Origin of the sequence: Pseudoxanthomonas sp. GW2, assembly GCF_000283075.1 — a bacterium.
Classification (GTDB): domain Bacteria; phylum Pseudomonadota; class Gammaproteobacteria; order Xanthomonadales; family Xanthomonadaceae; genus Pseudoxanthomonas.
The window spans coordinates 1-47,891 of record NZ_ALIP01000080.1 but is presented as its reverse complement, the minus strand read 5'-3'; the positions used below and the strand labels follow the sequence as shown (position 1 = coordinate 47,891).

At 71.6% G+C, this 47,891-nt stretch carries 46 protein-coding genes, 1 tRNA gene and 2 pseudogenes; 27 read left to right on the top strand and 22 right to left on the bottom strand.

The genetic code is table 11. The features are described 5' to 3' along the window. From B351_RS16265 to B351_RS0105405, 3 genes and pseudogenes are all read left to right on the top strand, one after another. Positions 1-229, top strand: a pseudogene (locus tag B351_RS16265) (hypothetical protein); the annotation flags it as partial. A gap of 53 nt (positions 230-282) precedes the next feature. Then, positions 283-966, top strand: coding sequence for a response regulator transcription factor (locus B351_RS0105410; protein ID WP_019398028.1), 684 nt, complete (start codon positions 283-285; stop codon positions 964-966). A gap of 85 nt (positions 967-1,051) precedes the next feature. After that, complete coding sequence (locus B351_RS0105405; protein ID WP_019398027.1) at positions 1,052-2,407, top strand: ATP-binding protein; 1,356 nt, start codon at positions 1,052-1,054, stop codon at positions 2,405-2,407. Positions 2,408-2,476: 69 nt separating this feature from the next. On the opposite strand, the gene B351_RS0105400 is transcribed toward B351_RS0105405, so the two are convergent. Continuing rightward, positions 2,477-3,265 carry a zinc-dependent peptidase gene (locus B351_RS0105400; protein ID WP_026010393.1) on the bottom strand — a complete coding sequence of 263 codons (789 nt, stop codon included), beginning with the start codon at positions 3,263-3,265 and terminating at the stop codon, positions 2,477-2,479. Between the two features lie 376 nt (positions 3,266-3,641). Between B351_RS0105400 and birA the strand changes: the two genes are divergently transcribed. The 4 genes from birA (at position 3,642) to B351_RS0105375 (ending at position 6,126) form a co-directional block, all read left to right on the top strand. Then, positions 3,642-4,598 carry a bifunctional biotin--[acetyl-CoA-carboxylase] ligase/biotin operon repressor BirA gene (gene birA, locus B351_RS0105390; protein WP_019398024.1) on the top strand — a complete coding sequence of 319 codons (957 nt, stop codon included), beginning with the start codon at positions 3,642-3,644 and terminating at the stop codon, positions 4,596-4,598. Then, positions 4,595-5,326, top strand: coding sequence for a type III pantothenate kinase (locus tag B351_RS0105385; RefSeq protein WP_019398023.1), 732 nt, complete (start codon positions 4,595-4,597; stop codon positions 5,324-5,326). Before birA ends, B351_RS0105385 begins: the two co-directional genes overlap by 4 nt. A gap of 44 nt (positions 5,327-5,370) precedes the next feature. Further along, positions 5,371-6,060: an SPOR domain-containing protein gene (locus B351_RS17250; protein ID WP_026010392.1), complete on the top strand. Its 690-nt coding sequence runs from the start codon at positions 5,371-5,373 to the stop codon at positions 6,058-6,060. Then, positions 6,051-6,126: transfer RNA gene (locus tag B351_RS0105375), tRNA-Thr, on the top strand. The genes B351_RS17250 and B351_RS0105375 overlap by 10 nt, the downstream gene beginning before the upstream one ends. A gap of 32 nt (positions 6,127-6,158) precedes the next feature. On the opposite strand, the gene B351_RS16260 is transcribed toward B351_RS0105375, so the two are convergent. Further along, positions 6,159-6,479 carry a hypothetical protein gene (locus B351_RS16260; RefSeq protein WP_037035032.1) on the bottom strand — a complete coding sequence of 107 codons (321 nt, stop codon included), beginning with the start codon at positions 6,477-6,479 and terminating at the stop codon, positions 6,159-6,161. 107 nt (positions 6,480-6,586) lie between these two features. Here B351_RS16260 and rocF point away from each other — a divergent pair, with 107 nt between their 5' ends. The 6 genes from rocF to B351_RS0105340 all read left to right on the top strand — a co-directional run bounded on the left by rocF (position 6,587) and on the right by B351_RS0105340 (position 11,094). After that, on the top strand, positions 6,587-7,510 hold the full coding sequence (rocF, locus tag B351_RS0105365) for an arginase (protein ID WP_019398021.1): 924 nt from the start codon (positions 6,587-6,589) through the stop codon (positions 7,508-7,510). Between the two features lie 108 nt (positions 7,511-7,618). After that, positions 7,619-7,771: an entericidin A/B family lipoprotein gene (locus B351_RS0105360; protein ID WP_019398020.1), complete on the top strand. Its 153-nt coding sequence runs from the start codon at positions 7,619-7,621 to the stop codon at positions 7,769-7,771. 236 nt (positions 7,772-8,007) lie between these two features. Beyond that, on the top strand, positions 8,008-8,223 hold the full coding sequence (locus B351_RS0105355; RefSeq protein WP_019398019.1) for a CsbD family protein: 216 nt from the start codon (positions 8,008-8,010) through the stop codon (positions 8,221-8,223). A gap of 115 nt (positions 8,224-8,338) precedes the next feature. Then, positions 8,339-9,709 carry a tryptophan--tRNA ligase gene (locus B351_RS0105350; RefSeq protein ID WP_019398018.1) on the top strand — a complete coding sequence of 457 codons (1,371 nt, stop codon included), beginning with the start codon at positions 8,339-8,341 and terminating at the stop codon, positions 9,707-9,709. After that, positions 9,709-10,020 (top strand): hypothetical protein, encoded by a 312-nt coding sequence (locus B351_RS0105345; protein ID WP_019398017.1) that lies wholly within the window; start codon positions 9,709-9,711, stop codon positions 10,018-10,020. The genes B351_RS0105350 and B351_RS0105345 overlap by 1 nt, the downstream gene beginning before the upstream one ends. A 120-nt stretch (positions 10,021-10,140) precedes the next feature. Beyond that, positions 10,141-11,094, top strand: coding sequence for an MBL fold metallo-hydrolase (locus B351_RS0105340; RefSeq protein WP_019398016.1), 954 nt, complete (start codon positions 10,141-10,143; stop codon positions 11,092-11,094). Positions 11,095-11,103: 9 nt separating this feature from the next. Here B351_RS0105340 and B351_RS0105335 read toward each other — a convergent pair whose 3' ends face one another. The 4 genes from B351_RS0105335 to pdhA all read right to left on the bottom strand — a co-directional run bounded on the left by B351_RS0105335 (position 11,104) and on the right by pdhA (position 15,350). Next, positions 11,104-11,487 (bottom strand): VOC family protein, encoded by a 384-nt coding sequence (locus B351_RS0105335; protein WP_019398015.1) that lies wholly within the window; start codon positions 11,485-11,487, stop codon positions 11,104-11,106. 151 nt (positions 11,488-11,638) lie between these two features. Next, on the bottom strand, positions 11,639-13,024 hold the full coding sequence (locus B351_RS0105330) for a dihydrolipoamide acetyltransferase family protein (protein WP_019398014.1): 1,386 nt from the start codon (positions 13,022-13,024) through the stop codon (positions 11,639-11,641). Positions 13,025-13,159: 135 nt separating this feature from the next. Continuing rightward, positions 13,160-14,272 (bottom strand): alpha-ketoacid dehydrogenase subunit beta, encoded by a 1,113-nt coding sequence (locus tag B351_RS0105325; protein WP_019398013.1) that lies wholly within the window; start codon positions 14,270-14,272, stop codon positions 13,160-13,162. Continuing rightward, positions 14,265-15,350: a pyruvate dehydrogenase (acetyl-transferring) E1 component subunit alpha gene (pdhA, locus tag B351_RS0105320; protein WP_019398012.1), complete on the bottom strand. Its 1,086-nt coding sequence runs from the start codon at positions 15,348-15,350 to the stop codon at positions 14,265-14,267. Before pdhA ends, B351_RS0105325 begins: the two co-directional genes overlap by 8 nt. Positions 15,351-15,573: 223 nt before the next feature. Between pdhA and B351_RS0105315 the strand changes: the two genes are divergently transcribed. The 3 genes from B351_RS0105315 (at position 15,574) to B351_RS0105305 (ending at position 18,788) form a co-directional block, all read left to right on the top strand. Beyond that, a complete protein-coding gene (locus B351_RS0105315) occupies positions 15,574-16,434 on the top strand; it encodes a tryptophan 2,3-dioxygenase (RefSeq protein ID WP_019398011.1) in 861 nt (286 codons plus the stop codon). A gap of 232 nt (positions 16,435-16,666) precedes the next feature. Then, on the top strand, positions 16,667-18,190 hold the full coding sequence (locus tag B351_RS0105310) for a peptide MFS transporter (RefSeq protein ID WP_019398010.1): 1,524 nt from the start codon (positions 16,667-16,669) through the stop codon (positions 18,188-18,190). A 1-nt stretch (position 18,191) separates the two neighbouring features. Continuing rightward, positions 18,192-18,788, top strand: coding sequence for a hypothetical protein (locus B351_RS0105305; protein WP_019398009.1), 597 nt, complete (start codon positions 18,192-18,194; stop codon positions 18,786-18,788). Between the two features lie 72 nt (positions 18,789-18,860). Here B351_RS0105305 and B351_RS0105300 read toward each other — a convergent pair whose 3' ends face one another. Next, a complete protein-coding gene (locus tag B351_RS0105300) occupies positions 18,861-19,373 on the bottom strand; it encodes a MarR family winged helix-turn-helix transcriptional regulator (RefSeq protein ID WP_019398008.1) in 513 nt (170 codons plus the stop codon). A gap of 95 nt (positions 19,374-19,468) precedes the next feature. Here B351_RS0105300 and hppD point away from each other — a divergent pair, with 95 nt between their 5' ends. From hppD to B351_RS0105280, 4 genes are all read left to right on the top strand, one after another. After that, positions 19,469-20,593 carry a 4-hydroxyphenylpyruvate dioxygenase gene (hppD, locus tag B351_RS0105295; RefSeq protein WP_026010391.1) on the top strand — a complete coding sequence of 375 codons (1,125 nt, stop codon included), beginning with the start codon at positions 19,469-19,471 and terminating at the stop codon, positions 20,591-20,593. Between the two features lie 58 nt (positions 20,594-20,651). After that, the gene (gene hmgA, locus B351_RS0105290; RefSeq protein ID WP_037035030.1) at positions 20,652-21,956 is read left to right on the top strand and encodes a homogentisate 1,2-dioxygenase; all 1,305 of its coding nucleotides are present in this window, start codon (positions 20,652-20,654) and stop codon (positions 21,954-21,956) included. 98 nt (positions 21,957-22,054) lie between these two features. Further along, entirely contained in the window at positions 22,055-22,720 is a 666-nt protein-coding gene (locus B351_RS0105285) for a hypothetical protein (protein ID WP_019398005.1), read from the top strand. Between the two features lie 66 nt (positions 22,721-22,786). Beyond that, a complete protein-coding gene (locus B351_RS0105280; protein ID WP_019398004.1) occupies positions 22,787-23,734 on the top strand; it encodes a sodium:calcium antiporter in 948 nt (315 codons plus the stop codon). Positions 23,735-23,741: 7 nt separating this feature from the next. On the opposite strand, the gene B351_RS0105275 is transcribed toward B351_RS0105280, so the two are convergent. From B351_RS0105275 to B351_RS0105240, 8 genes and pseudogenes are all read right to left on the bottom strand, one after another. Beyond that, positions 23,742-24,101 carry a Na+/H+ antiporter subunit G gene (locus tag B351_RS0105275; protein ID WP_019398003.1) on the bottom strand — a complete coding sequence of 120 codons (360 nt, stop codon included), beginning with the start codon at positions 24,099-24,101 and terminating at the stop codon, positions 23,742-23,744. Further along, positions 24,098-24,340: a K+/H+ antiporter subunit F gene (locus B351_RS0105270; protein ID WP_232207892.1), complete on the bottom strand. Its 243-nt coding sequence runs from the start codon at positions 24,338-24,340 to the stop codon at positions 24,098-24,100. Before B351_RS0105270 ends, B351_RS0105275 begins: the two co-directional genes overlap by 4 nt. Before the next feature lie 38 nt (positions 24,341-24,378). Beyond that, the gene (locus tag B351_RS0105265) at positions 24,379-24,891 is read right to left on the bottom strand and encodes a Na+/H+ antiporter subunit E (RefSeq protein ID WP_019398001.1); all 513 of its coding nucleotides are present in this window, start codon (positions 24,889-24,891) and stop codon (positions 24,379-24,381) included. Next, complete coding sequence (locus B351_RS0105260) at positions 24,888-26,453, bottom strand: monovalent cation/H+ antiporter subunit D (protein WP_026010390.1); 1,566 nt, start codon at positions 26,451-26,453, stop codon at positions 24,888-24,890. The genes B351_RS0105265 and B351_RS0105260 overlap by 4 nt, the downstream gene beginning before the upstream one ends. Before the next feature lie 125 nt (positions 26,454-26,578). Beyond that, a pseudogene (locus tag B351_RS0105255) lies at positions 26,579-26,929 on the bottom strand (Na+/H+ antiporter subunit C); the annotation flags it as partial. Continuing rightward, positions 26,929-29,772: a monovalent cation/H+ antiporter subunit A gene (locus B351_RS0105250; protein ID WP_019397998.1), complete on the bottom strand. Its 2,844-nt coding sequence runs from the start codon at positions 29,770-29,772 to the stop codon at positions 26,929-26,931. The gene B351_RS0105250 and the pseudogene B351_RS0105255, both read right to left, overlap by 1 nt. 85 nt (positions 29,773-29,857) lie before the next feature. Continuing rightward, positions 29,858-30,349, bottom strand: a complete 492-nt coding sequence (locus B351_RS0105245; protein WP_019397997.1) for a DUF962 domain-containing protein — start codon at positions 30,347-30,349, stop codon at positions 29,858-29,860. Between the two features lie 233 nt (positions 30,350-30,582). Then, positions 30,583-31,536 carry a phosphoribosylaminoimidazolesuccinocarboxamide synthase gene (locus B351_RS0105240; protein WP_019397996.1) on the bottom strand — a complete coding sequence of 318 codons (954 nt, stop codon included), beginning with the start codon at positions 31,534-31,536 and terminating at the stop codon, positions 30,583-30,585. Between the two features lie 110 nt (positions 31,537-31,646). Between B351_RS0105240 and B351_RS0105235 the strand changes: the two genes are divergently transcribed. From B351_RS0105235 to B351_RS0105215, 5 genes are all read left to right on the top strand, one after another. Beyond that, complete coding sequence (locus B351_RS0105235; RefSeq protein WP_019397995.1) at positions 31,647-32,024, top strand: DnaJ family molecular chaperone; 378 nt, start codon at positions 31,647-31,649, stop codon at positions 32,022-32,024. A 39-nt stretch (positions 32,025-32,063) separates the two neighbouring features. After that, the gene (gene rpe / locus B351_RS0105230) at positions 32,064-32,750 is read left to right on the top strand and encodes a ribulose-phosphate 3-epimerase (protein ID WP_019397994.1); all 687 of its coding nucleotides are present in this window, start codon (positions 32,064-32,066) and stop codon (positions 32,748-32,750) included. A gap of 177 nt (positions 32,751-32,927) precedes the next feature. Further along, positions 32,928-33,881 (top strand): lipid kinase YegS, encoded by a 954-nt coding sequence (gene yegS / locus B351_RS0105225; protein WP_037035027.1) that lies wholly within the window; start codon positions 32,928-32,930, stop codon positions 33,879-33,881. A 159-nt stretch (positions 33,882-34,040) separates the two neighbouring features. Then, the gene (trpE, locus tag B351_RS0105220) at positions 34,041-35,516 is read left to right on the top strand and encodes an anthranilate synthase component I (protein WP_019397992.1); all 1,476 of its coding nucleotides are present in this window, start codon (positions 34,041-34,043) and stop codon (positions 35,514-35,516) included. Positions 35,517-35,526: 10 nt separating this feature from the next. After that, complete coding sequence (locus B351_RS0105215; RefSeq protein WP_026010388.1) at positions 35,527-36,105, top strand: aminodeoxychorismate/anthranilate synthase component II; 579 nt, start codon at positions 35,527-35,529, stop codon at positions 36,103-36,105. Positions 36,106-36,112: 7 nt separating this feature from the next. On the opposite strand, the gene B351_RS0105210 is transcribed toward B351_RS0105215, so the two are convergent. Next, a complete protein-coding gene (locus B351_RS0105210) occupies positions 36,113-36,502 on the bottom strand; it encodes a GtrA family protein (RefSeq protein WP_019397990.1) in 390 nt (129 codons plus the stop codon). Between the two features lie 126 nt (positions 36,503-36,628). On the opposite strand from B351_RS0105210, the gene glmU reads away from it, so the two are divergent. Continuing rightward, positions 36,629-38,002 (top strand): bifunctional UDP-N-acetylglucosamine diphosphorylase/glucosamine-1-phosphate N-acetyltransferase GlmU, encoded by a 1,374-nt coding sequence (gene glmU / locus B351_RS0105205; protein WP_019397989.1) that lies wholly within the window; start codon positions 36,629-36,631, stop codon positions 38,000-38,002. A gap of 102 nt (positions 38,003-38,104) precedes the next feature. On the opposite strand, the gene B351_RS0105200 is transcribed toward glmU, so the two are convergent. From B351_RS0105200 to B351_RS0105175, 6 genes are all read right to left on the bottom strand, one after another. Beyond that, entirely contained in the window at positions 38,105-39,445 is a 1,341-nt protein-coding gene (locus B351_RS0105200) for a PAS domain-containing sensor histidine kinase (RefSeq protein WP_019397988.1), read from the bottom strand. A gap of 5 nt (positions 39,446-39,450) precedes the next feature. Continuing rightward, on the bottom strand, positions 39,451-40,788 hold the full coding sequence (locus B351_RS0105195) for a sigma-54 dependent transcriptional regulator (protein WP_019397987.1): 1,338 nt from the start codon (positions 40,786-40,788) through the stop codon (positions 39,451-39,453). Positions 40,789-40,861: 73 nt separating this feature from the next. After that, positions 40,862-42,097, bottom strand: coding sequence for an ABC transporter permease (locus B351_RS0105190; protein WP_019397986.1), 1,236 nt, complete (start codon positions 42,095-42,097; stop codon positions 40,862-40,864). A 48-nt stretch (positions 42,098-42,145) separates the two neighbouring features. Further along, positions 42,146-43,447, bottom strand: coding sequence for an ABC transporter permease (locus B351_RS0105185; protein WP_019397985.1), 1,302 nt, complete (start codon positions 43,445-43,447; stop codon positions 42,146-42,148). Between the two features lie 10 nt (positions 43,448-43,457). Beyond that, positions 43,458-44,168 carry an ABC transporter ATP-binding protein gene (locus B351_RS0105180; RefSeq protein ID WP_019397984.1) on the bottom strand — a complete coding sequence of 237 codons (711 nt, stop codon included), beginning with the start codon at positions 44,166-44,168 and terminating at the stop codon, positions 43,458-43,460. Positions 44,169-44,323: 155 nt separating this feature from the next. Then, complete coding sequence (locus B351_RS0105175; RefSeq protein WP_019397983.1) at positions 44,324-45,595, bottom strand: efflux RND transporter periplasmic adaptor subunit; 1,272 nt, start codon at positions 45,593-45,595, stop codon at positions 44,324-44,326. Between the two features lie 396 nt (positions 45,596-45,991). Here B351_RS0105175 and glmS point away from each other — a divergent pair, with 396 nt between their 5' ends. After that, complete coding sequence (gene glmS / locus B351_RS0105170; RefSeq protein ID WP_019397982.1) at positions 45,992-47,824, top strand: glutamine--fructose-6-phosphate transaminase (isomerizing); 1,833 nt, start codon at positions 45,992-45,994, stop codon at positions 47,822-47,824. The last annotated feature ends 67 nt before the right edge of the window (positions 47,825-47,891 follow it).

The following is a 47,891-nucleotide window of genomic DNA, read 5'->3' as shown; positions in this document are numbered from 1 at the left end:
CGCCGCCGAGCTGCGGGCATCGCGCCGCTCGCTCTCGGAGGCAGTACGCTTCGTGCAGCGCTCCACCGGCGGCCAGATCCTGGGCGCCGAGCTGGTGCCCTACGAGGGGCGCAACATCACCCGCGTGAAGTACATGGACGATCGCGGCCGGGTCCGCTATATGGATGACCCGGGCCCCGGCGAGCGGGGCCGCCGCGCATCGCGACGCGACGATCACGAAACCCGCTAGACGATGGGGCCCCGGCCAAAGGCCGGTCCCACACTGCAACTCAGGGAGAGTGCATGCGAATCCTTCTGGTCGAAGACGAGGCCCCGCTGCGGGAGACCCTGGCCGCGCGCCTCAAGCGCGAGGGCTTCGCGGTGGATGCCGCGCAGGACGGCGAGGAAGGCCTGTACATGGGGCGCGAGGTCCCGTTCGACGTGGCCATCATTGACCTGGGCCTGCCCAAGATGTCGGGCATGGAACTGATCAAGGCGCTGCGCGACGAGGGCAAGAACTTCCCGGTGCTGATCCTGACCGCGCGCTCGAGCTGGCAGGACAAGGTCGAGGGCCTCAAGCAGGGCGCCGATGACTATCTGGTCAAGCCGTTCCACGTCGAGGAGCTGCTGGCGCGCCTCAACGCGCTGGTGCGCCGCGCCGCCGGCTGGAGCAAGCCGGTGCTGGAGTGCGGCCCGGTGGCGCTGGACCTGGCCGCGCAGACGGTCACCGTGCACGGCAGCAACGTCGACCTCACCAGCTACGAGTACAAGGTGCTGGAGTACCTGATGATGCACGCCGGGGAGCTGGTCTCGAAGGCCGACCTCACCGAGCACATCTACCAGCAGGACTTCGACCGCGACTCCAACGTGCTGGAAGTCTTCATCGGCCGCCTGCGCAAGAAGCTCGACCCGGAAGGCGAGCTGAAGCCGATCGAGACCGTGCGCGGCCGCGGCTACCGTTTCGCGATCCCGCGCAACGAAGGCTGAGCCGCGGTAGCCGGGTCTCGTGGAAGGGAGCACCAGGCCCCGGTTCCGCCCCTGGCGGCCGCGTTCGCTCAAGGCCCGCCAGCTCATGGCGGCCAGCATCGGCCTGGTCGCCTTCCTGATGCTGGCCGGCGTGGCCCTGGACCGCTCCTTCGCCGAGACCGCCCAGAACAACCTGCGCCAGCGGCTGAAGAGCTACGCCATGGCGTACGCGGACAACATCGACTTCGGCCGCGACGGTTCGCTGTACACGCCCGAGGTCGGACCCGATCCGCGCTTCCACCGTCCCGGCAGCGGCCTGTACGCCGAAGTGGTGCTGCCCGACGGGCGCTGGGCCTCGATGTCGGCCGAAGGTCCGCTGCTGCCGGACCCGGGCGACATCCTCGAGCCGCGCGAGGAGCGCTTCGACGGCCCGCTGCAGGTGACCCAGATCGACGGCACCGCCGGCGAGGTCTACCGCTACGGCATCGGCCTGGTCTGGGGCGAGCGCGGGCCCGAGGCCGAGTTCCCGTACACCATCTACGTCATGGAGGACACGCAGACCCTGGATGCCCAGGTGCGCGTGTTCCGCGGCGCGCTGTGGATGAACCTCGGCAGCGCCGGCCTGATCCTGCTGCTGCTGCAGGCGCTGATCCTGCAGTGGAGCCTGCGCCCGCTGCAGCGGGTGATCGCCGAGCTGACCAAGGTCCAGCGCGGCCAGCTGCAGCGCATGAGCGAGCACCACCCGCGCGAGCTGGAGCCGCTGACCGAGAGCATCAACGCGCTGATCGACTCCGAGCGCGAGAACCTGGAGCGCCAGCGCAACACCCTGGCCGACCTGGCGCACAGCCTGAAGACGCCGCTGGCGGTGCTGCGCACCCAGCTGGATTCCGGCGGCCCGGAGGAGACCCTGCGCCAGGAACTGGACGTGCAGCTGCGGCGCATGAACGATCTGGTCTCCTACCAGCTGGCGCGCGCCGCCTCCAGCGGCCACAAGCTGTTCTCCGCGCCGGTGCCGATCGAGTCCACCGCCGAGGAGATCGTGCGCGGCCTGGAGAAGGTCTACGCGCGCAAGGGCGTGCTGTGCGAGTTCGACATCGCCCCGGACGCGCGTTTCTACGGCGAGGCCGGCGACCTGCAGGAACTGCTCGGCAACTTGCTGGAGAACGCGTTCAAGTGGGCCAACCGCCGCGTGGTGCTGACCGCGCGCCCGGGCCCGACCGCGCCCAACCGCCGCGCCGGCCTGCTGCTGGCGGTGGACGACGACGGCCCCGGCATCGCCCCGGAGGACGTGGCCAAGGTGCTGCAGCGCGGCGTGCGCGGCGACGAGCGCGTGCAGGGCCACGGCATCGGCCTGTCGATCGTGCAGGACCTGGTGCGCGACTACCGCGGCGAACTGCAGGTCACCCGTTCCCAGGAGCTGGGCGGGGCGCGCTTCGAGGTCACCTTGCCGCCGGGGCTTTGAGAGCCGGGATTCGGGATTGGTGATTCGGGATTCGCAAGGGCGTAGCCCGATGCGCTTCGCTTGTCCGGGCTACGCGGCGCGCAGGGGCGAGGGGCCGTAGAAGCGGGCCAGGTGCGCGGCCACTTCCGGCATCTCCTGCTCCAGCACTGCTGGTGCGGAGAAGTGGTACTCGGTGGCCACCGCGAAGAATTCCTCCGGTGCCTCGGCCGCGTACGGGTCGATCGCGGTCTCCGCGCCGGCGTCGACCTCGGCGCAGAAGCCGTCGTACGCGCGCTGGAAATCGCGCGCCCATTGCCGGTGCCAGGCGGCGGGCAGGGGCGGGGTGCCGTCCAGCTCGCCGTCCAGCACGTCCAGCTTGTGCGCCATCTCGTGCACGGCCACGCAATAGCCGGTGTCAGGCTCCTCCAGGTCGGCCTGCACGTCGGCCCAGGACAGCACCAGCGGGCCATGGTCCCAGGCCTCGCCGGCCAGTTCGTCGTCCCATTCGTGCAGCACGCCGGCCGCGTCGACGTGGCTGCGGCGCACCCGGAACGCATCCGGGTAGACCAGCAGTTGCGACCAGCCACGCAGCCCGCTGGCGCCGAACTCCAGCAGCGGCAGGCAGCACAGCGCCGCCAGCAGCACCTGCTCGGCGGGCGCCAGCTCCAGCCCGCCCAGCGGGGTGATGGTCTTCTCGTGCAGGAAGCGGGTCGCCAGCGCGCGCAGGCGTTCGCGGCGCTCCGGGTCCAGCCCGCGCGCCCACGGCAGGGCCTGGCAGGCGTGCTGCCAGAGGTCCTCGTCGATGGGTGCCGCACCCAGGCGCAGCCAGCGCGAAAGCCTGCGGATCAGCGGAACATTCCCGGGAGGAAGCTGTGCCAGCGGCCGCCGCGGGCGCGCGGCATGACCGCGTCCGAATCGCCGCCGCCGCCACCAGCGCTGGCGCGCGGGGTGGTGCGTGCCGCCGCCGGCACCGTTGGCCGCGCCTGCGGCGCCTCGTCCCCGGCGGGTGCGGCCGCGGTGGTGTCCGGACGGGCATAGACGCAGGCGCCGTGCTTCTGTTCCGGCCCCGGCAGCTCGGGGCTGGCCCAGCACAGGCTCGGGATGGTCAGCAGCAGGAGCGGGGCGAATCGGCGCATGGGTCGGTCCGGTTGGCCGGGCAAGATCCCGAATATAGCGCGGATCGGGACCGTGCGCCGGACGCGGGGGCGGCGGATGCCGGATAATCGCCCGCTACGCAGTATTCACGGAGCAGGGTGTGGACGATCGGGAGCTGCTGCGGCGGCTGGCCGCCGGCGGAAGTTCGGGCGACGTGCTGGCACGCGACGCCGGCATCACCCGCGCGGCGGTGTGGAAGCGCATCGAAGGCCTGCGGGCGGCCGGGGCGCGGATCGAGGCCCGGCCCGGGCGCGGTTACGTGCTCGACAGCCCGCTGGAGCTGCTGGATGCGGCGCGCCTGCGCGCCGGGCTGGCGCCGCGGGCCGCCGCTTCGCTGCACGCACTGGACGTGGCCTGGAGCCTGGATTCGACCAATACCGAACTGCTGCGGCGGCCGCCGCGTCCCGGGGTGGAGGTGCTGCTGGCCGAGCGCCAGAACGCCGGCCGCGGCCGGCTGGGCCGGCGCTGGGTGTCGCCGCTGGGTGGGCAGGTCTGCATGTCGGTGCGGCGTGGCTTCCAGGGCGGCCTGGCCCGCCTCGGCGGGCTGAGCCTGGTGGCCGGGGTGGCGGTGGCCGAGGCCCTGCGTGGCTGCGGCCATGCCGAGGTCGGACTGAAGTGGCCCAACGACCTGGTGGCCGACGGCCGCAAGCTGGGCGGCCTGCTGGTCGAGGGCGGCGGCGAGCACGGCGGTCCGGTGCACGCGGTGGTCGGGATCGGCATCAACGTCGACCTCGGGCCGGCCGACGGCATCGACCAGCCGTGGACCGACCTGGCCCGGCTTGGCGGCAGGGTACCGTCGCGCAATGCGGTGGCCATCGCCGTGCTGGACGCGTTGCTGCCGGCGCTGGAACTGTTCGACGAGGAGGGCCTGGCGCCGTTCCTGGACCGCTACGCCGCGCTGGACGTGCTGGCCGGGCATCCGGTGCGGGTGCTGGACAGCCGCGGCGACTTCGAGGGACAGGCCCTGGGCCTGGCCGCGGATGGGGCCCTGCGGGTGGCCACCAGCGCCGGCGAGCGCCGCGTGCATGCCGGCGAGGGCAGCGTGAGAAGGCAATGAGCGACTGGCTGTTCGACCTGGGCAACACGCGCTTCAAGGCCGCCCCCTGGGACGGCGGCGCACCGGGCGAGGCCCAGGCCTGGCCGCATGGCGAGGACCTGCACCGCGCCCCGGTCCCGCGCGGACGCCGGGCCTGGGTGGCCAGCGTCGCCGGTCCAGCCATGACCGCGGCGGTGCTGGAACGCCTGCACGCGGCCTTCGACGAGGTGCATCTGGCCCGCACCCAGGCCGAATGCGCCGGGGTGCGGGTGGCCTATCCGAACCCGGAGCGGTTTGGCGTGGACCGTTTCCTGGCGCTGCTGGCCGCGCACCGGGACGGCGGCGACGTGCTGCTGGCCGGGGTCGGCACCGCCCTGACCATCGATCTGCTTGACGCCGGCGGGCGCCACCACGGTGGCCGCATCGCGCCCTCGCCGACCCTGATGCGCGAGATGCTGCACGCGCGCGCGGCGCAGCTTCCGGCCAGCGGCGGTGCCTATGCCGAGTTCGCCGACGATACCGCCGACGCGCTGGCCTCCGGCTGCGACGGCGCCGCGGTGGCCCTGGTGCTGCGCTCGCTGGAGCAGGCGCGCCTGCGCCTGGGGCGCGAGCCGGCGCTGCTGCTGCATGGCGGCGGTGCCGGGGCGCTGGCGCCGCTGCTGCCGCAGGCACGGCTGCGGCCGGCGCTGGTGATCGAAGGCCTGGCGATCTGGGCGCGAGCGCAGCTGGACGCGGCGGCATCCTCCTGACCGCCGGCGGCCACCGCGCTGCGGTGCTCCCCTAGAATCGGGGCATGATCGCCCGCGCCCTCATCGTCGTCCTGGCCGTCCTCAACCTCGGCGTGGCCGCCTGGTGGCTGCTGCGCCCCGAACCAGCGCCGGCCTCGGTGCCGGCCACGCCGCCGGGCATCGCCCCGCTGGAAATCGTGCGCACCCTCGATGCCGCCGCGGCCCCGGCGCCTGCGCTGCAGCCGGCCGCGCCCGCACACACCTGCCTGCGCGCCGGCCCGTTCCGCAGCCGCGCCGCGGCCAATGGCATCAGCGCGCGGCTGCAGCCGCTGTTGCTGGGCCTGCAGGTCGAGGAGGAACCGGGCGATGCGGAGATGTACCGGGTGCTGTTGCCCCCGGTCCCCAGCCGCGAGGAGGCCGAAGCCACGGTGCGCCGCCTGCGGGGTGCCGGCTTCGACGACGTGCTGGTGCTGCACCAGGGCGGCGAGGCCAACGCGGTGGCGCTGGGCACCTTCCGCAACCGCGACATGGCCGAGCGCCGGGTCGCGGCCATGCGCCAGCTTGGCTTTCCGGCCGAGCTGCGCACTGCCGGCCGGGCCACGCCTCCGCGCTGGTGGCTGCTGCTGGCCACCGCACGGCCGGAGGAAGTGCGCGCCCAGGCGGGCGAAGCGCGCCAGATCGATTGCAGCCGCATCCCCGGCCTGGCGGACGATGCGCGGACGCCTGCGCTAGAATCGCCGGCCGCGCCGCTTTAGCTCAGCTGGTAGAGCAACCGCCTTGTAAGCGGTAGGTCGTCCGTTCGATCCGGACAAGCGGCACCACTTTCCGCTCCCGGCAGCTGCCGGGACGACGCTCAGGGCACCAGCCCGCAGGTCCGGTGCAACGGCGCCGGGACCGGCAACCGCACGCCATCCGGCAAGCCCGGCGGCCATGGCCGGTAGCCGGCCTGCCAGGCCACCACCTGCCACTGCCCGCTGGCTGGCAGGTCGTAGGCATACCAGGCCTCGCCGTCGTGGAACCCGTGGAAGATCTCGCTGCGGCCGTTGGCTTCGGCCAGTACGGTCAGGGGCACGTTGAACGGCGGCGGTTCGTCCGCGGTGGCCATGGCCGGCAGGAAACTGGCCGGCAGGGGTGGGGACGAAGGAGCGACGGGAGGCGTCAGGGTGGTCGGCATGTCCCTTCAATAGCACCGTGGGCGTGAATCCGGCGTCTGCTGCAGCGCGGCGCGTGTCCGTACGGTCACCCGGCTAGACTCGGGAAAAGGTTTCAACGGATACCGTCATGGCCCGCAGTTATCCCCCTGTTTCCCTCATCGGCGTTCCCACCGACATCGGCGCCGGGCACCGCGGCGCGTCGCTTGGCCCGGATGCGCTGCGCATCGCCGGTATCGGCCAGGCCTTGGCCGCGCGCGGCGTGGACGTGCTCGACACCGGCAACCTCGCCGGCCCGCCCAACCCCTGGCAGCCACCGGTGGGCGGCTACCGCCACCTGGAGCAGGTGGTGGAATGGAACCGCGCGCTGATGCAGGCCACCCTGGCCGAGCTGCGGCGCGGACGCATGCCGGTGATGCTCGGCGGCGACCACTGCTTGGCGATCGGCTCGATCGCCGCGGTCGCCCAGCACTGCCGCCAGGCCGGGAAGAAGCTGCGGGTGCTGTGGCTGGACGCGCACGCGGACTTCAACACCAGCGAGGTCACCCCTTCCGGCAACGTGCACGGCATGCCGGTGGCCTGCCTGTGCGGCATCGGCCCGGACGCGCTCACCCGCCTCGGTGGCGAGGGCCCGGCCATCACCCCGGCGCAGGTGCGGCAGATCGGCATCCGCTCGGTGGATCCGGAGGAAAAGCGCCTGGTCAAGCAGCATGGCCTGGACATCTACGACATGCGCTACATCGACGAGGTCGGGATGAAGGCGGTGATGCAGCAGGCGCTGGAAGGCGTGGACGCGGACACCCACCTGCACGTGAGCTTCGACGTGGACTTCCTCGACCCGGGCATCGCCCCGGGCGTGGGCACCACCGTGCCCGGCGGGGTGAACTACCGCGAGGCGCAGCTGGTGATGGAAATGATCGCCGACACCGGGCGCATGGGTTCGCTGGACATCGTCGAGCTCAACCCGGTGCTGGACAACCGCAACGCCACCGCCGAGCTGGCGGTGGACCTGGTCGAGAGCCTGTTCGGCAAGTCCACGCTGATGCGCGACTGAGCACCAGTCGCGTCCGCCGCCGCGCGGTTTCACGCCGGTTCGACGGCGTTCCCGGAAAAGTGGGGCCCATCCCGTGCGTGGCGCGCGGGACCGAAAAGGGAGCCCACCATGAAGCGCATCGTTGCCCTGACCCTGCTGAGCCTGTTCTCGATTTCCGCGCTGACCGCGTGCAACACCATGGCCGGCGCGGGCAAGGACATCCAGCGGGGCGGGGAAAAGCTCGAGGACAAGGCCCAGGACTGCAAGGACGGCAAGTGCTGAGCGGGAAGCTCGAACGGATGCGGTGAGCGCAGGACGCGCCCGGCACAGGACGTGCGCAGATGGAGTTGCAGGCGGGGCCGCAAGGCCCCGCCTTTTTGTCTGCCTGAATGCTCCGCCGCGCGTGGCGCCGCGTAACCGCGCACTCACGGCGGCTGGACCGCCGGGAAACGCGCAACCGGCGATGCTGGCCCCAACCCGGCGACCGCCGGGTCCCGACCCCCAAACAAGGAGCACGCATGAACCGCGACATCATCGCCGGCAACTGGAAGCAGCTGAAGGGCCAGATGAAGGCCAAGTGGGGCGACCTCACCGACGACGTGTTCGACGTGGCCGAGGGCAATGCCGAGTACCTGGCCGGCAAGTTGCAGGAGCGCTATGGCTGGGAGAAGGACCGCGCCGAGCGCGAGGTCCGCGACTTCGAGACCACCCTGGACCAGCGCTACCGCCACTAAGGCCGGTGCCTTGGGCCCGGGCGCGGCGATCCGCCGCCCCGGGCCTTTCCGTGTCCGCCCGCCGCAACCGGGGCAGGGGGGTAGAATCGGCGTGTTTCTTCCCCTTGCCTGCACCATGACCGTCCGCGTCCTCACCGGCATCACCACCACCGGCACCCCGCACCTGGGCAACTACGCCGGGGCCATCCGTCCCGCCATCGCCGCCTCGCGCGCACCGGGCACGGAGAGCTTCTTCTTCCTGGCCGACTACCACGCCCTTATCAAGGCCGACGATCCGCAGCGGGTGGCACGCTCGCGCCTGGAGATCGCCGCGACCTGGCTGGCCTGCGGCCTGGATCCGCAGAAGGTCGTGTTCTACCGGCAGTCGGACATCCCCGAGATCCCGCAGCTGACCTGGCTGCTGACCTGCGTCACTGCCAAGGGCCTGCTCAACCGCGCCCATGCCTACAAGGCGGCGGTGGACAAGAACAACGAGGCGGGCGAGGACCCGGATGCCGGCGTCACCGCCGGCCTGTACATGTACCCGGTGCTGATGGCGGCCGACATCCTCGCCTTCGGCGCGCACCGCGTGCCGGTGGGCCGCGACCAGATCCAGCACATCGAAATGGCGCGCGACATCGGCCAGCGCTTCAACCACCTCTACGGCGAGGCCTGGCGCCAGGCCACCGGCCAGTCCGGCGAGCCGCTGGTGCTGCCGGAGGTGCAGATCGACGAGAACGTGGCCACCCTGCCGGGCCTGGATGGCCGCAAGATGTCCAAGAGCTACGACAACACCATCCCGCTGTTCGCACCGCCGGCCGAACTCAAGCGCCTGGTGATGTCGATCGTCACCGACTCGCGCGCGCCTGGCGAGCCCAAGGACACCGAGGGCTCGGCCCTGTTCCAGCTGTACCAGGCCTTCTCCACCCCGGAACAGGCCGAGGAGATGCGCCACGCCTTCGCCGAGGGCATCGGCTGGGGCGACGCCAAGCAGCGCCTGGTGCTGCGCATCGAGGAAGCGGTGGCGCCGCTGCGCGAGCAGTACGCGCAGCTGATCGCCAGGCCGGCGCAGCTGGAGGAGATCCTGCAGGAGGGCGCGCGCAAGGCGCGCGAGACCACCGTGCCGCTGCTCGACGGCCTGCAGCGCGCGGTCGGCCTGGGCGGCTTCCAGGCGGCGGCCGCCGCCGGCTCCGGCAAGCCGAAGAAGAAGCCGGCGGCGCGCCTGCCGCAGTTCAAGCAATACCGCGAGGCCGACGGCCGCTTCCACTTCAAGCTGGTCGACGCCGACGGCCGCGTGCTGCTGCAGGGTGATGGCTCCGAGTCCCCGCGCGAGGCCGGCGAGCGCATCGCCCGGCTGCGCCGCGAGGGCATCAATGCCCTGCACGCGCTGGAGCAGGGCGCGGTCGGGCTGATGGGCGAGCGCGTGGGCACCCTGGGCGCCGACGTGGCCGGGGTGGACGCGGTGGTCGAGGCCCTGCGCCAGCTGGCCGAGGCGGAGGCCGGCTGATGGCCTGGCTGTCGCTGCTGCTGTTCCTGCCCTGGTTCGCCGTGCTGGGCGGTCTTTACTGGTTCTTCCCGCGCACGCCGCGCCCGCGCGCGCGGCGTGCGTTCGACGCCATCGTGCTGGTCCTGGCGCTGGTGTTGAGCATCGGCGGCATGCACTGGGGCTACCACGAGGGCCTGGCCTACAGCGGCGCCGGCCCGATCTGGCGCCAGGTGCTGGCCGTGCTTTACGCTTACGGCGCGTTCCTGGCGGTGCTGGCACTGGCGATCCCGCTGCGCATGCGCCTGTCCGCGCGCTGGGCGGCGCAGGGCTGAGCCGCGACCAAGGTGAACGGTGGCCTGCCGCCGGCGGCCGTCTACGACCAAAGCCGGATCGTGCGGGCAAGGGGGGGCTGACTAGGCTCCCCTGCATCGCCCCCACATCCCCGCTCCCCGATGCAGCAACAGCAGCTGGCGGCCGCGCACGGCATCCATACCCTCGACACCGGCTACGTCCGGCCTGCCTTCGACGCCGCGTACCTGGTGGTCGAGCGGGGCCGGGCGGCGTTCGTCGACTGCGGCACCAACCACAGCGTGCCGGTGCTGATGCAGGCGCTGGCCGACGCCGGGCTCGGCGCCGAGGCGGTGGACTGGGTGGTGCTGACCCATGCCCACCTCGACCACGCCGGCGGCGCGGGCCTGCTGATGCGCCAGCTGCCGAACGCACGCCTGGTCGCGCATCCGCGCGCGGCGCCGCACATGGTCGATCCGCAGCGGCTGGTGGCCGGGGCCATGGCGGTGTACGGCGAGGAGCAGTTCGCGCGCCACTACGGCAGCCTGGAGCCGGTGCCGGAATCGCGCGTGGTGGTGGCCGCCGACGGCCATGCCATCGACCTGGCCGGGCGCATCCTGCGCTGCCTGGATACCCCCGGCCACGCGCGCCACCACATGTGCATCTGGGACGAGCGCAGCCGCGGCTGGTTCACCGGCGACACCTTCGGCCTGTCCTACCGGCAGCTGGACAGCGACGGCCGCGCCTTCGTCCTGCCCACCTCCTCGCCGGTGCAGTTCGAGCCGGAGGCGATGCAGGCCTCGATCCGGCGCATGCTGGAAAGCGCGCCGGAGCGCATGTACCTGACCCACTACGGCCCGGTGGGCGAGGTGCGCCGCCTGGCCGCGGACCTGCACGAGCAGATCGACGCCATGGTCTCGCTGGCCCAGGCCTGCGACGGCGGCCCGGACCGCCACCGCGCGCTGGTGGCGGCGCTGTCGGAGTACTACCTGGAGCGCGCCCAGGCCCACGGCGTGCCGCTGGACGAGGCCGGGGTGCTGGACCTGCTGGGCATGGACATCGAGCTCAACGCCCAGGGCCTGGAAGTGTGGCTGGACCGCAGCCGCCGGCGTGGCTGAGCGGCGGGGTCAATCCCAGGCATTGAGGTGCCGGCCGAAGCGCTCGCGCTGCGGCCGCACCACGCAGAAGCGGTGCCCGGTGGGCGCCTCCATCACCCACCAGCGCTTGACGAAGGCGATCTTGCGCGCGCCCAGGCGCTCGAGGCGGTCGGCCTCGGCGTCGACGTCGTCGCTCTCGATGTCCAGGTGCACGCGCGATTCGTGCGCCACCTTCTGCAGCAGGATGAGCGGCTCGTCCTCCTCGGTGGCCAGCACGCCGTAGCGGCCGTCGCCGTCCTCGTCCGGGTCGGCGATGGGCTTGCCCAGCGCCGCGCTCCAGAACTCCAGCGCGGGGCGCAGGTCATCGACGTTGCAGTCGATCACCAGGGTGCTGAGGCGGCTGTGGTGCGGCATGGCGGCTCTCTCCGGCGGGCATGGAGCCCGACGATAGCGCCGCGCGGGGCTGGTGCGGATGAAGCGGCGGAAGCGCCCGCCGCCTCCTGCCCCCGGCCACGCGCCACGCCCGGCCCCCGCGCATGGGGCGGGGGAGCCCGGGCGGCCGGCCTCAGTTCGGCAGGGCCATGTCGTCCAGCAGCGCGCGCAGGAAGCGCGCGGCCTCGCCGCCGGTGGCGGCGCGGTGGTCGAAGGTCAGCGAGATCGGCAGGCGGCGGTGCACCTCGATCCCGCCCATCACCGCGACCACGTCGTGCGACAGGCGGCCGGCGCCGACGATGGCCACGCACGGTGGCACCACCACCGGGGTGGCGTAGCGGCCGGCGAACATGCCGAAGTTGGACAGCGAGATGGTGTAGCCGGACAGCTCGCTGGCCGGGATGCTGCGGTCCTCCACCTGCGCGCGCAGGCGGTCGATGCCGGCGCGGATGCCGCGCGCGTCGAGCATGTCGGCATTGCGCAGGGCCGGCACGAACAGGCCGTCGTCGGTGTCCACGGCGATGCCCACGTCCACGTGCGGATGGCGGGTGACGCTGAGCGCCTCGCCGTCGAACCAGGCATTGAGCGCCGGCACCGCCTTGCACGCGGCGACGATCGCGCGGACCAGGCGCGCGGTGATGTCCTGCCTGCCGATCCAGGCGTGCAGGTCGGCGTCGTCGACCAGTGTGGTCGGCACGACCTTGCTGTGCGCGTCGGCCATCACCCGCGCCATGTTGCGGCGCACGCCCTTGAGCTGCTCGGGCTGGCCGCTGGCGGCGACGCCGGCGTCGCCGCCCGGCGGGCGGGTGCGCATGGGCCGGCCGGAGGCGGAGACGGGGGTGCGCTGGTGCACGGCAGGATCGGGCGCGGAGGCGGCAGCCGGTGCGGTGGGCTGTGCCACCCCGGTGCCTCCGGCGCGGGAGGGGAGGAGACGGGATGGATCGGCCGCGGCCTGCTTCACGTCGGCCAGGGTCACGGTGCCCTCGGGCCCGGTGGGCGCAACGCGGGCCAGGTCCACGCCCAGCTTGCGCGCCAGCGCGCGCACCGCCGGCATCGCCTTGACCCCGCCGACCGCGATCGCACGCTCGGCATGCACGGCGTCGGAGCTCTGCATCGCGCCGACCACGGTGCCGGCGTCGCCACCGCGCGCCTCCGACGGTGCCGGCTGCACCGCCAGCTCGCCGCCGTCGTCGCTGGCGCTGGCCTTGGCCGGCTTCGCCGGTGCGCCGTGGTGGTGGCCGGTGTCCTGGCCCTCGGCGCGCTGCGGCAGGGCGGGATCGGGCTCGAACTCGGCCAGCATCGCGCCGGTGGCGATCACGTCGCCGGCCTTGCCGGCCAGGCGCAGGACCTTGCCGGACACCGGCGAGGGCACTTCCACCACCGCCTTGGCGGTCTCCATCGACACCAGCGGTTCGTCCAGGCGGATGGTGTCGCCTTCCTTGACGAACCACTCGACGATGGTCGCGTCCGGCAGGCCCTCGCCCAGGTCGGGCAGGTGGAAGGTCTTGGTCTGGCTCATCGTGTCGCTCTCTCAATCGGTCGGTCGATCGCGCGGATCGACGGGCGGGAGCGGGCCGCGGCACGCGGCCGCGGCATGCCGTCCCGGGGCATCAAGGTAACGGACCGCGCGCGACGGGGTCGCGCGCGGCACGGTTCAGCCGTGGGCCATCGCGGCGCGCGCGGCGGCGACGATCCGCTCCACGCTGGGCAGGTACTTCATCTCCAGGCGGAACAGCGGGATGTGGGTATCCCAGCCGGTCACGCGCTGCACCGGGGCAACCAGGTCGTACATGGACTCCTCGGCCAGGCGCGCGGCGATCTCCGCGCCGAAGCCGGCGGTGCGCGGGGCCTCCTGCACGATCACGCAACGGCCGGTGCGCGACACCGACTCGGCGATGGTGGCGAAGTCCAGCGGACGCAGGGTGGCCACGTCGATCACCTCGGCGCTGATGCCTTCGGCCGCCAGCGCCTCGGCCGCCTCCAGCGCCTCCTTCACCTGCGCGCCCCAGGCGACCAGGGTCACGTCGGTGCCGTCGCGCAGGACGAAGCACACGTCAAGCGGCAGCGCCTCGCCGTCGTCGGCCACCAGTTCCTTGTACTGGCGGTAGATGCGCTTGGGCTCCATGTAGATCACCGGATCCGGATCGCGGATCGCGGCCAGCAGCAGGCCGTAGGCGCGTTGCGGCGAGGACGGCATCACCACGCGCAGGCCGGGGACGTTGGTGAACATCGCCTCGTTGGCCTCGCTGTGGTGCTCCGGCGCGCGGATGCCGCCGCCCCACGGCACGCGCAGCACCATCGGGCAGTGCAGGCGGCCGCGGGTGCGGTTGCGCAGGCGCGCGGCGTGGCAGACCAGGTGGTCCAGCATCGGATAGACGAAGCCGTCGAACTGGGCCTCGGCCACCGGCTTCATGCCCTGCGCGGCCAGGCCCACCGACAGGCCGGCGATGGTGGTCTCGTCCAGCGGGGTGTCGAGCACGCGCTGCGGGCCGAACTTCTGCTGCAGGCCGGCGGTGGCGCGGAACACGCCGCCGTTGACGCCCACGTCCTCGCCCAGCACCAGCACCGACGGATCGTGCTCCAGTTCCCATGCCAGGGCGCGGGTGATCGCCTCGATCAGGGTGATCGGCGTCGCGGTCGGGGTCTGGCTCATAGGCTGTTCTCCACCACGACTGGCGTGGACGGGCGCCGAATCGCCCACGCCGGCGGCGGCGTGGGCGCCGGCCAGGCTGCTGCTTTCGGCGCGCTGGCTGCGGATGTCATCCATGGCGCTGCTCCAGGGCAATGGCCGCGGCGCGCTGCGCGAGCAGGTCCGGCGGCGGATCGGCGTAGAGGTAGTCGAACATCGCTTCCACCGGCTGCGCGGTGGTGGCCAGGTAGGCGTCGACCTCGGCGTTGACCTGGCGCTCGCACTCGGCCTTCCACTCGGCCTCCTCGGCCTCGCTCCAGGCGCCCTGCGCGGTGAGCCAGGTGCGCAGGCGCGCGATCGGCTCGCGCTGCCAGGCGGCCTTGACCTCGGCGTCGTCGCGGTAGCGGCGCGCGTCGTCGGCGGTGGTGTGGTCGGACAGGCGGTAGGTGAGGAACTCGATCACCGAGCCGCCCTCGCCGGCGCGCGCGCGGTCCATGGCCTGGTGCATCGCGTCGAGCACGGCGACCAGGTCGTTGCCGTCGACCTGCAGCACGTGCAGGCCGCCGGCGATGCCCTTCTGCGCCAGGGTCTGGGCGCCGGTCTGGGCCTTGCGCGGCACCGAGATCGCCCAGCCGTTGTTGATCACCCCCAGCACCAGCGGCAGCTGGTAGGCGCCGGCGGAGTTGAGCGCGGCGTAGAAGTCGGTCTTGGAGGTGCCGCCGTCGCCGCAGGTGGCCACGGCCACGTGCGGCTGCCCGCGCAGCTTGAACGCCAGCGCGGCGCCGGCCGCGTGCAGGCACTGGGTGGAGATCGGCACGCAGATCGGGAAGTCGGCCACCGCGTCGCTGTCGCGCGGGAAGTCGCTGCCGCGCTCGTCGCCGCCCCAGTACATCAGGATGTCGCGCGGGCGCACGCCGCGCTCGAACATGGTGCCGATCTCGCGGTACGACGGCGCGAACACGTCGCCGCGGCGCATCGACGCGCCGATGCCGACATGGGTGGCCTCGTGGCCCAGGCTGGGCGCATAGGTGCCCAGCTTGCCGGTGCGCTGCAGGGCGATGGCCTTGCTGTCGAAGGCGCGCACGAACAGCATGCGCTTGAACAGCGGCAGCAGCACGGCGGGGTCGCGCAGGTCCTGCGGGAAGTCGCGGACCTGGCGCCCGTCGGCGTCGAGGTACTGCAGGTAATGGACTTCAAAGCTGGCGGCGAGTGTCATCGGGGGAGTCACCCTTGCGCGCGATTGCGGACAGGAAAGTTGCACATGGTACGGACTCGGTCGAGAAAACCCGCCGTGCAGCGCAACAACGCTTGCAGTACATGGACTTGGACGCGGTCGTCGAGTTCCCCTGAATGGTGACAGGCTCGGCCGCGTTATCCCTGCTGCGCTGCGGTACGCTTTGCCCCCTTGCGCGCACTCCCGCCCGCGCCAGCCGCGACCGATGACCCTGAACAAGAACCAGCGCCCGCTCGAACCCGGCATCCACACCGACCTGCAGGGCCGCATGACCTATGCGGGCTACCTGCAGCTGGACCGCCTGCTGTCCGCGCAGCGGCCGCTGTCCGAGCCGGCGCACCACGACGAGATGCTGTTCATCATCCAGCACCAGGTCTCGGAACTGTGGCTGAAGCTGCTGATGCACGAGCTGCAGGCCGCGCGCGCGTTCATGCAGCAGGACCAGGTGTGGCAGTGCCGCAAGGTGATGGCGCGCGGCAAGCAGGTGCTGCGCCAGCTGGTGGAGCAGTGGTCGGTGCTGGAGACGATGACGCCGTCGGAGTACATGGGCTTCCGCGACCTGCTGGGCCCGTCCTCCGGCTTCCAGTCGCTGCAGTACCGCGCGATCGAGTTCCTGCTGGGCAACAAGAACGCCGAGATGGTGAAGGTGTTCGCCCACGACCCGGAAGGCCAGGCGGCGCTGCGCGCCGAGCTGGAGCGGCCCAGCCTGTACGAGGAGTTCCTGCTGTACCTGGCGCGCTTCGGCCACGCGGTGCCGGGCGAGTACCTGCGCCCGGAACGCGACTGGACCCAGCCGCACGTCAGCGACCCGGCGCTGCGCCCGGTGTTCGAGCGCATCTACGAGGACACCGACCGCTACTGGCGTGAGTACTCGCTCAGCGAGGACCTGGTGGATCTGGAAACCCAGTTCCAGACCTGGCGCTTCCGCCACATGCGCACGGTCATGCGCATCATCGGCTTCAAGCGCGGCACCGGCGGCTCCAGTGGCGTGGGCTTCCTGCGCGAGGCGCTGGACCTGACCTTCTTCCCGGAGCTGTTCGAGGTCCGCACCAGCATCGGAACCTGAACGGTTCCGGTCCGCCCACCGGACCGCTGCGTGGGCTTCAGCGGCCGTCCAGCCGGTTTCGGCCAGAGCGGCCGTTTCCAATGCAACACCTTGAACAGGAAGGGATTTTTCTTGCGGCTCGGCGGGGTTTGACCGCGGTTGCGCATTGACGGGCAAGGCCCGGTCGGTGATTCTCGCCCGGTTCCGGCGCCCGTGCGCCGTGCAGTCCCGTCCGTTCTTTGCAAGGAAATCCATGAGCGCCGACCTCGTCGAGCCCAAGGTCGCGGCCCCGCCGCACACGCCGTCCCTGCCCCAGTTCCCCCAGACCCTGGGCCATCCGCGTCCCCTGTGGATGCTGTTCATGACCGAGTTCTGGGAGCGCTTCGCCTTCTACGGCATGCGCTGGGCACTGGCGCTGTACATCGTCGCCGAGTTCTACAGGGGCAACCCCGCCGGCGAGGCCCCGGCCAGCGAGCTGTATGGCGCCTACCTGGCCCTGGTGTACGCCGCGGCGATCTTCGGCGGCTATGTCGCCGACCGGCTGATCGGCTACCAGCGCTCGATCCTGGTCGGCGCGGCCTTCATGTCCGCCGGCCTGTTCATGATCATGGTGCCGAGCCAGCCGATGCTGAAGCTGGGCCTGGCCACGGTGATCGTCGGCAACGGCCTGTTCAAGCCGATCATCTCGACCCTGGTCGGCAAGCTCTACGCCCCCGAGGACCAGCGCCGCGACTCGGGCTTCACCATCTTCTACATGGGCATCAACCTCGGCGCCTTCATCGCGCCGATCCTGACCGGCTGGCTGGCCGAGCGCATGTTCGGCGGCAGCCCGGAACTGCCGGCGTACAAGGTGGTGTTCATCGCCTCGGGCATCGGCATGCTGTTCAGCCTGTTCTGGTTCTGGCTGGGCCGCGCCCAGCTCAAGGGCATCGGCGCCGCCCCGGCCGAAGCGCCCGGCCTCGGCCGCGTGGCCATGGTGGTTGCCGGCGCGGTGGTCGCGATTCCGGTGTTCTACTCGCTGCTGACCATCGACGCCGGCGTGCTCAACTGGATCCTGATCGCATTGTTCATCGCCCCGGCGATCATGCTGCTGGTCGAGGGCATCCGCGAGGGCAAGGTGCAGCGCGACATGGTGGTCGCGATGCTGATCATCTTCGGCTTCAACGTGCTGTTCTGGATGTTCTTCGAGCAGGCCGGCAGCTCGTTCAACTTCCTGGCCCAGAACATCGTCAACCGCGACTTCGGCGGCTGGATCTTCCCGGTCGGCTGGTTCCAGTCGGTCAACTCGATCGCCATCATCACCCTGGCCCCGGTGCTGGCCTGGCTGTGGGTGGCGATGGGACGCGCCAATCCGTCGATCCCGCGCAAGTTCGGCCTGGGCCTGATCTTCAACGGCCTGGCCTTCCTGCTGCTGATGTTCGCCCTGTCCAGCCTGGTTGACCCGCAGACGCTGAAGATCCCGTTCTGGACCCTGTTCATGGTCTACGTGATCCAGTCGGTGGGCGAGCTGTGCCTGTCGCCGATCGGCCTGTCGATGACCACCAAGCTGGCCCCGGCCAAGCTGACCGGCCTGGCCATGGGCGGCTGGTTCCTGTCGATCGCCATCGGCAACAACCTGTCGGGCATCTTCGCCTCCAGCGTCAGCGGCGAGGGCGGCATGACCACCGCCTCGGCGCTGGCCGGCTACACCTTCGGCTTCTGGGCGCTGCTGGGCGCCGGCGTGCTGCTGTTCCTGGTCGCGCCGCTGATCCAGAAGCTGATGCACGGAGTGAAGTGAGATGAACGGCGCCCGCGGCGCGTTGCTGGCTTCGGCCCTGGCCCTGTGCGGATGCGGGGTTGATTCCCGGCACCCGGCCGGGCCGCCACAGCCGGTCGACACCACGCCGCAGCAGGCGCCGGCGCCGGACGCCCCCGAGCCGGTGGCCTCCGGCAACACCCCGGCGGCGGCGGACGTCGCCGCCCTGGCCGGGTTGCGGGCCGCGTTCGACCCGGCCCGCAACCCCGCCGACGACCTGGAAACCGCCCAGGTCGAGGCGCGCCGCGGCAACCGCCGCATCGTGCTGGAGTTCGGCGAGCCGGACTGCGCGCCCTGCGAGGCGCTGGCCGCCGGGATCGAAGGCGACGCGGCGCTTCGTTCGCGCCGCAATTCGGCGTTCGTGTGGGTGCGGGTGGACCGCCGCGCGCCGGGCAATGCCGGCTTTGTCGCGGCCTACCCGGAAGCGGCCGACGCGCCGGCGCCGTACCTGGTGGTACTGGACGCCGACGCACAGGTCCTGCATGCCGGCCCGGGCGCCGCGTTGCTGCGTGACGACGCCCGCGCCGACGTGGCGCGCATCCGGGAATTCCTCGAGACCTGGGCGCCCCCGGCGCCCTGATCCGGCCCCTGGCCGGCTCCTTCCCCGATTCCAGTCCCCTGCCGCCTGTTCCGCGTTCCCCCGCGGCGGCGTTCAGTGCCCTTCGCGCAGGGCGGTCAGGCCCGGGCCGGCGAGCTTGGTCAGCAGGCGGTCGAGCATCTGCCGTTCGTTCTCGTCCAGCGTGGCCACCAGGCGCGCCTCGGCTGCCAGCGCCATCGGCGCGATCTCGTCGTAGACCGTGTACCCCACCTCCGACAGCGACAGCACCGAGCGGCGGCGGTCGTCGCTGTGGATGTCGCGCTTGATCAGGCTGCGCTCGAGCAGGCGCGCGACCGCGCGGCTGACCGCGACCTTGTCCATCGCCGTGCGTTCGGCGACCTCGTTGGCCGACAGGTCGGGGAAGCGCCCGAGCACGGCCATCACGCGCCATTCGGTGATCGCCAGTCCGAAACGCTTCTGGTACATGTCGGCGATCGTCTGGCTGACCCGGTTGGACAGCACGCTGAGGCGGTAGGGCAGGAAACGCTCGAGTTCGAGCTGGGCGTGGCCGGATGCGTCCTTGGCGGGAACGGACCCGGTGGCGTCTTGGCTGGCAGTAGCAGTCATTGCGGCAGGGTACCTTGCATGTGGTTGCACACGTAACTATAAAGGGTCTAATCCCAGACCCCCGTTCCCCGGCGGGGAGCGATCAGGAAGCCATCATGAGCGTGCAACCGCAAGTCCTTTCGTCCGCCACCGGTCCCGCCGTGGGCATGTCGGTGACGACCTTCGAGAACCCGATGGGCATCGACGGCTTCGAATTCGTCGAGTTCGCCGCGCCCGCCGGCCAGGCCGGACATCTCCACGACTATTTCCGCAAGCTGGGCTTCGTGCGCGTGGCCCGCCACCGCACCCGCCCGATCACCACCTACCGCCAGGGCGACTGCACCTTCCTGGTGAACGAAGACCCGGATTCCTTCGCCGCGCGCTTCGCCGAGAAGCACGGCCCCAGCGCCTGCGGCTTCGCCATCCGGGTGAAGAAGCTGGCCGACTGGGTGCGCACCCAGGCACTGAAGAACGGCGCCGAGGCGTTCGCCGCCGAGGACGAGCTGAGCAAGGCGGTGGCCGCGCCGGTGATCAAGGGCATCGGCAACTGCATGCTGTACCTGGTCGACCGCTACGACGCCAAGGGCACGATCCACGACCCGGACTACGAGTACGAAGCCGGCGTGGAGCTGAAGCCGGCCGGCTTCGGCCTGACCTTCATCGACCACCTGACCCACAACCTCTACCCGGGCAACATGGCCAAGTGGGCGGACTACTACGAGCGGCTGTTCAACTTCCGCGAGATCCGCTACTTCGACATCAAGGGCGCCAAGACCGGCCTGTTCTCCAAGGCGATGACCGCGCCGGACGGCATGGTGCGCATCCCGCTCAACGAATCTGCCGACCCCAAGTCGCAGATCAACGAGTTCCTGGAGGCGTACCACGGCGAAGGCATCCAGCACATTGCCTGCTTCACCGAGGACATCTACGCCACGGTGGAGAAGATGCGCGAGGCCGGGATCGAGTTCCTCGACACCCCGGACACCTACTTCGAGGTGATCGACCAGCGCATCCCGGACCACGGCGAGGACGTGGAGCGGCTGCGCCGCAACCGCATCCTGATCGACGCCGATCCGGAGACCGGCAAGCGCAAGCTGCTGCAGATCTTCACCCAGAACGCGATCGGCCCGATCTTCTTCGAGATCATCCAGCGCAAGGGCAACGAGGGCTTCGGCGAGGGCAACTTCAAGGCCCTGTTCGAGAGCATCGAGCGCGACCAGATGCGCCGCGGGGTCCTCTGACAGCGTGACAGGGAAGCCCCTCCCCGGGACGGGGAGGGGCTCGCAAGGGCGAACGAGGATGAACGCTGTGACTGAACTGCAGTACATGACCGGCTTCGGCAACGAGTTCGCCAGCGAAGCCATTCCCGGGACCCTGCCGGAAGGGCAGAACTCGCCGCAGCGGGTGGCGCACGGGCTCTATGCCGAGCAGATCTCCGGCACCGCGTTCACCACGCCGCGCGCGCACAACCGGCGCAGCTGGCTGTACCGGATCCGCCCGGCGTCGATGCACGGCAGCTTCGCCCCGTTCGCGCAACCGCGCTTCCACAACGACTTCGGCAGCGGCCCGGTGACCCCGGAACAGCTGCGCTGGGACCCGCTGCCGCTGCCGGCGCAGCCCACCGACTTCATCGAAGGCCTGTACACCGTGGCCGGCAACGGCTCGCCGGCGGCGCAGGCGGGCGTGGGCGTGCACCTGTACGCCGCCGACCGCGACATGGCCGGGCGCTACTTCTACGACGCCGACGGCGAGCTGCTGCTGGTGCCGCAGCAGGGCCGGCTGCGCATCGCCACCGAGCTGGGCGTGGTCGAGGTCGAGCCGCAGCAGGTGGCACTGGTGCCGCGCGGCATCCGCTTCCGGGTGGAGCTGCCGGACGGCGCCTCGCGCGGCTACGTGCTGGAGAACTTCGGCGCCCCGCTGCGCCTGCCGGACCTGGGACCGATCGGTTCCAACGGCCTGGCCAGCCCGCGCGACTTCCAGGCGCCGGTGGCCGCGTACGAGGACCTCGAGGGCGATTTCGAGCTGGTGGCCAAGTTCCAGGGCCACCTGTGGCGCGCGCCGATCGACCACAGCCCGCTGGACGTGGTCGCCTGGCACGGCAACCACGTGCCGTGGCGCTACGACCTGCGCCGCTTCAACACCATCGGCTCGATCAGCTTCGACCACCCCGATCCGTCGATCTTCACCGTGCTGACCTCGCCCAGCGACACGCCCGGCACGGCCAACGTCGACTTCGTGATCTTCCCGCCGCGCTGGCTGGTGGCGCAGCACACCTTCCGCCCGCCCTGGTTCCACCGCAACGTGGCCAGCGAGTTCATGGGCCTGGTGCACGGCGCCTACGACGCCAAGGCGGAAGGGTTCGTGCCGGGCGGCTGTTCGCTGCACAACTGCATGAGCGGGCATGGTCCGGACGCGGCCACCTTCGAGAAGGCCTCGGCCGCCGACCTGTCGAAGCCGGACGTGATCACCGGAACCATGGCCTTCATGTTCGAGACCCGCGCCGTGCTGCGTCCGACCGCGCAGGCCATGGACGCGCCGCACCGCCAGCGCGAGTACCTGCAGTGCTGGGCCGGGCTGCGCAAGCATTTCCGCGCCCCGGCCTGAGCCGGGGCCCGGACCCGGGCCCGTCTACCGGCGCTTTCGCCCGGCCTTGACGGGCGCTGGCGCAGCCTCCGGCCATGCGGACGCGTCCCGGGGGAACCATGTCGTCGTCGACCAGGAAGATCGATGCCTGCCTGCTGATGCTGGCGCTGGCCCTGGCCTCGTGCACGCGTCCGCCGGACACGGCGGCGCAGGCGGAGGAGCCGGACTGGGAGCCGATGGCCCGGTCCGCGCAGGACGAGGGCCACGACGGTCCCGAGGGCGCCGACGTGCCGCCGGCCACCGTGCCGCATGCAGCCTCCGCGCTGGCGACGCTGGCCACAAGCTTCGAGGGCTTCGGCCCGGTGCGCTTTGGCGAGGGCGCCGAGTCCCTGCGCGAACTCTGGAAGGGCGGGCTGGAGGGCGATGCCGATCCGGCCGATCCGCAGGCCTGCTACTACCTGTTCCCGCGGCCACGCCCGCAGCACGGCCATGGCACGGCCTTCATGATCGAGCGCGGCCGCTTCGTGCGGGTGGACGTGGACCAGGCCGGCGCGGTGGCCCCCGGTGGTGGCCGCATCGGCATGGACGCGGAACAGATCCATGCCCTGTACCCGGGGCAGGTGGAGGAAACCCCGCACAAGTACGTCGAGGGCGGGCGCTACCTGCGGGTGGTGGCCGACGGCAGCCCGGCGGTGCTGGTGTTCGAGGTGGATGCCGACGGCCAGGTACGGTCCTGGCGCGTGGGCCTGCCACCGCAGGTGGACTACGTCGAGGGCTGCGGCTGAGCGTCGCCGCGCCCGGCGCGTGCAGGCCCGCGCGCATGGAACCGGCCCGATGCGGGGAGGACTGCGATGGTGGCGACACTGGGAGGATTCGCGCTGGGCCTGCTGCTGCTGGCGCTGGGCGGCGACTCGGCGGTCAAGGGCGTGTCCGGGCTGGGGCAACGACTGGGCCTGCGCCCGTTCGCGGCCGGGGTGCTGCTGCTGGCGTTCGCCACCTCGATCCCGGAACTGGCGGTCAACCTGCGTGCGGTCGCGATCGGGCAGGGCCACCTGGCGCTGGGCAATGCAGTCGGCAGTACCCTGGCCAACCTCGGCCTGACCCTGGGCCTGGCCGCGCTGGCGGCGCCGCTGCTGCTGCACGCGCGCCTGCTGCTGCCGCAGCTGGTGCTGCTGGTGGCGGCGGTGCTGGTGCTGGTGCTGCTGGGCCTGGACGGCTACGTCGGCCGCATCGACGGCCTGGTGCTGGTGGCCGCCTTCATCGTGGCGCTGGCCCATGTCCTGCGCCGCGCCGCCCGCGAGGCGCCGGAGGTGCAACAGGGCATCGCCGGCTACGCCGCCACCCGCACCGTGCCGTGGCTCAACCTGCTGCGCCTGGCCATCGCCATCCCGCTGCTGTGGTTCGGCGCGCGCTGGGTGGTGTCCGCCGGCCTGGACCTGGGCCGGGCCTGGGGCCTGACTCCGCTGCTGGCGGGCCTGCTGCCGGTGGCCATCGGCAGCACCTTGCCGGAAATCGCCGCGGCCATCGCCGCCGCGCGGCGCGGCCAGGGCGACATGGTCGCCGGGCATGTGTTTGGCTCCAGCCTGTGCAACCTGCTGCTGGTCGTCGGCGGCACCGCGGCGGTGCAGCCGCTGGCCCTGCCGGCCTCGTTCGTGCGCCTGGAGCTGCCGGCGCTGCTGGTCCTGGCCGCCCTGGCCTGGCCGATGCTGCGCGGCGACCGCCGGCTGTCGCGCGGCGAGGGCGGCGTCCTGGTGGCGGTGTTCGCTGCCTGGATCGTGCTGGAGCTGGCGCTGCTCTGAACCGCGCTCAGGCGTCCTCGCCGGGCCCGCGACCTTCGCCCACCGGTTCGCTGCCCGGTTGCGCCGGGCGTTCGGCCATATGCAGCGACAGCGCCGCCTTGGCCATCAGGTGCGCGCCGATCGGCGCGGTGATGAACAGGAACGCGGTGATCAGCAGTTCGCGCGGCTGCGGGTCGGTCTCGCCCAGCCAGTGGTAGCCGATCGAGGCGGCCAGCACGCAGCCCACGCCCAGGGTGCTGGCCTTGGTCGGCGCGTGCAGGCGCTTGAAGAATTCCGAGAACTTCACCAGGCCGATCGAGCCGACCAGGATGAAGAAGGCGCCGGCCGCCAGCAGGAGGACCAGCAGGATGGCGATGACCCAGCTCATTCGACGATGTCCCTGCGCAGCACGTACTTGCTCAGCACCACGGTGCTGACGAAGCCGAGCATGGCGATGATCAGCGCGGCCTCGAAGTAGATCGCGGTATTGAGGTGCATGCCCAGCAGGATCAGCTGGGCGATCGCGGCCACCGAGAGGGTGTCCAGGGCCAGGATGCGGTCGGGCACCGAGGGGCCGCGCAGCAGGCGGTACAGCGCCAGCAGCATGGCGAAGGCGGTCACGTGCATGGTGCCGACGATGGCCCAGCCGACCAGTGCCTGCGGGGTCACGGGAAGATCTCCATCAGCGGGGCCTCGTAGCGGGTCTTGATCTCATGGATCACGGCGTCCGCGTCCTTGAGGTTGAGCACGTGCACCAGCAGGTAGCGGCGGTCGTCCGACAGCGCGGCCGACACCGTGCCGGGGGTCAGGGTGATCATGCTGGTCAGCGCGGCGATGCCGTGGATGTTGCCGATGTCCAGCGGCACCCAGATGAAGCCGGGGGTGATCTCCTCCTCCGGGCCCAGCACCTGGCGGGCCACGGTGATGTTGGAGCGGACCACGTCCAGCGCCAGCACGCACAGCATCCGCGGGATCCCGCTGATCCGGCCGATGCGGGCGAACTCGCGGTCCAGGCGCGCGGCGAACGGCGGAATGACCAGCGCCAGCAGCAGTCCCATCAGTGCGTGGCCGACGCTGACCTCCGAGTTCATCAGCAGCCAGAACACGAACACCGTCGCCGCCAGCGGCAGCGACGGGACGATGCGGCGCAGCAGTGGCTTGCGTTCCCGGGTGCTCACGGGGTCCTCCCTTGCGGCAGCGTCGCCCGCACCTGCTCGACGTAGGCTTCCGGCGCCTGCAGCTGGGTGCCGGTGGCGCGGGTGTATTCCAGCATCGGCGAAGCGCCCAGGACCATGGCCACGCCGTAGGCGAGGAGGAGGACCGTGGCGGCCGTTTCCAGCGGACGGCTGGGCGCCTCGCGCATCTGCTCGCGCGGCACGTATCGCGCGACCTGTGCGTCGGTGGCGTCGGGCCAGAGCTCCTGGCGCCAGAACAGGCGGGTGCCGGCGCGCGCCAGCCCCACCAGCATCATGAAGCTGCTGCCCAGCACCAGCAGCCACACCCAGAACGTGCGCGGGCCTTCCGGCACCGCCTCCAGCATCACCAGCTTGCCGATGAAGCCCGACAGCGGCGGCAGGCCGGCCAGCGACACCGCAGCCACCAGGTACAGCGCGGCCGGCGCGGTGGAGCCGGGCAGGGCGGCGACCACGTCCTTGCGGTCGCTGGCCGCGCCGCGGCGGCGGCGCACCAGGTCGGCCAGCAGGAACAGGGCCGCGCCGGCGAAGGTGCTGTGCACCAGGTAGTAGAGGCCGGCGCCCACCGTGCCGGCGGTGTCTAGGGCGAAGGCGATGAACAGGGTCGCCGCCGAGGACAGCACCAGGTAGGCGGCCAGCGAGCGCAGCCGGCGCGCGGCCAGCACGCCCAGCGCCGCCAGCACCAGGGTGATCGCGCCCAGCACCAGCAGTGCCGGCCAGGCGAAGCCGGCCAGCGGCCCGGCCAGGCCGAACACCAGGGAGCCCACGCGCAGCACCGCGTACAGGCCGACCTTGGTCATCACCGCGAACAGCGCGGCCACCGCGGCCGGGGCGTGGGTATAGGTCTCCGGCAGCCACAGGTACATCGGCAGCAGCGCCGCCTTGGCACAGAACACCACCAGCAGCAGGCCGCCGGCGGCCTGGACCAGGGCGCGGTCCTGCGGCCCGACCTCGGCCACCCGCACCGCCAGTTCGGCCATGTTGAGCGTGCCCAGCAGGCCGTAGACCAGGCCCAGGGCGACCAGGAACAGGGTCGAGGCGGCGATGTTGAAGGACACGTAGTGCAGGCCGGCGCGCAGGCGCTCGCCGCGGCCGCCGCTGAGCATCAGCCCGTAGGAGGCGATCAGCAGGATCTCGAAGAACACGAACAGGTTGAACACGTCGCCGGTGAGGAAGGCGCCGTTGATGCCCATCATCTGGAACTGGAAGAAGGCATGGAAATGCGGCGCGCGGCGGTCCCAGCCGGCGCAGGCGTGCAGCAGGCAGCCGATGCCGAGCAGCGCCGCCACCAGCAGCATCAGTGCCGCCAGCCGGTCCACCATCAGGGCGATGCCCAGCCGCGCCGGCCAGTCGCCGACCAGGTATACGCCGACCTCGCCGCCGGCTGCACCCCGCACCAGCAGCACGGCGAGCACCAGCATCAGGCCCATCGAGGTCCAGGCCACGATCCGCTGCGGCGCCATGCCGAAGCGGCGGTGCTCGAACATCAGTGCCAGGGCGGCGGCCACCAGCGGCACCAGGATCGGCAGCAGCGGCAGGTGCGCGATCATGCGCGGCCCTCGCGGTCGGGCGAGGCCACCGCGCCCTGGGCGGGCACCGATTCATTGCCCGCCACCAGCTCGGCCGCGTGCGCGGCCAGGCGTGCCTCGTCGTGGCGCAACTGTTCGCGGCGCTGGAATTCCGCCTCGGCGCGGCTGCCGTCCACGTGGTCGCTGTGGTTGTCGGCGCGGCTGCGGATGGCCAGCACGATGATCACCGCGGTCATGGCGAAGGCGATCACGATCGCGGTCAGCACCAGGGCCTGGGGCAGGGGATCGGTGTAGTACGCCGGCTCGGCGGGCATGCCCTCGCGCAGCACCGGCGGCTTGTCCGTCACCAGGCGCCCGCTGGAGAAGATCAACAGGTTGGTGGCGTAGGACAGCAGGGTCAGCCCCAGGATCACGTCGAAGCTGCGCGCCCGCAGCAGCAGGTACACGCCCGCGGCGGTGAGGATGCCGATCGCGCTCGCCATCGCCAGTTCCATCAGCCCAGTTCTCCGGTACGGGTCGAACGCTGGCCCGGCTCGATCACGCCCAGCCGCGCCACCGTGGTGCGCGAGGGGCGGATGGTGCCGAGCATCGACAGGATGAGCATGGCGCCGCCGAACACCACCAGGTACACGCCGGTGTCGAAGCCCATGGCGCTGGCCAGTTCCAGGGTGCCGACCAGCGGCAGTTCCAGTTCCAGGTGGCCGCTGGTGAGGAACGGGACGCCGAACAGGAACGCAGCCGCGCCGCTGGCCGCCGCCACCACCAGGCCGATGCCGATGCAGCGGATGTAGTCGAAGCCGAAGCGCGACTCGACCGAGGCCGCGCCCTGGATCACGTACTGGATCAGCAGCGGCACCGCCAGCACCAGGCCGGCGATGAAGCCACCGCCGGGCGCGTTGTGTCCGCGCAGGAACAGGAATACCGAGACGGTGAGGGTCAGCGGGAACAGCAGCTGGGCCAGGTCGGCCGGCACCGGCAGCTTCACCGGGCCGCCGGACATGACCTTCTCCGGCGCCATCCGCGCGCGCCGCAGCAGGGCGTGCACGATCAGCGCGGCCACGCCGAACACGGTGATCTCGCCGAAGGTATCGAAGCCGCGGAAGTCGACCAGGATCACGTTGACCACGTTGCGGCCGTAGGCCTCCGGCAGCGAGCGTGCCAGCATCTCCACGCTGGCCGCGTCCGGGCTCGGGTCGCGGGTCATCATCGCGTACGCCAGCACCGCCACGCCCAGGCCGGCGGCGGCGGCCACCACGATGTCGCGGTAGCGCCGCGCCGGGCGCCGCTCCGGCGGCGAGCGCGGCGGCAGGTAGTGCAGGCCCAGCAGCAGCAGCGCCAGGCTGACCATCTCCACCAGCAGCTGGGTCAGGGCCAGGTCCGGGGCGGACAGGAACACGAAGGCCATGCTGACCATCAGGCCGATGCCGCCCACGACCAGCAGGGCCAGCAGGCGCTGCCGGTACAGGCGGATGGTCCACGCGGTGCAGGCCACCATCACCAGCCACAGGAACCAGCCCAGCAGCGGAATCGGCGAGGGCGCGCGCAGCACCGGCAGCGCGCCGCCACCGAGGGAATCGACGAACGGCGCCACCCCGGCGGCAAGCGCGGCCAGCACCAGCAGCAGCATGCTGCGCTGGACGCTGCCGTTGGCGATCCGGGTGGTGAAACGGTTGGCCAGGCCGTACAGGGCATCCATGTTCCAGCGGAACACGTTCCGGCCCAGCGAGCCGCGCACGATCGCGTGCAGGTCGAACAGGCGGCGCAGGCCGAAGTACAGGGCGATGCCGCCGACGATGCCGCACAGGCTCATCAGCAGCGGCACGTTCAGCCCGTGCCATACCGCCAGGCTGTAACCGGGCATGGCCGCGCCGAGGATGGCGCCGGCGCCGGCGTGCAGCACCGGGGCCACGGTGAAGGCCGGGAACACGCCCACCGCGATGCACAGCACCACCAGCACCTCGACCGGGATCTTCATCCAGCGCGGCGGCTCGTGCGGCTCGCGGTCCAGGGCGCGCGGCCCCTTGCCGAAGAAGGTCTCGTAGACGAAGCGCAGGCTGTAGGCCACGCCGAAGATGCCGTACAGCAGCGCGGCCACGGCGATGCCCAGGCGCATGTAGGCGTGGCCGCGGATCTCCAGCGCCTCGGTGAAGAACATCTCCTTGGACAGGAAGCCGTTGAGCAGCGGGATGCCGGCCATCGCCAGCGAGGCGATCACCGCCAGCGCGCTGGTCATGGGCATGGCCCGCCGCAGGTTGCCCAGGCGGCGGATGTCGCGGGTGCCGGTCTCGTGGTCGATGATGCCGGCGGCCATGAACAGCGAGGCCTTGAAGGTGGCGTGGTTGAGGATGTGGAACACGCCGGCGACCACCGCCATCGGCGTGGACAGGCCGAACAGCAGGGTGATCAGGCCCAGGTGGGAAATGGTCGAGTACGCCAGCAGGCCCTTGAGGTCGTGCTGGAAGATCGCGAACCAGGCGCCCAGCAACAGGGTCGCCGCACCGATGCCGCTGACCAGGTAGAAGAACAGGTCGCTGCCGGCCAGCGCCGGGTGCAGCCGCGCCAGCAGGAACACGCCGGCCTTCACCATGGTCGCCGAGTGCAGGTAGGCCGACACCGGGGTGGGCGCGGCCATCGCGTGCGGCAGCCAGAAGTGCACCGGGAACTGCGCGCTCTTGGTGAACACGCCGGCCAGCACCAGGCCCAGCGCCCAGGGGTAGAGCGCGCTGTCGCGGATCAGTTCGCCGGAGGCCAGCACCGCGTCCAGGTCGTAGCTGCCGACGATGCGGCCGATCAGCAGCACGCCGCCAAGCAGGGCCAGGCCGCCGCCGCCGGTGATGGCCAGGGCCATGCGCGCGCCTTCGCGCGCGTCCTGGCGGTGGGTCCAGAAGCCGATCAGCAGGAACGAGCTGATGCTGGTCAGTTCCCAGAACACCAGCAGCAGGAGCAGGTTGCCGGCCAGCACCACGCCCAGCATCGAGCCCATGAACAGCAGCAGGTAGCTGAAGAAGCGCACCGCGCTGTCGCGCGCGGAGAGGTAGTAGTGCGCGTACAGCACCACCAGCGCGCCGATCGCCAGCACCAGCCCGGCGAACATCCAGGCCAGCCCGTCCAGGCGCAGGTCGAAGTCCAGCCCGATCTGCGGGATCCAGGCGTGCTCGCCGCGCACGATCCAGCCCTGCAGCACCGAAGGAGTCAGCCAGCCCAGCACCGCCAGGCCCAGCAGCGGGGCCGCGCCGGCCACCCACGCGGCGGCGGCCCGCGAACGGGGGCGCAGCAGGGCCAGCAGCGCCGCTGCCAGGAAGGGCAGGGCGAGGAGGACTTCCAGGAACGGGATCATCCGTGCGGTCGTGGGGGCCGTCTTGGTGAACCCGGGAGTTTAGCAGCGGGCGGCGTGCTCTCCGCGTGCTGCGCCGCGGCAGCGCCTAGTAACGCCAGCCCAGCCGGCGGTAGCACTTGGCCATGACCCAGGCCGGGCCGATCAGCAGGTAGACCAGGTCGGTGAGGAAGCTGGGACGCCGGCCCTCGTAGTGGTGGCCGACGAACTGCGCGACCCAGGCGAACACGAATACCGCCGCGGCGGCGGCCAGCAGCACGCCCGGGCCCAGGCGCATCTCGATCAGCCGGCACACGCAGCCGCAGAAGAAGAACAGCGCCAGCATGCCCAGGCCCAGCCGCCGCGACAGGCGGTTGTAGAAAGACCAGGCGGCGAACATCGCCAGCGCCGCCCAGATCCCGGTGCGGGTCCAGGTGCCGAACACCGGCACGCACCAGACCAGGGCGACCACCGACCACAGGATGGCCGGCACCGCGACCACGTGGATGCGCTGGTTGAGCGGGTGGCGGTGGTCGGCCGAGTAGCTGGCGAAGTAGCGGTCGATCGCCCGCGTCGGCCCGGAATGCGGGGCTTGGCTCATGGGCTCACCTGCGGTGGGCGTGGCTGGCCCGCGAGCATAGCCATTTATGTGCCGCGCCTCCCGCCGCGTCGCGACACCGCCGGTAGAGTCCGGCCCGGCGCCGCGGCGCCGCGGCGCTGCGTCCGGGCCGGCGGCGCCTGCATCCGTTGGCAGGCGGCCGCATGTACGCACCCGCCCCGGGCCCGGAAAGCACGAGGCCCGCGGTTGCGGGCCTCGCGGGCGCGGTACTGGCTTCAGTCCACGCTGATGCCGGCCAGCTTCTGCAGCGCCTCGGCGTAACGGGCGCGGGTGCGCTCGATCACCTCGGCCGGCAGCTTCGGGCCCGGCGGGGTCTTGTCCCAGTCCAGGGTCTCCAGGTGGTCGCGCACGATCTGCTTGTCGTAGCTGGGCGGGCTGATGCCGACCTGGTACTCGTCCGCCGGCCAGTAGCGCGAGGAATCCGGGGTCAGCATCTCGTCCATGATGTACAGCCGGCCGTCGGCGTCGGTGCCGAACTCGAACTTGGTGTCGGCCAGCAGGATGCCGCGCTCGGCCGCGTAGGCGGCGGCGAACTTGTAGATGCGCAGGGTGGCGTCGCGCACGCGCTCGGCCAGGTCGGCGCCGACCGCGCGCACCATGGCATCGAAGTCGATGTTCTCGTCGTGGTCGCCGACGGCGGCCTTGGTCGAGGGGGTGAAGATCGGCTCGGGCAGCTGCTCGGCCTGGCGCAGGCCCGGGGGCAGGGCGATGCCGCTGACTTTGCCGGTGCGCTGGTAGTCCTTCCAGCCGCTGCCGATCAGGTAGCCGCGGGCGATGGCCTCCACCGGCACCGGCTTGAGCTTGCGGGTCACCACCGCGCGCCGGGCGTACAGCGCCGGGTCCACGCCCTCGGGCAGGACCGCGGCCACGTCGATGCCGGTGAGGTGGTTGGGCATCAGGTGGGCGGTCTTGGCGAACCAGAAGTTGGAGATCTGGCAAAGCATCTCGCCCTTGCCCGGGATCGGGTCGGGCAGGACCACGTCGAACGCCGACAGGCGGTCGGTCGCCACCATCAGCAGGTAGCCGTCGGGCGAGACGGCGCCGGGGCCGGCGGCAGCCAGGGCTGCGTCGGGAATGCGTTCGCGGGGCAGGTCGAACACGTCGCGCACCTTGCCGCGGTGGCGCAGCGGCAGGCCGGGGAGGTCGGACTGGAGCAGGGTCGTGGACAACGCAGTCTCCGGGCAGTGCTCAGGTTGACAGGGGCCGCCGCGAACGGTACCCGGCCGGCGGCGGGTCGCACAGTGTACGGCGAGCCGGGGCGGCTGTGCCGTACAATCGCATGCTCCCCAACGTGGACCCCTCCGGGGCGCGCCGCCGCATGAATCGCTGGTACGGAAAACTGCTGGGGCTGGTGGCCGGGGCCCTGCTGTTCCGGCCCAATCCGCTGTTCGGCGCGGTCATCGGCCTGCTGGTCGGCCATGCCTTCGATACCGACTGGTTCGCCCTGCGCCGGCACGGCAACCCCTACGCCGAGCTGGGGCTGGAGCCGGATGCCAGCGACGCCGAGGTCGACCAGGCCTACCGCCGGCTGATGTCCCAGTACCACCCCGACCGCGTCGCCGGGGCCGCGCCGGAGCTGCGCGCCCAGGCCGAGGAGCGCGCCCGCGCCATCAACGCCGCCTACGACCGCATCCGCGCCCTGCGCAAGCGCCGCTGAGCGCCCGGGGCCCCGTCCGCCTTCATCCGCGAGCCGACCATGCAGCCCACCGTCATCGCCCCGTCCATCCTCTCGGCCGATTTCGCCCGCCTGGGCGAGGAGGTCGACAACGTCCTGGCCGCCGGCGCCGACTGGGTGCACTTCGACGTGATGGACAACCATTACGTGCCCAACCTGACGATCGGTCCGATGGTCTGCCGGGCGCTGCGCAAGCACGGGGTGCAGGCCTTCATCGACGTGCACCTGATGGTCGAGCCGGTGGACCGCATCGTCCCGGACTTCGCCGCCGCCGGCGCCAACCTCATCAGCTTCCACCCCGAGGCCAGTCGCCACGTCCACCGCACCATCCAGCTGATCAGGTCGCACGGCTGCCAGGCCGGCCTGGTGCTCAACCCCGCCACCCCGGTGGAGGTGCTGGACTGGGTGCTGGAGGACCTGGACCTGGTGATGCTGATGTCGGTCAACCCGGGCTTCGGCGGCCAGGCCTTCATTCCCTCCAGCCTGGACAAGCTGCGCGCGGTGCGGGCGATGATCGACAAGACCGGCAAGCCGATCCGGCTGGAGATCGACGGCGGGGTCAAGGCCGACAACATCGGCCAGATCGCCGCCGCCGGCGCCGATACCTTCGTCGCCGGCTCGGCGATCTTCGCCGAGCCGCGTACCCGCGCGCACTACGCCGAGGTGATCGGGCGGATGAAGGCCGCGGTGGAGTCCGCGCGCGGCTGAGCCAGGCAGCCGGCCACGCCCTGCCGGCGCCGCCGGCCCGGTTGGGGGTCCATCCCCGCCTGGCCTCCTGCACGGCCGAGCGTGCCCTGCACGCATGACCGGGGCATGACGGCCGCGGCTTCACGCCCGGCGGCGCGCGGTGTTGCTAGCGTGCGCACCTCTCCCACGGGTGTCCGCATGCCTGCAGCCGATCCGCATCCCCCCGCGTTGTGGCTGGTCCTCAACGGCAAGGCCGCCGGCGAGGACGCCGTGCGCGAGGCCGTGGCCGCGCTGCGCGGGCAGGGGCACGCGGTTGCCGTGCGGGTGACCTGGGAGGACGGCGACGCCGCCCGCTACGTGGCCGAGGCGCTGGAGGCCGGCGCCGCCACCCTCGTCGCCGGCGGCGGCGACGGCACCCTCAGCGAGGTCGCGCAGGCGCTGGCCGAACAGGACGCCGGTGCCGATGCCCTGCCGGCGCTGGCGCTGCTGCCGCTGGGCACGGCCAACGACTTCGCCAGCGCAGCCGGCATCCCCGCTGAGGCCGATGCCGCGCTTGACCTGGCCCTGCAGGCACCGGCGGCGAACGTGGACCTGCTCCGGATCGAGGCCGATGGCCGCCGCCACTGGTGCGCCAACCTGGCCAGCGGCGGCTTCGGCACCGAGGTGACGGTGGAAACCGACGAGGGCCTCAAGAGCCTGCTCGGCGGACTGGCCTACCTGGTGACCGGGATCGCGAAGCTGGGCCGGATCGAACCGGTGGAAGTACGCGTGCGCGGCCCGCGGTTCGCCTGGGAGGGCGGGCTGATCGCGCTGGGGCTGGGCAATGGCCGCCAGGCCGGCGGCGGGCGCGAGCTGTGCCCGGAGGCGCGGATCGACGACGGCCTGCTGGAGCTGACCGTGATCCCCGAGCTGTCCGGCGAGCTGGCCTCCACCCTCGGTACCCTGGTCAGGGACGGCCAGCGTGCCGCGCTGGAACGGATCGCGGTGCGCACGCGCCTGCCCTGGGTGGAGCTGGAAGGGCTGGCCGGGCCGTTCACCCTCAACCTCGACGGCGAACCGCTGCAGGCGCGCCGCTTCCGCGTCGAATGCGTGCCCGGGCGCCTGCGCATGCGCCTGCCGCCCGGCAGCCCGTTGCTCTCGCAACCTTCCTGAGCCACGCGCAGGCGCTGCGCGCGCGCGCCGATGCGGGTAAAGTGGGCGGCATGTTCGGCCAGACGATCAGGCTCCACCGCTCCTCCGCGCGCCAGGCTTGGCGATGGCGGCCCCATGCCGTCGTTTGCCATGCCCCGTATTGCCGGAAGGAAGCCTGCCTTGATCACGTCCGAACAGTTCCAGCGCCACGCCGCTGAAGCCCGCTACACCCGCGTTCCCGTCGTCCGCGAGGTCCTGTCCGACCTCGATACCCCGCTTTCTGTCTACCTGAAGCTGGCCGACGCGCCGCATACCTATCTCTTCGAATCGGTCGAGGGCGGCGAACGCTTCGGCCGCTATTCGATCATCGGCCTGCCGGCGCGCCGCACCGTCAGCTTCCGCGGGCACGCCATGGAAGTGCGCGAGGACGGGAAGGTGGTGGACAGCCGCCAGGTCGAGGACCCGTTCGCCGAGGTCGAGGCCCTGCGCACCTCGTACTCGGTGCCGCAGCTGGAAGGCCTGCCGGGGTTCACCGGCGGCCTGGTCGGCTGGTTCGGCTTCGAGTGCATCGGCTACATCGAGCCGCGCCTGGCCGGCGCGGTGGCGCGCGACGAGATCGGCACTCCGGACATCTACCTGATGCTGTCCGAGGAACTGGCGGTGTTCGACAACCTCAAGGGCCGCCTGTACCTGATCGTGCATGCCGACCCGCGCCAGCCCGGCGCCTGGGACGCCGCGCAGGCACGCCTGGACGCCCTGGTCGCCAAGCTGCGCCAGCCCGGCCACTACCCGGCGCCGCTGCGCCGCGACGTGCTGGACGAGAGCCATTTCGTCTCCGGCTTCACCCGCGAAGGCTTCATCGAGGCGGTGGAGAAGTCCAAGGAATACATCCGCGCCGGCGACGTGTTCCAGGTGGTGCTGAGCCAGCGCCTGAGCGTGCCGTTCAACGCCCGTCCGGTGGACGTGTACCGCGCCCTGCGCGCGCTCAACCCCTCGCCGTACATGTACTTCCTCGACACTGGCGAGGTACAGGTGGTCGGCTCCTCGCCGGAGATCCTGGTGCGGCTGCAGGGCGGCCAGGTCACCGTGCGCCCGATCGCCGGTACCCGCCCGCGCGGGCGCACGCCGGAGGAGGACCTGGCCCTGGAACAGGAGCTGCTGGCCGATCCCAAGGAGCGCGCCGAGCACGTGATGCTGATCGACCTGGGCCGCAACGACGTCGGCCGGGTGTCGGAGCCGGGCAGCGTCGAGGTCGGCGAGCGCTTCGTGATCGAGCGCTACAGCCACGTCATGCACATCGTCAGCGAGGTCACCGGCCGGCTGCTGCCGGGCCTGAGCTACGCGGACGTGCTGCGCGCCACCTTCCCGGCCGGCACCGTGTCCGGCGCGCCCAAGATCCGCGCGCTGGAAGTGATCCGCGAACTGGAGCCGATCAAGCGCAACGTCTACGCCGGCAGCATCGGCTACATCGGCTGGCACGGCGACGCCGACACCGCCATCGCCATCCGCACCGCGGTGATCAAGGACGGCCGCCTGCACGTCCAGGCCGGCGCCGGCATCGTCTACGACTCCGACCCGCAGAAGGAGTGGGACGAGACCATGAACAAGGGCCGCGCGCTGTTCCGCGCCGTGGCCCAGGCCGCGCAGGGACTGTGAGGGAACCACCATGCTGTTGATGATCGACAACTACGACAGCTTCACCTTCAACCTCGTGCAGTACCTGCAGGCGCTGGGGGCGGAGGTGGAGGTGGTGCGCAACGACGCCATGAGCGTCGACCAGATCCGGAAGCTGGCGCCGGAGCGCATCGTGATCTCGCCCGGTCCGTGCACGCCCAACGAGGCGGGCGTGTCGCTGGAGGTGATCGAAGAGCTGGGCGCGACCACCCCGATCCTGGGCGTGTGCCTGGGCCACCAGAGCATCGGCCAGGCTTACGGCGGCAAGGTGGTGCGCGCCGGCAACATCATGCACGGCAAGACCTCGCCGATCCGGCACCAGGGCAAGGGCGTGTTCGCCGGCCTGCCGGACGGCTACGAGGCCACCCGCTACCACTCGCTGGTGGTGGAGAAGGATTCGCTGCCGGACTGCCTGGAGATCACCGCCTGGACCGAGAACCCGGACGGTTCGATGGAGGAGATCATGGGCCTGCGCCACCGCGAGCATCCGGTGGAGGGCGTGCAGTTCCACCCCGAGTCGATCCTGACCCAGCACGGCCACGCCCTGCTGCGCAACTTCCTCCAGCGCTAGAGGCGCCTCAGCGGTACACCACCCGGCGCAGCAGGAAGAAGGTCACCACCGCCAGGCCGCCCTCGACCACCGGCTTGGCCATCCACGCCCAGCGCAGGCCCAGCTGCTGCTCGACCGTGTTGACCAGCAGGGTGCTGGCGATGGTCATGGTGATCCACAGCAGGCCGAAGCGGCCGAAGCGGCGCCAGCCCAGGCGCGCGCCGTCGCCGCCGGCGAAGGTGTAGCGGCCGTTGAGCCAGAAGCCGAGCATGGCGCCGGTGGTGCGGCCCAGCAGGTTGGCCGGCACCGCATGCAGGCCCAGCGCGGTGGCGGCCACGAACACCGCCCAGTCGACCACCAGTTGCAGCAGTCCGAAGGCGATGTACTGGCTGCCCTGGCGCAGGAGGAGCGTTCGCACGGCGGATCCGGAGGCTGGAGACGGGGCGAAGTCTAAACCGGCGCCCTGCGCGGATCGTGAACCGTGGGGTCGCCGCGCCGCGGAGGGATAGAATCATGGCCCTTTCCGCACAGTAGACGCCGCTCCATGACCCAGCCCCTGCACGTGGTGATCCTCGCCGCCGGCGAGGGCAAGCGCATGAAATCGGCCCTGCCCAAGGTGCTGCAGCCGGTAGGCGGGCGGCCGATGCTGGCGCACGTGATCGACACCGCGCGCCGGCTGCAGCCGGCCGGCATCCACGTGGTCTACGGGCACGGCGGCGACGCGGTGCGCGCGGCCTTCGCCGGCCAGGACGACCTGGCCTGGGCCGAGCAGGCCCGCCAGCTGGGCACGGGCCACGCCGTGCAGCAGGCCATGCCCGGCATCCCCGAGCTGGCCGACGTGCTGGTGCTGTACGGCGACGTGCCGCTGACCTCGGCCGACACCCTGCGCCGCCTGCTGCAGGCCGACGGCCTGCTGCGCGTGCTGGTGGCCGAGCCGGCCGACCCGACCGGCTACGGCCGCATCGTGCGCGACCCGCAGGGGCGGGTGGCGAAGATCGTCGAGCACCGCGACGCCAGCGACGAGGAGCGCCGCATCGGCATCGTCAACACCGGCATCATCGCCGCCGAGTCCGACGCGCTGAAGCGCTGGCTGGCGCGGCTGTCCAACGAGAACGCGCAGGGCGAGTACTACCTCACCGACGTGTTCGCCATGGCCGCGGCCGAGTACAACCCGGCGGAGATCGTGCTGGTCGAGGATCCGATCGAGGCCGAGGGCGCCAACGACCCCTGGCAGCTGGCGCAGCTGGAGCGCGCCTACCAGCTGCGGCGCGCGCGCGAACTTTGCCTGGCCGGCGCGCGCCTGCTGGACCCGGCGCGGGTCGAGCAGCGCGGCACGGTGAAGGTGGGGCGCGACGTGGAGATCGACGTCGACGTGGTGCTGGAGGGCGAGGTCGAGCTGGGCGACGGCGTGCGCATCGGCCCGTTCGTGCGCCTGAAGGACGTGCGCCTGGGCCCGGGCACCGAGGTGCTGGCGCACTGCGACCTGGAAGGCGTGGTCACCGAGGGCGCCGTGCACATCGGCCCGTTCGCGCGCCTGCGCCCGGGCACGGTGCTGGCCGACGGCGTGCGCATCGGCAACTTCGTGGAGACCAAGAAGGTGGTGCTGGGCGTGGGCAGCAAGGCCAACCACCTCACCTACCTGGGCGACACCACGGTGGGCGCGGGGGTGAACATCGGCGCCGGCACCATCACCTGCAACTACGACGGGGTGAACAAGTCGGCCACGGTGATCGGCGACGGCGCCTTCATCGGCTCCAATTCGGCCCTGGTGGCGCCGGTGGAGATCGGCGCCGGCGCGACGATCGGCGCCGGTTCGGTGATCACCCGCAACGCCCCGGCCGACGCCCTGACCGTCTCGCGCGCGCGCCAGACCACGGTCGAAGGCTGGAAGCGCCCGGTGAAGAAGCCGAAGGCGTAGAGGATCGCGCTTCAAGGTGGCCGGGCCGTGGCGACGGCCCGGGCCTCGCCACGGTCCAGGGGCGCGGCGGCACGGCCGGAAGCCGCATCCGGGGCCGCGCCCTCACTGCTCCGGCAACATCACCGCCACGCACAGGCCGCCGTCGGCGCGGTTCTGCAGCGACAGGCGGCCGCCGTGGGCCTCGACGATCTCGCGGCACAGGGCCAGGCCCAGGCCGGTGCCGTTGCGCTTGGTGGAATAGAATGGCAGCAGCGCGTTCTGCAGCACCGCCTCGTTCATGCCCGGGCCGCGGTCCAGCACTTCCAGCCGGGTCCAGCCCGGCAACCGGCGCAGGCGCACCTGGACCTGGGTGTTGCCGGCTTCCTCGTCGGCCTCGTGCGCGTTCTTCAGCAGGTTGAGCAGGGCCTGCTCCATCTGCGCCGGATCCACCCGCGCGCGCAGGTCGGCCGCCTCGCCATCCAGCTCGAAACCGATCTGGCGCTGCAGCCGCGCCAGGAAGTCCTCCCAGTCCACCGCCTGCAGCTGCGGTTGCGGCAGCTTGGCGAAGCGTGCGTAGCCGCGGATGAAGCCTTCCAGGTGGCGGGCACGGTCCTCGACCGTGGCGAACACCTCGCCCAGGCGCTCGTACTTCCCGCGCCGGACCAGTTCGGCGCCGGAGTGGGCGAGCGAGGCGATCGGCGCCAGCGAGTTGTTGAGCTCGTGGCTGATCACCCGGATCACCTTCTTCCAGGTCTGCACTTCCTGGCGGCGCAGTTCGGGGGTGAGCAGGCGCAGCAGCAGCAGTTCGTGGTGGCGGCCATTGAGGGTGAAGCGGCGGCGCGAGAGGTGGTAGACCTCTTCCCCGGCGTCGTCCTCCGCGCCTTCCGGGCTGACCCCGAACAGGCTGTCGCCGCCGCGCGCCACCGCCTCGCGCAGCTCCGCCGGCAGCCCCTCGAGCACGCTCTCCAGGCGCTGTCCTTCCAGCTTGCGGCCGTCGTTGAGCAGCTTGCGCGCGGCCAGGTTGGCGTAGACCACCCGGGCCACGCCGTCGCCGCCGTCGGCCCACAGCAGCATCGCCACTGGGGTGTTCTGGACCATGGTGTCCAGCAGCAGTTCGCGCTGCACCAGGTCCTGGCGCTGGCGGCGCAGGACCTCGCCCAGCTCGCGGTGGGCACGCACCAGGTTGCCGACCTCGTCGCGGCTGCTCCAGTGCACGCCGAAGTTGAACTCGCCGTCGCGGTAGGTGTTGACGCTGCCGGACAGGGCGCGGAACAGCGCCCGCAGCGGGGACAGGGCGCGGTAAAGGCTCAGCCACATCAGCCCCAGCAGCACGACCACCGACACGCTGGCCAGGACCCAGCCGTGGTCGATCCAGTAGGCCGCGGTCCAGGGCAGGGCGGCGGCCAGCGCCAGCACCGGCAGCAGGCGCAGGAACAGGTGCAGGGTGAGGGTGCGGCGGACCATCCGGATCAGGAACTCTTTAGTCCATGGCGCTCCATGCGCCGGTACAGCGCCTGGCGGCTCATGCCCAGTTCCGCGGCGGCCTGGGCGATCACCCCGCCGGCACGCTGCAGGGCGGCCTCGATCTGCTCGCGTTCCGGCTCGCGCGCCGGGCCCGGGCGGGTGGCCTGCGCGCGTGGCAGGGCCAGGTCGTCCGGCTCGATCCGCGGGCCGGTCGCCAGCAGCTGCGCGCGCTGGATCACGTTGCGCAGCTCGCGCACGTTGCCCGGCCAGGAATGGCGCTGCAGCGCCGCGACCGCCGCCGGCGACAGCGGCTTGCCGCCGGCGCCGAAGTGCTCGGCCAGCGGCAGCACGTCGCCGGGACGCTCGCCCAGCGGCGGCATCGACAGCTCGATGGTGTTGAGCCGGTAGTACAGGTCTTCGCGGAACCCGCCCTCGCGGATCATCGCCGGCAGGTCGGCATTGGTCGCGCTGACCACGCGTACCCGCACCTGGCGTTCGCGGTTGGAGCCGAGCCGCGCGAAGCGGCCGGTCTCCAGCACCCGCAGCAGCTTCATCTGCCCGGCGGCCGGCAGGTTGCCGATCTCGTCCAGGAACAGGGTGCCGCCGTCGGCGGCCTCGAACTTGCCCTCGCGCGCCTTGTTGGCGCCGGTGTAGGCCCCGGCCTCGGCGCCGAACAGCTCGGCCTCGATCAGGTCGGCCGGCAGCGCACCGCAGTTGACGGTCAAGAACGGGCCGTCGCGCACCGCGGAGTTGGCCTGGATGATCTCGGCGATCTTCTCCTTGCCGCTGCCGTTGGGGCCGGTGATCAGCACCGGCAGGTCCGAGCGCGCCACCTGGCAGGCCAGGGCCACCACGCGCTCGCTGGCCGGGTCGGCGAACACCGCCCCGCGCAGGTCGTAGCGGCGGGCCAGGTCCTCGCGCCGGCGGCGCTCGCCGCGGCGGCGCTGGTCCAGCTCGCGGCGGGCCTCGGACAGTTCCAGCAGGTTGTTGACCGTGGCCAGCAGCTTGGCGTCCTGCCAGGGTTTGGCCAGGTAGTCGGCGGCACCGGCCTTGACCAGCTCCACCGCGCTCTCCAGGTGGGTCCAGGCGGTCAGCAGGATCACCGGCAGGTCCGGGTGCCGCTCGCGGATGGCCGCGAACAGCGCCCGGCCCTCGTCGCCGGAGGTGGTATCTGCGGTGAAGTTCATGTCCTGGATCACCAGGTCCACCGGCTCGCGCTCCAGCAGCGCCAGTCCCTCCTCCGGGCCGATGGCGTGCACGGTGGCGATGTCGTGCAGGGAGAACAGCACTTCCAGCGCGGTGGCGACCGCGGGGTTGTCGTCGATGACCAGGATGGCGGACATGGAGGAGGGCGGGAGGGAAAGCGCCGATCGTAGCGCCCGCCGGAGGCCCCGGTGGAGGGCCGCCGGTCGGGAATCAGACGCTGCGGGTGGCGGTGGCCGGCGGGATCGAGGCCGCGCGCTTCGCCGGCGCGTACACCGCCAGCTGGCCCAGGCCCCAAAGCAGCAGCGCGCCCACCGGCAGGTAGTACAGCGGCAGCCGCGCCAGGTCGTACTTGCCCATCAGCACCTGGTTGATCGCGAACGCCAGCAGCATGCCCAGGGCGATGCCGATGCTGGCCAGCAGGAAGTTCTCGGTCTGGAAGTAGCGCAGCACCTGGCCGCGGGTGGCGCCAAGCGCGCGGCGGATGCCGATCTGCTTGGTGCGCTGCTGCACCCAGAAGCTGGCCAGGCCGATGATGCCCAGCGCGGTGATCAGCAGCAGGGCCACGCACACCGTGCCCAGCAGCCAGGCCATCGAGCGCGGGCCGCTGTGGAAGTCGCGGCGCATCTCCTCCAGGGTGCGGCTGTTCTCCTCCAGCAGGATGCGGTCGTTGCCGCCGTCGCGCAGGACCTTCTTGGCCGCCTCCAGCACCTCGGCGCGGCGCTCGGGCGAGGTGCGCACCAGGTAGTTGCCGGCGAGGTTGTAGTGCGGGCGCAGCGGGAAGACGATCGAGTACTCGCGGCCGGTGGGGCCGCCCATGGTGTTGGGCCGCACCAGGTGCTCGAGCACGCCGATCACGCGGGTCGGGGATTCGGACCAGGAATAGAACTCCTTGCCGATCGGGTCCTGGCCCGGGAACAGGCGCTCGGCCAGGGCGCGGGTGATGATCGCGACCGGGACGGTGTCGTCGACGGCGCCGCGGTCCAGCAGGTCCACCGCCTCGCGGTACTCGTCGGCGTTGAAGTCGCGGCCGGCCACGAGCTTCAGGCCCAGGGTCTCCATGAACTGGTCCTCGGCCAGATAGGTGGTGGCGTTGAGCATCGGCCGCTGGTCTTCCCGCTTCAGGCGCACGCCGCTGTTCCAGGACGACCAGCCGTAGGGCACCTGGTTGATCACCGTGGCGTCCTTGACCCCGGGGATGGCGCGCAGCGCGGCCAGGTCGGTGCGGGTACGGGCCTGCTGGGAGGGGTCGTCGCCGATGCTGACGATCTGCAGCCGCACCAGCTCGTCCTCGGCCAGGCCGCTGACCTCGAACACCTGGCGGATGCGGTCGTTGATCATGAACAGCGAGTTGCAGATGATCGCGCAGGTCAGGGCGATCTCCACCACGATCAGCGCGGCGGCGGTCTTGTGCCGGCGCAGGGTGGACAGGATGGGACGGATTTCCATGGTCTGTCTCCGGGGAGGCCGCGCGGTCTCCCGTCGTGGAAGTGGGGGTTACTGGGACTTGAGCTGGATCGCCGGGGCGACCTGCATCGCGCGCCAGGCGGGCACCACGCCGGCCAGCACGCTGGAGGCGACCGCCAGCACGAAGGTGAGCAGCAGCATCCAGCCGTCCAGGTGGGCGAGGTTGGCGTAGCTGGCCGGCTGCTGGCGCACGCCCCACAGCCCAAGCATGGCCAGGCCCAGGCCCAGCACGCCGCCGAACAGGCCCACGGTGCCGGCCTCGACCAGGCACTGGGCGAAGATCGCCCCGCGCGAGGCGCCCAGGGCGCGGCGCACGCCGATCTCGCTGCCGCGCCGCAGGAACTTGGCCAGGAGCAGGCCGATGGTGTTGACCAGGCACACCAGCAGGAAGCCGAAGCCCAGCCACAGCTGCATCACCACGTCCTGCGGCACGACCCGGTTGTACTCCAGCAGCTCCATCACGTTGCGCAGGCGCACGTTGGTCGGCCGCTCGAAGCGCCCGGCCGCGCGCTGCTGGTCGGAGTAATTGACCAGGTAGTCGCGGTAGGCGGCGGCCTGCGCCGGGGACTCCAGCTCCACCCAGTACTGCATCCAGGCGCAGGGGGCGTTGGGGCCGGTGGAGTCGCCGCCGGTGTCGCCCCAGCAGTCGATGTTGCCCTGGCGGTCCAGGTTGAGGTCGCGCGAGGTGGAGAAGGGCAGGAACACGCCCTCGGTCTCGGCGAAGCGGTCGTTGGTCAGGTCGTAGAAGCGCGGGGTCGGGCGCCACTGGTCGACCACGCCGACCACGGTGAACTCGGTGCGGTCCAGCAGCACCCGCTGGCCGACGCTGTTGCCGCCGCCGAACAGGCGCTCGTTGGTCTCCTTGCCCAGCACCACCACGCGCGCGCGGGCGTCGTCGTCGCCGCTGCTCCAGCCGCTGCCGTACAGCATCGGCACCTCGAACATCGGGAAGAAGTCGGCGCTGGCGAAGCGCGCGGCGCTGGTGAACGGCGCCTGGCCGCTGCGCTCGGGCGTGATCTTGACGAAGCCGCCGGTGGTCAGCGCCTGGCGCGGCGCGCGCTTCTCCCGCAGCAGGGCTTCGGCGTCGTAGCGGGTCAGCTGGTCGTTGGGCTCCTCGCCGGGGGTGTAGCCGTCGCGGCTGGCCGCGTCCAGCTGCACGTAGAACAGCCGGTCGCTCTTGGACGGGATCGGGTCGCCGGACAGCACCCGGAACACGGTCAGGGTGGTCATGCACGCGCCGATGCCCAGGGCGACCGCCAGCACCATCAGCGCGGTCAGCGCCCGGTCGCGGCGGAAGCTGCGCAGGGCCAGGTTGAAGTAGTAGGCGAACATGGCGGTCTCCTCAGGCGACCGCGGCGCGGTGCAGCCGGCCCTGGGCGGGTTCCAGCGACAGGTCGGTGGCCACGCCGTCGACGATGTGCACGTTGCGCTGGGCGCGCGCGGCCAGCTCCGGGTCGTGGGTCACCATCACGATGGTGGTGCCTTCGGCGTTGATCTGCTCCAGCAGCTCCATCACCCCGCGCGCCATCTGCGAGTCCAGGTTGCCGGTCGGCTCGTCGGCCAGCAGCAGGCGCGGCTCGCCGGCCAGGGCGCGGGCGATGGCCACGCGCTGCTGCTGGCCGCCGGACAGCTCCGAGGGGTAGTGGTGCATGCGCGAGGCCAGGCCCACCTGCGACAGCGCCTTCTCGATCCGCTGCCTGCGCTCGGCCGCCGGCAGCCCGCGGTAGCGCAGCGGCACGTCGACGTTGTCGAACAGGTTGAGGTCCGGGATCAGGTTGAAGCCCTGGAAGATGAAGCCGATCTTGCGGTTGCGCAGGCGGCTGCGGGCGTCGTCGGACAGGCCGCGGACGTTCTCGCCGTCCAGCAGGTAGTCGCCGGAGTCGAAGGTCTCCAGCAGCCCGGCGATGTTGAGGAAGGTGGTCTTTCCGGATCCGGAGGGGCCGGTGACCGCGACGAACTCGCCCTCGCGCACGTGCAGGTCGAGCGAGCGCAGGGCATGGGTTTCGACCATCGCGGTGCGGTAGACCTTGGAGACCTGGCGCATTTCCAGCATGGCGTTGTCCTCGTGACTGGTGACTGGTGACTGGTGATTGGTGATTGGTGGTTCGACTGGTGATTCGATTGGTGGCCCGGGTTGGCTGGTGACCGGGTTGCGCCATTGCCTGCGCCCCTTCGAATCACCCGTCACCAATGACGGATCACCGGCCATCAACGGATGGCTACTTTCTCGGCATCGCCGAACTGGTCGGCGCCGGAGACCACGATGCGGTCGCCTTCCCTGGCGCCGGAGACGATCTCCACGTAGCCCAGGCTGCTGACGCCGGTCTGCACCGGGCGGCGTTCGGCGCTGCGGCCGTTGACCACCCAGGCGTAGCCGCCGCCGCCCTGCTCCAGGAACGGGCCGCGCTCGACCATCAGCACGTCCTCGCGGGTGTCCAGCACGATCCGCACCGACAGGCGCTGGTTCTGGCGCAGGCCCGGCGGCTGCTGGCCCTCGTCGAAGCGCAGGCGCGCGGTGACCTCGCCGTTGACCACCTCCGGCGACACCGCCGAAACCTTGGCCGGCCACGGCTTGCCCTGGCTGGTGACCTGCGCCGGCACGCCGATGCCCAGGTCGCGGGCGAAGCTCTCCGGCACCCGGATCTCGACCTCGAACTCGCTCAGGTCCACCACGCTCAGGATCGGCGCGTTGATCGCCACGTTGGTGCCCTGCGCGACCTGCACCTGGCCGACCTGGCCGTCGAACGGGGCGCGCACGGTCAGCAGCTCGACCTGGCGCTGCAGCTCGGCCACCACCGCCTTCTGGCGGTCGGCCAGCAGGCGCTTGTTGCGTGCGTCCAGGGCCGCGGCCTGTTCCTGCAGGCGGGCGTCGCTGCGCGCCGCCTCCAGGCCGATGCGCGCCTTTTCCAGCTCGTCCTGCGCGCGGGCCAGCTCGTTGTTGGACACCGCACCGCCGGCATGGGCGCGCTCGTAGCGCTCCAGGTCGCGCTGGGCGGCGACATGGTCGATCTGCGCCTGGTCGCGCGCCTTGCTCGCGTTGAGGCTGGCGATGCGCGCGTCCAGCTGGGCGCGGCTGGCCTCGGCCTCCATGCCGGCCAGGGTGGATTCCTCCTGGGCCAGGCGGCTGCGCAGCTCGGGGCTGTCGATCACCGCCAGCACCTGGCCCTTCTCGACCACGTCGCCGGCCACCACCTTCAGCGACACGGTGCCGCCGGCCACCGCGTACAGCACCGGGCTGTTGGCGGTGATCACTTTGCCGTCGGCCGACAGGTCGCGGACCAGGTCGCCGCGCTTGACCTCGGCGATGCGGATGCGCGAGGCATCATAGGAACGGGAGCCGGCGCTCCAGCCGGAAACCACCCAGCCGCCGAGCGCGAGCAGGACCAGGGCGCCGGCGCCCGCCGGCAGCCAGCGGCGCAGGGCCGCGGCGCGGCCGGTGTGGGAGAGGGGACGGTCCTGGGCAGAGGTGTCGCGGATCATCGTGTGGTGGCGGATGTGTTGGGTACGCGCTACCAAAGCAGGACGCGTGCCAATCGCAACCCATTGATCCGTAAGCGTGTCTTCGCTGGCGCGGGTGTCCGCTGTGTCCGCCGGACAGCTGTCCGGACACTGCTCCCGGAGCGCGGACACCCGGACGCGCGCCGCGGCCGGAGCGGCACGCGCGGGATCCAGGGCCGGGCCCGGGCTGCCGCGGTCGGCCCCGCGCGGATGCGACCGCCGCCACGGCGCGCACTGCGGGCGCAGGGCCGGCGCGCCAGCGGCAGCCGTGCGCCTTACCGCCGCCTGACTGCGCCCGTGCGCGGCGGACGGGGCCAGCGCCGGCCGGACCGTACGCTCCGGTAGAATCGCGGGCCTGTTTCTGCTTGGAAGAACGGCATGTGCGGCATCGTTGGCGCGATCGCGGATCGCGATGTGGTTCCGGTCCTGGTCGAGGGCCTCAAGCGCCTGGAGTACCGCGGCTATGACTCTTCCGGCATCGCCGTCGCCGATCCGGACAGCGTGCGCCGGGTGCGTCGCACCGGCCGCGTGGCGGAGATGGAGCAGGCGGCCCTCGCCGAGGGCTTCCACGGCGTGCTCGGCATCGGCCACACCCGCTGGGCCACCCACGGCGGGGTGACCGAGGCCAATGCCCACCCGCACATCAGCCACGGCGAGCTGGCGCTGGTCCACAACGGCATCATCGAGAACCACGAGGAACAGCGCGAGCGGCTCAAGGCGCTGGGCTACCAGTTCGAGTCGCAGACCGATACCGAGGTCATCGCCCACCTGATCCACCACCACATGGCCCAGGGCCGCGACCTGCTGGGCGCGCTGCAGGCCGCGGTGAAGGAGCTCACCGGTGCCTACGCCCTGGCCGTGCTCAGCCGCCGCGAGCCGGACCGCCTGGTCGGCGCGCGCATGGGCTGCCCGCTGCTGGTCGGCCTGGGCGAGGGCGAGAACTTCCTGGCCTCGGACGTGTCGGCCATCGTCCAGGCGACCCGCCGGGTGGTCTTCCTGGAGGAGGGCGACACCGCCGAGATCCGCCGCGAGGGCGTGCGCGTGTTCGACGCGGCCGACCGCGAGGTGGCCCGCGAGGTGCACGTGTCCGACGTCTCGCTGGCCTCGCTGGAACTGGGGCCGTACCGGCACTTCATGCAGAAGGAGATCCACGAGCAGCCGCGCGCCATCGCCGACACCGTCGAGGCGGTGATCGACGCCGGCAGCTTCCAGCCGACCCTGTTCGGCGCCAATGCCGAACAGGTGCTGCGCAAGGTCAAGGGCGTGCAGATCCTGGCCTGCGGCACCAGCTACTACGCCGGCCTGACCGCGCGCTACTGGATCGAGGCCATCGCCGGCCTGCCGTGCAACGTGGAGATCGCCAGCGAGTACCGCTACCGCGACGCCTACGCCGACCCGGACTACCTGGTGGTCACCATCTCCCAGTCCGGCGAGACCCTGGACACGATGGAGGCGCTCAAGTACGCCAAGTCGCTGGGCCACCGCCACACGCTGTCGATCTGCAACGTGCCCGAGAGCGCGATCCCGCGCGCCAGCGAGCTGGTCTGCTACACCCGCGCCGGCGCCGAGATCGGCGTGGCCTCGACCAAGGCCTTCACCACCCAGCTGGCGGCGCTGTTCCAGCTGACCGTGGTGCTGGGCAAGCTGCACGGCCGGGTCACCGCCGAACAGGAGGCCGGCTACCTGGAGCAGCTGCGCATGCTGCCGGGCAGCGTGCAGCACGCGCTGAACCTGGAGCCGCAGATCCAGGTCTGGGCCGAGCGCTTCGCCGCCAAGCAGAACGCCCTGTTCCTGGGCCGCGGCCTGCACTACCCGATCGCCCTGGAAGGCGCGCTCAAGCTCAAGGAAATCTCCTACATCCACGCCGAGGCCTATCCGGCCGGCGAGCTCAAGCACGGCCCGCTGGCGCTGGTGGACGCGGCCATGCCGGTGGTGGTGATCGCCCCGAACGACCGCCTGCTGGAAAAGGTCAAGTCCAACATGCAGGAAGTGCGCGCCCGCGGCGGCGAGCTGTTCGTGTTCGCCGACCAGGACAGCAACTTCACCGCCTCCGAGGGCGTGCACGTGATCCGCACCCCGCGCCATGCCGGCGTGCTGAGCCCGGTGATCCACACCATCCCGGTGCAGCTGCTGGCCTACCACACCGCCCTGGCCCGCGGCACCGACGTGGACAAGCCGCGCAACCTGGCCAAGTCGGTCACGGTCGAGTAGCCGGCATCGGCCGGGGCGGCGCGGGTGCGCTGCACCGCGCCGGGCGCCATGGCCCCCGGCGCGGCCC

Excerpts from the sequence above, each read along its gene's own strand:
- B351_RS0105410 (WP_019398028.1), top strand. The coding sequence starts at position 283 with ATGCGAATCCTTCTGGTCGAAGACGAGGCCCCGCTGCGGGAGACCCTG.
- B351_RS0105405 (WP_019398027.1), top strand. The coding sequence starts at position 1,052 with ATGGCGGCCAGCATCGGCCTGGTCGCCTTCCTGATGCTGGCCGGCGTG.
- B351_RS0105385 (WP_019398023.1), top strand. The coding sequence starts at position 4,595 with ATGAGCGACTGGCTGTTCGACCTGGGCAACACGCGCTTCAAGGCCGCC.
- B351_RS17250 (WP_026010392.1), top strand. The coding sequence starts at position 5,371 with ATGATCGCCCGCGCCCTCATCGTCGTCCTGGCCGTCCTCAACCTCGGC.
- B351_RS16260 (WP_037035032.1), bottom strand. The coding sequence starts at position 6,479 with ATGCCGACCACCCTGACGCCTCCCGTCGCTCCTTCGTCCCCACCCCTG.
- rocF (WP_019398021.1), top strand. The coding sequence starts at position 6,587 with ATGGCCCGCAGTTATCCCCCTGTTTCCCTCATCGGCGTTCCCACCGAC.
- B351_RS0105360 (WP_019398020.1), top strand. The coding sequence starts at position 7,619 with ATGAAGCGCATCGTTGCCCTGACCCTGCTGAGCCTGTTCTCGATTTCC.
- B351_RS0105355 (WP_019398019.1), top strand. The coding sequence starts at position 8,008 with ATGAACCGCGACATCATCGCCGGCAACTGGAAGCAGCTGAAGGGCCAG.
- B351_RS0105350 (WP_019398018.1), top strand. The coding sequence starts at position 8,339 with ATGACCGTCCGCGTCCTCACCGGCATCACCACCACCGGCACCCCGCAC.
- B351_RS0105345 (WP_019398017.1), top strand. The coding sequence starts at position 9,709 with ATGGCCTGGCTGTCGCTGCTGCTGTTCCTGCCCTGGTTCGCCGTGCTG.
- B351_RS0105340 (WP_019398016.1), top strand. The coding sequence starts at position 10,141 with ATGCAGCAACAGCAGCTGGCGGCCGCGCACGGCATCCATACCCTCGAC.
- B351_RS0105335 (WP_019398015.1), bottom strand. The coding sequence starts at position 11,487 with ATGCCGCACCACAGCCGCCTCAGCACCCTGGTGATCGACTGCAACGTC.
- B351_RS0105330 (WP_019398014.1), bottom strand. The coding sequence starts at position 13,024 with ATGAGCCAGACCAAGACCTTCCACCTGCCCGACCTGGGCGAGGGCCTG.
- B351_RS0105325 (WP_019398013.1), bottom strand. The coding sequence starts at position 14,272 with ATGGATGACATCCGCAGCCAGCGCGCCGAAAGCAGCAGCCTGGCCGGC.
- pdhA (WP_019398012.1), bottom strand. The coding sequence starts at position 15,350 with ATGACACTCGCCGCCAGCTTTGAAGTCCATTACCTGCAGTACCTCGAC.
- B351_RS0105315 (WP_019398011.1), top strand. The coding sequence starts at position 15,574 with ATGACCCTGAACAAGAACCAGCGCCCGCTCGAACCCGGCATCCACACC.
- B351_RS0105310 (WP_019398010.1), top strand. The coding sequence starts at position 16,667 with ATGAGCGCCGACCTCGTCGAGCCCAAGGTCGCGGCCCCGCCGCACACG.
- B351_RS0105305 (WP_019398009.1), top strand. The coding sequence starts at position 18,192 with ATGAACGGCGCCCGCGGCGCGTTGCTGGCTTCGGCCCTGGCCCTGTGC.
- B351_RS0105300 (WP_019398008.1), bottom strand. The coding sequence starts at position 19,373 with ATGACTGCTACTGCCAGCCAAGACGCCACCGGGTCCGTTCCCGCCAAG.
- hppD (WP_026010391.1), top strand. The coding sequence starts at position 19,469 with ATGAGCGTGCAACCGCAAGTCCTTTCGTCCGCCACCGGTCCCGCCGTG.
- hmgA (WP_037035030.1), top strand. The coding sequence starts at position 20,652 with ATGAACGCTGTGACTGAACTGCAGTACATGACCGGCTTCGGCAACGAG.
- B351_RS0105285 (WP_019398005.1), top strand. The coding sequence starts at position 22,055 with ATGTCGTCGTCGACCAGGAAGATCGATGCCTGCCTGCTGATGCTGGCG.
- B351_RS0105280 (WP_019398004.1), top strand. The coding sequence starts at position 22,787 with ATGGTGGCGACACTGGGAGGATTCGCGCTGGGCCTGCTGCTGCTGGCG.
- B351_RS0105275 (WP_019398003.1), bottom strand. The coding sequence starts at position 24,101 with ATGAGCTGGGTCATCGCCATCCTGCTGGTCCTCCTGCTGGCGGCCGGC.
- B351_RS0105270 (WP_232207892.1), bottom strand. The coding sequence starts at position 24,340 with ATGCACGTGACCGCCTTCGCCATGCTGCTGGCGCTGTACCGCCTGCTG.
- B351_RS0105250 (WP_019397998.1), bottom strand. The coding sequence starts at position 29,772 with ATGATCCCGTTCCTGGAAGTCCTCCTCGCCCTGCCCTTCCTGGCAGCG.
- B351_RS0105245 (WP_019397997.1), bottom strand. The coding sequence starts at position 30,349 with ATGAGCCAAGCCCCGCATTCCGGGCCGACGCGGGCGATCGACCGCTAC.
- B351_RS0105235 (WP_019397995.1), top strand. The coding sequence starts at position 31,647 with ATGCTCCCCAACGTGGACCCCTCCGGGGCGCGCCGCCGCATGAATCGC.
- rpe (WP_019397994.1), top strand. The coding sequence starts at position 32,064 with ATGCAGCCCACCGTCATCGCCCCGTCCATCCTCTCGGCCGATTTCGCC.
- yegS (WP_037035027.1), top strand. The coding sequence starts at position 32,928 with ATGCCTGCAGCCGATCCGCATCCCCCCGCGTTGTGGCTGGTCCTCAAC.
- B351_RS0105215 (WP_026010388.1), top strand. The coding sequence starts at position 35,527 with ATGCTGTTGATGATCGACAACTACGACAGCTTCACCTTCAACCTCGTG.
- glmU (WP_019397989.1), top strand. The coding sequence starts at position 36,629 with ATGACCCAGCCCCTGCACGTGGTGATCCTCGCCGCCGGCGAGGGCAAG.
- B351_RS0105200 (WP_019397988.1), bottom strand. The coding sequence starts at position 39,445 with ATGGTCCGCCGCACCCTCACCCTGCACCTGTTCCTGCGCCTGCTGCCG.
- B351_RS0105195 (WP_019397987.1), bottom strand. The coding sequence starts at position 40,788 with ATGTCCGCCATCCTGGTCATCGACGACAACCCCGCGGTCGCCACCGCG.
- B351_RS0105190 (WP_019397986.1), bottom strand. The coding sequence starts at position 42,097 with ATGGAAATCCGTCCCATCCTGTCCACCCTGCGCCGGCACAAGACCGCC.
- B351_RS0105185 (WP_019397985.1), bottom strand. The coding sequence starts at position 43,447 with ATGTTCGCCTACTACTTCAACCTGGCCCTGCGCAGCTTCCGCCGCGAC.
- B351_RS0105180 (WP_019397984.1), bottom strand. The coding sequence starts at position 44,168 with ATGCTGGAAATGCGCCAGGTCTCCAAGGTCTACCGCACCGCGATGGTC.
- B351_RS0105175 (WP_019397983.1), bottom strand. The coding sequence starts at position 45,595 with ATGATCCGCGACACCTCTGCCCAGGACCGTCCCCTCTCCCACACCGGC.
- glmS (WP_019397982.1), top strand. The coding sequence starts at position 45,992 with ATGTGCGGCATCGTTGGCGCGATCGCGGATCGCGATGTGGTTCCGGTC.